We start from the raw sequence: 50,228 nt of genomic DNA on the forward strand, positions 1-50,228 counted from the left end.
TTCTTCTGTTGCCAGGTATCAAACGTGCGTACCTGTCCTTGCAGGATATTCTGACGTTTCCTTTGCGCCCGTCGCTGGACAACAACAGTGTCATCGACGTGCACCTGGCCGATATTCAGCGCTGCGGGATGGATCTGGGTCGTGAAATGCAGATCATGTCGGGCATTGCCTTGCAGGAGCTGGTTCAACAGTGTGAGCGGCAGATGCGCGTCATCTCAGTAGCTATCGCACTGCTGGTAGTGGCCAATGTGCTGTTCTTCATCAACAGCGCCTATTCACCGATTTTCATGTTAGGAGAGGTGGTATGAGCAGGATGCACGGTTTTACTTTGATAGAACTGATGGTCGTGGTGGCCATTATCGGAATTTTGGCGTCCATATCCCTGCCGGCCTACCAGGTCTATATTCAGCGTAGCGAAGTTACCGAGGCCTTCAGCATGGCCAGCGGCGTGCGTTCCAAGGTCAATGCACATTATGAAGAGCACCTGGACTTTCCTGCGAGTAATGCCGCAGCAGGTCTGCCGATGCCGTCGCAGCTGATCGGTAATCGTATTACCGGCGTGGTACTGGAGCAGGGCGCCATCCATGTCACCATGGGCAACAAGGCTTCAACTGCCCTACAGGGTAAGACCTTGAGCTTTCGGCCGGCGGTGGTCATTGGTAGTCCGACCAGCCCGATTTCCTGGTTATGCGGTTATGATGAGGCCGTAGAAGGCATGCAGGCGATTGGTGAAAATCGCACCGATCTGGAGTCCGAGTTTCTGCCCGCCATTTGCCGACAACGCGGCTAGTCCGGCTGCCCCTCAACAGGGGAGCGCATGACCCTCGCCCTTGATGGCCCTGCGCAAGCGATTATCTTCAGGCTTGCGCAGGTCCATGTCTGACTGCCTTATCCCGCTATTGATTCATCCCATGTCCGTTGCACAGCGGTCTCATTGCCGAGAGTAATCCACGCCTGAGAGCCAGATTGCCATCCGCAATACAAATATCGCCCGAACGGGGTATGGGACAGACTGTCTCGATTGGTTCTAATGATCCTGCGCGCAATATTGCTCATTTCGAGGCACTAATTGAAAGCGCAGCAATATGCAAAAACAACTACAAGATGAAATTGGAGCTTTTATGAAAGCCAACCTAATCAGCAGATCATTGTTTTCTGCCCTTGCCGTAGGTGCCCTGGCGCTGTCAGCCTCGGTTATGGCGTCCAACCCCACGCCGCCACCCACCAATCCTGATCCAGGTAATAGCGTGTTTCAGCGCGGCCCCAATCCGACCCTGTCCTTTGTTGAGGGCTCTCGCGGCCAGCACAGCGTTTCGACACGCAGTGTCTCGGGTCTGGTGAGCGGTTTTGGTGGAGGCACAATCCACTACCCCAATAACACCACCGGAACCATGGCCGCTATCGTCGTGATTCCAGGTTTTGTCTCGGCCGAGTCGTCCATCGACTGGTGGGGCCCCAAGCTGGCGTCCTACGGTTTCGTGGTCATGACCATCGACACCAACAGTGGCTTTGATCAGCCGCCGAGCCGTGCACGTCAGATCAACAATGCACTGGACTATCTGGTCAGCCAGAACAGCGCCAGCGGCAGCCCGGTCCGTGGCATGATCGATACTAACCGTCTCGGTGTCATCGGTTGGTCCATGGGTGGCGGCGGCACAATTCGTGTTGCTGGTGAGGGCCGCATCAAGGCGGCTATTCCGCTGGCACCCTGGGATACCTCCTCCTTCTATGCTCGTCGTGTCAGTGCGCCGACTCTGATTATTGCCTGTGAATCAGACGTTATTGCACCTGTTCGCAATCATGCCTCACCCTTCTACAACAATGTTCCTAACAGCATCGAGAAGGCCTTTGTCGAGCTGAACGGTGGTAGCCACTACTGCGGCAATGGCGGTGGTTTCGGCTCTTACGATGCCGAGCTGGGCCGTTTCGGTGTGTCCTGGATGAAGCGCTTCCTCGATGAGGATACCCGCTACAGCCAGTTCCTCTGTGGTCCGAACCACGCGTCTGATCGTGATATTTCCGAGTATCGCGGTAACTGCCCTTACTAACAGGGAGGCAGGGCACCGGCTGATGCGGGTGCCTTGAATCGTAGGTAATAAAAAACCCGCTACGTTCAACGTAGCGGGTTTTTTTAACCCTGAGCTATCAGTGTTGCATCAAATCTGATCAGCCTTGGGGTTAGGGCCGTACTGGTTATCTTCCCGTTGGGTATCAGACGCCAGAAAGACAATAAGGACAATGACGCCAATCACAGGGATAAGCAGAATCAACTGCCACCAGCCGGAACGGTTGGTGTCATGCAGGCGGCGGGCAGCGATGGCGAGACTGGGGATCAGCAGAGCCAGAGCGAAGAGCGCCGTCAGCAGGTTCATGCCGATGATGTAATCAATAACGCCCAGACCAATGTAAATCAGGATATAAAACAGATAGAACATCCAGTACTGCGTGCGGGTGGCTCGCCCTGTGAAGTCAGCATAATGCAGCTTGATTGCGTTGACGAAGTGCTCCATGCAACTCTCCTTGTGAGTTGTTTTTTAGTATTAAGAGAACGTAACCGTCCTGTTCCCCGTTTCAAAATGTAACGGTTAACGACCACAAAGGGAATGCCATTCTGGCAACTACTTAATATTAATAAAGAAAACACCACGTGAAAGCGCCCCGGGCGCTTTCATTTCGGGGACTTAGCCTGATCAATAAATAGCCGGGCGATAAGCACAGAACCCTGGGCGCGGCCCGACCTGTGGGTGGTTGCGGCAGGTATCCGGACGCAGGGCATAGACACTGCAGCGCCTGCTGACGGGGTCCAGATACAGGCAGTCATTGTTGGCCATACGGCTCAGGGTGAAGATCTCTGTGCCGTGGTTGAAACGCTCCACCTCGCCGCTCTTTTGCAAGCGCCGGGCAATCAGCCTGAGCGGCTCAGCCCGTTCGAACTCGTCAACCAGGCCCAGGCGGATCAAATCGTTCAGACGTACTTCCACCGGCAGGGTGCAGCAACTGGCATGGCAGTTGTCGCACAGGCCCTTGCGGTAGCGTTGCCAGGTGTCGGTACGGTCAATATCGGCGGCTTTGATCAGAGGTGGTTTCATGTTCGCAACCCGGGGTGATCGAGCCCGCATGATAATCGATGAACGAGGCTGCAGGCAGGGGCTAGCGCACAAATGGGTAACTGTGCAGGGCTACTCTGGCTGTTGCGACTTGCGCAGCCAGCGTTGTCTGAGCAATGCCCCGAGAATCATCAGCCCAGCAAATATGAACAGCGGCAGCATGGCGTAGACACTCAGTGCCTGTTCCGCTCGGTTGGCCGAGACCATGCCATGTACAGCATGGGCATACAGGCTCCACTTGATGCCCAGGCCCAGTAGCGCAGCCAGGCTGAAGGACAGCAGCGGCAGATGCAGCACACCGCCAGCCAGGTTGATAAACGCGTGTGGGAAACCGGGCAGAATGCGCAGTGCACACTGCGTTAGAAAATCACTACGGCTGCCCAGTAGACGCAACACCTGACGTGCATACTTGTCCGGCCGCCATCTGTCACCCAGCCGCTTGCCGACGCGATAGGCCCCCAATGCGCCGCCTATGCTGCCGACCAACAGCATGCAGGTGCTTAGCCAAGGCGCATGAAAGGGGGCGATGATCCAGAACAGCAGGCTGCCAGGCAGGCCAAAGCTCATTGTCACGGCCATTAACACCACGATGCCAACGATAGCCAGTGGGTGTCCAGCCAGTTTTTCGCCCCACTGCCATAAATCGCCTACGCTGATGGGCAGCAGAGCGGCAATCAGTAGCAACAGGGCAAAGCCAATCAGAATCAGCATGGGCAGGCGCGGGTGGCTATATCTGAACATGTTGCATGCCCTGATGGGATCGGATACTGATGGTGACAAGCAACCCTAGCAAAAGCAACAGAGCGACATCCGCCGTGACCACTAATTAGCGGGTTGAACGCACTGCTTGGGTGGGTGTCTGAGGTGGAGCTTAATTTGACGGAGAAAGACCATGCGGTTTTTGACTGCCCTGACCCTTACTGGCCTGGCCATTCTGGTCGGCTGTAACGATGATAGCGATAACGCAGTACAGCGCAGCGAGGCTGAAGCGCCAGCTCCTGAGCAGGCAGTCGAGCAGCAGCAACGATTCACGGGTAGCCTGACTTACCGTGCCCGGATTGCCCTGGCGCCCGGTAGCGAGGTGGTGCTTGAGCTGCGTGATCCTGAGGCAGCCAGCCCGGCAGACGCGCTGCGGGCTGAAACCCGCTTCAGTCTTGATGGCCGTCAGGTGCCGATCAGCTTTGACTGGCCGGTGGTGGTTGAGCCTGAATACAGCGGTACGGCCTATCAATTTCGCGCGGGTATTCGCGAGGATGGACGGCTTACCTGGCTATCCGAACCGATCAATCTTGAGCTGACCGCAGGCCCTACCGAGCTGGGCGAGTTGATGCTGATGCCATACCGCAAAAGCGCCTTCAGCAGCGTGATGCAGTGTGGTGGCCTGCAGATCAGCGTCGGCTATGAAGGCGCTACACTGGTTCTTGAAGCGGCAGGCGAGACATACAACTTGTTGCCCGTGGTTGCGGCTTCGGGATCCCGCTATGAGGCGCAGGCCGATCCGGATACCCACTTCTGGAGCAAGGGACATCAGGCGCAATTGAGTCTGAATGGCCAGGCCTATCCGACCTGTGTTGCTCCCGGCGATATTGTTGAACCCTTCAGCGCCCAGGGCAACGAGCCGTTCTGGCAGTTGCAGCTGGATCAGGGCCAGGCGCTGCTGCAGCGTCTGGACGCGGAGACTCCGATTTCGGCGGCCTATCAGCGGGGCGAACCCGCCGGCGGGATCTTGCCGTTGCAGATCGGTGATGGCGATTACAGCATGCAAGCATCCATCAAGGCGCAGCTCTGTCATGACAGCATGACGGGCATGCCCTATCCGCACGGTGTTGAGCTGACGCTGGCAAACGGCGAGCAGTTGCAGGGCTGTGGCGGTGAACCAGCGCGACTGCTGCAGGGCATTGAATGGGTGGTTGAGGATGTTAATGGCGGCGGCATTATCGATCGCTCACGCATCACCCTTAATTTTTTGCCTGAAGGCCGCGTGGCGGGGATGGCTTCATGTAACAACTATTTTGCCGAGTATCGCTTGAGTGGCGAGGGTCTGAGCGTGTCGTCGGCAGGTAGTACCATGAAGGCCTGTGCGCCCTCATTGATGGAGCAGGAGCAGCGGGTGCTGGCTGCATTGGCTGCAGTACAGCGTTTTGATATCAGTGCCGACGGCGCCCTGATACTCTATAGCGACTCTGAACAGAGTTTGACCGCGCGCGTGCAGTAAGCGCGCCTGGTTCTGGTCCCATTAGAACAAGGATAATTCCATGCTGGCATTGATCATCGGTCTGCTTGTTTTCCTCGGCGTGCATTCAACCCGCCTGTTTGCGCCGCACTGGCGCGCAGCGCAGATCTCGCGCCACGGCCTGTTGCCCTGGAAAGGGGCTTATGCGTTGCTTTCGCTGGTCGGTCTGGCGCTGATCATCTGGGGTTACGGCGAAGCGCGACTGTCTCCCACCTGGCTGTGGGTGCCGCCGGTCTGGACGCGCCATCTGGCTGCACTCTTGACCATTCCGGCCTTTATTCTGCTGGCGGCGACCTATATACCGGGTTCGCATATCAAGGCGCGGGTCGGTCATCCCATGTTGCTGGGTGTGAAGTTCTGGGCCATTGCGCACCTGATTGCCAACGGCACCCTGGCTGATGTGCTGCTGTTTGGTGGCTTTCTGGCTTGGGCCGTGGCGCTGTATATCGTCAGTCGTCGGCGTGATCGCCTGGCCGGTGTTGCGGCCGGACCGGTGCGTGTCAGCATGGACATAGTGGTTGTCGTGGTCGGGTTGCTGGCCTGGGTGGGCTTTGCCCTCTGGCTGCATGGCCTGCTGATTGGCGTCAAACCCTTCGGCGGCTGATCAGCCCGACATTCGCGGTCAAGGCCTGGCCGCAAAAGGGTTGGCCTTTGATCCTGCGATCACTCCCAGGTCAGTCGGTGTAACAGCCACTCGCCATCCTCTTCCAGCCAGTTCAGCGTCACGCTGTAAAGGCGGGTGCTGTCGGGAATAAAGCGCTGTGCACCGCTCAGATTGATCTGTGCCTGGGTGCGGGCCTGGCCGGTATATACCGGATCAATGCGGGTTTGCTGGCTGATGACCAGCAGATTGACGCGCTGGTTCTGCAGGAACAGCAGGCTGGCGGTGCGCCTGGCCCAATCGCGATCATATTGCTGGTTGGCGATGAAATCCGGATGCAGGCGAGCCATCAGTTGATCGGCAGAGCGCGATTCAATCGCCTCCTGCAGCTGCGTCAGGCTCTGGTTCAGTCGTTCATCGGCACTTTGCTGACCACAACCGGCCAGCCACAGCACCAGCATCAACAGGGTAATACAGCGTGTAGGTGACATATGCCTCGCCTGTCAGTAATGTTGTCGAATGAACCTGCCGCCATCTAGGGCGGCCACCCAGGCCAGGAGCCCATCATGCAGCTGTTGTACCCTGAGATCAAACCTTACGCCCGTCATGAACTGGCCGTTCAGGCACCCCATGTGCTCTATGTTGACGAGAGTGGTCAGGCCGAGGATGGTCTACCAGTGGTGTTTATCCACGGTGGACCCGGTGCCGGGTGCGACAGTCTCAGTCGGCGTTTCTTTGATCCCTCGGTGTATCGCATCATTACCTTTGACCAGCGTGGCTCGGGACGCTCCACCCCGCATGCCAGCCTGGAAAACAACACCACGCAGCACCTGATTGAGGATCTTGAGGCGCTGCGCGAGCACCTGGGGATCGACAAGTGGGTGTTGTTTGGCGGTTCCTGGGGCTCAACGCTGGCCCTGGCCTATGCCCAGGCTCATCCTGACCGGGTCATGGGTATGATACTGCGAGGTATTTTTCTCTGTCGGGATCAGGATATTCGCTGGTTCTACCAGGAGGGCGCCAGCCATGTGTTTCCCGATTACTGGGAAGATTACCTGTCATTGATCCCCGAGGATGAACGACACGACATGGTGGCGGCCTACTACCGGCGGCTGACCGGTGACGACGAGATCTGCCGCATGCATGCGGCCAAGGCCTGGTCGATCTGGGAAGGCCGCTGCGCCACTCTGCGACCCAGCTCGCAGGTGGTCGATCGCTTCAGCGACGCCCGGCGTGCCTATGCCATTGCCCGCATCGAATGCCATTACTTTATTAACAAGGCCTTTCTCGAGCCGGATCAACTGCTGGCCAACATGTCACGTATCGAACATATCCCCGGCATTATCGTGCATGGTCGCTACGATATGGTCTGCCCCCTGGACAATGCCTACAGCCTGCATCAGCGTTGGCCCGGCAGTGAGCTGAAGATTATCCGTGATGCCGGCCATGCTGCCTCAGAGACCGGCATAGCCGATGCCCTGGTACGCGCCACCGAGACGCTGTCACGGCAACTGCTCAATCTACCGCCGCTGGTCGAATAAGCGCGTATGAAGGCACTGCTGCAGCGGGTCAGTCAGGCCCGCGTTGAAGTTGCAGGTGAGGTGGTCGGCGCCATTGATCAGGGCCTGCTGGTGCTGGTCGGTATCGAGCCTGCGGATGACCAGGCCAAGGCCGACAGAATGCTGGCGCGCCTGCTCGACTACCGGGTCTTTGCCGATGCCGACGGGCGCATGAACTGCTCGCTGACGGATATCCACGGCGGCTTGCTCCTGGTGTCACAGTTCACCCTGGCCGCCGATACCCGCAAAGGCCGCCGGCCCGGATTTTCCACAGCCGCCGCGCCGGATCAGGCCGAGGCGCTGTTCAGCTACCTGTTGCAGCGTGCCCGGCAAAGCCATGCCAAGGTGGCCAGCGGCCGCTTTGGCGCCGATATGCAGGTGCATCTGGTCAACGACGGCCCGGTCACCTTTCTGCTGGAGATGTAAGCCGGGCCTGGCTGCTCAATCCTGTAACGCCTCTTCAACAAACTCCAGGCGATCCTGACCAAAGAACATCTCCTCGCCGACGAACAGCGTTGGTGCGCCAAAAACGCCGCGCTGGATAGCGTCTTCGGTAGTGCTCTTGAGCTGCTCCTTGACCTGCGGATCACTGATCCGCTGCATCACCGCCGCCACATCAAAACCGGCACGCGACAGTACCTCGGCAACGATTTCCGGCTGGCCCATATCCTTTTCCTCGACCCACATGGCGCTGAAGACCGCCGTCAGGTAGCGCTGGAAATCCTCGGTTCCCAGGTACGCGGTGGCGCCACGCATCAGTTGCAGGGTGTTGATCGGAAAATAGGGGTTGTGCCTCAGCGTTACCCCGTAACGACGGGCAAAACGCTGGAAGTCTCGGCGGCTGTAGTTGCCCTTGGCCGGCACGGTGGCCGGTGAACTGTTGCCAGTGGCCTGGAAGACGCCGCCCAGCAGCATGGGTTTCCAGACAATGGTCGCAGCATGTCGCTCAGCCAGAGCCGGCAATTGGGTCCAGGCCAGATAGCTGGCCGGGCTGCCAACATCAAAGAAGAACTCGATCTGTTTGCTCATGGGGGTGTGCCTGTGTTGTGGGTGTGGTCAGAAGGTTTCCATCCAGGGCCGCAAGTCCAGCTCCTGAGTCCAGCAATCGCGTGGTTGGCAATGCAGTTGCCAGTACTGCTCGGCAATGTGCTGGGGATTGAGGATGCCGTCCTCATCCTTCAGTGCATAGCGCTCCGGGAAAGTGTCACGGATAAAAGCGGTATCGATGGCGCCATCAATGATCGGATGCACCACATGAATACCCTGTGGCCCCAGCTCACGGGCCATGCTCTGGGACAAGGCGCGCAGGGCAAACTTGGCGCTGGCAAAGGCGGCAAAGCCACTGCCGCCCCGCAGTGAGGCGGTGGCGCCGGTGAAAATGATGGTGCCACGACCGCGTGGCAGCATGACCCGGGCGGCTTCCCGTCCGGCCAGAAAACCGGATAGCGCCGCCATCTCCCAGACCTTGCGATAAACCCGCTCGGTGGTCTCGGTAATGCCAAAGCGGACATTGGCGCCGATGTTGAACACCATGACTTCAATCGGCCCGATGCCCCGTTCGATCTCGGCGAACAGGGCCAGGGTCTGCTCTTCGCTGCGGGCATCGCAGCCAAAGGCATGGGCTTTGCCGCCGCTGGTCTGGATCTCATCGATCAGTGTCTGCAGCTGCTCGACATTGCGGCGGGTGACGCACAGGGTAAAGCCTTCGCGGGCAAAGCGTTTGGCCACGGCACCGCCAGTGGCATCGCCAGCACCAATGACCAGTGCAACAGGGGATCGGGACATGCTGGACTCCTCGATTAGTTAGTTCCTTTTTGAAACTAACTCGATAGTCAGTTTCTTTTTGGAACTTGTCAAGCTATTGTAGACGTCCATTATCAAGGGGAATCGACATGCGTTGGGAAGACCTGGATCAGCAACCCTGTTCGCTGGCGCGCACCCTGTCGGTGATCGGTGACCGCTGGACCCTGTTGATACTGCGTGACTGCTTTCTTGGCGTGCGCCGTTTCGACGGCTTCGAGCAGCGCCTGGGTATCACCCGTCACCTGCTCGCTGACCGGCTGAAAAAGCTGGTTGAGCATGGCGTATTGCAGCGGGTGCCCTATCAGCAGCGTCCCCTGCGTGAAGAGTATCGGCTGACCGAAAAAGGCCTGGACCTGCATCCGGTGCTGCTGACGCTGGTCAGTTGGGGCGACCGGCATATGGCCGATCAGCGCGGCGCGCCGATTCGCCATGTGCACAAAACCTGCGGTCAGGTCATGCGTCCGCTACTGGTCTGCTCAGAATGTGCCGAGCCGGTTGGCGCACGGGATATTCGCGTGGAAGTGGCCGAGGGCTGGGAAGAGGGTTCCATCCTGCCTGCCCGAGCAGCGGACTAGAACAGTCGGCCGATCAATGCCGTCACAGCCGTTTCCACCCGCAGAATCCGTTCACCCAGCTGCACCGGCTCAAAGCCAGCGGCGCAGAGCATGTCCACTTCATAGGGAATCCAGCCGCCCTCGGGACCAATTGCCAGGCAGCAGGGCTGATCAATCGCACGGGGGCAGTCGGGATAATCGCCGGGGTGGGCCAGCAGACCAAGCCGACCTTCCAGCACAGTGGGCAGGCGATCTTCAACAAAGGGTTTGAAGCGCTTTTCGATCTGCACCCGGGGCAGCAGGGTATCGCGCGCCTGTTCCAGGCCCAGCAGCAGATTCTCTTCAATCTGCTCGGGTTGCAGAAAGGGCGTCTGCCAGAAGCTTTTCTCCACCCGGTAGCTGTTCAGCAGAATGATCTCGGCCACGCCGAGGGTAGCGCAGTGCTGCAGAATGCGGCGAAACATCTTCGGTCGCGGCATGGCCAGCAACAGGGTCAACGGCAATTTGGCCGGTGGCGGCTGGTCCAGCCTGACATGCAGTTCCGCCTGCTCGGCATCCAGGCTGAGCAGCGTTGCCTGCCCCATCAAGCCATTGATGCGCCCGGCGCGCAGGCTGTCGCCGACGCTGGCCTGGTGTACGCTGATCAGGTGCTGCAAACGCCGACCGCGCAAACAGATCCGGTCGGTGGCAATAAAGTCAGCATCATGCAGCAGCAGCAGGTTCATGCCGGAGGCGTGTCATCCGCGGGCTGTCTGCGCTTGATCAGCAGACTGAACAGAATGCCGACTTCGTACAGCAGCCACATGGGGACGGCCAGCAAGGCCTGGGAGATCACGTCCGGGGGGGTCAACAACATGCCGATGACAAAACAACCCACCACCACATAGGGGCGGATTTGCCGTAGTTTGGCTACATCCACCACGCCAGCCAGCACCAGCAATACCGTGGCCACCGGGATTTCAAAAGCCAGACCAAAGGCCATGAACAGGGTCAGGACAAAGTCCAGGTACTTGTTGATGTCGGTCATCACCGTCACCCCGTCGGGTGCGGCGCTGGTGAAGAAACCGAACACCAGGGGAAAGACGACGTAATAAGCAAAGGCCATGCCGGCATAAAACAGAAAGATGCTCGAGGCCAGCAGAGGCACAGCCAGGCGCTTCTCATGCTTGTATAGACCCGGTGCAATAAAGCCCCAGACCTGATGCAGCACAAAGGGCATGGCCAGGAACAGGGCACTGACCAGTGCCAGCTTGAACGGGGTGAGGAAGGGAGAGGCCACATCGGTGGCAATCATGCTGGTGCCTTCCGGCAGAAATACCCGCAACGGCTCGGAAATGAAGCTGTACAGATCGTTGGCAAAATAGAACAGCCCGGCAAAGATCAGCATCCACAACAGCACAATGCGCAGCAGTCGTGAGCGCAACTCGGTCAGGTGGGCAACCAGAGGCATGTCGTCGGCCAGTTTGGCCGGGCTGCGTTTGTCACTCATGGGGTTGGGCTTTGACAGGTTTGGTTGCGCGGTCATCGGGGCTTACTCTGACACCGGGCTCTGCAGTGTCGCTGGAGTCTGTGACAGTCGGTTGACTGTCCTGTGACAGGCTGGTGTCGCCTTCGGGCTGGCCCGCTGAGCTCTCCTTGCGTTTCGCTATGTCCGCCAGAATGCGCTCGTTATGCAGTTGCTGGCGGATCTCGTCAGCACCGATTTCACGCTCGACCTGACTGCGCACCTCGGCAAAGCTGCGCTTGATCCGGCCAATCATCAGCCCGGCTGTGCGCACAGCGCCAGGCAGGCGCTCAGGCCCGAGCACCAGCAGCGCGACGATGCCGATCACCAGCAGTTCCAGAAAGCCCATGTCGAACATGCTGAATCAGTCTCCGGACTGGCTGTCCTGCTTCTTTTGCGGCTCAACGTCGAGGGTTTCACCGGGCTTGTTCTGCACCGGGGGTTTTTCCTCCTCGGTGTTCACCGACTTGCGGAAGCCCTTGATCGCCTCGCCCAGGTCCGAGCCAATGCCTTTCAGGCGCTTGGTGCCAAACAGCAGAATGACGATAAGCAGAATGATCGCCAGTTGCCAGATGCTGATGCCGCCGAATCCCATTGCAATTCTCCCGGGCCAGAGCCCTAATCAGGTTGACGTGCTGCTTTTTCCGCCAGACCGGAGAGGTCAAAGCGCCGCTCCAGTTCAGTCAGTATGTCCTGCGGGCCCAGGCCCAGATGGCTGAGCATCACCAGGCTGTGAAACCACAGGTCGGCTGTTTCATACACCAGGTCGGACTTGTCCGCGCTGTGCTGGCAATCCTTGGCCGCCAGCAGCGTTTCGGTGCATTCCTCGCCGACCTTTTCCAGAATCTTGTTCAGGCCCTTGGCGTGCAGACTGGCGACATAGGAGCTGTCGGCTGTGGCCTGTTTGCGTTGCTCAAGTACCTCGGCCAGACGGGCCAGGGTGTCAGTCATGTTGCTGTGCATAAATCTGCTCCGGATCCTTGATGACCGGGTCAACCACCTGCCATTGACCATCGCGATAGACCCGGTAGAAACAGCTTTCCCGGCCGGTGTGACAGGCCATGCCGCCCACCTGCTCGATCATCAGAATGATCACGTCGGCATCACAGTCCAGGCGCAACTCGTGCACCTTCTGGATATGTCCGGACTCCTCGCCCTTGCGCCAGAGTTTCTGACGCGAGCGCGACCAGTAAATGCCACGGCCCTCTTCAGCGGTCAGCTGCAGGGCTTCGCGGTTCATCCAGGCCACCATCAGTACGCGCTGGGTGTGCACGTCCTGGGCAATGGCGGGAACCAGGCCATCGGCATCCCATTTGATGCTGTCCAGCCAGTCGGTAGTGGTGTTTGCGTTGGTCATGGACGAAGTGTGCCAGTTATGGGGTCAGGTGTGCCAGTGCTTTGCAGCGGCTCAGGGATGGCGCAGGATCAGCCAGCCGCCGAGCAGAATCAACAACCCCTGGGTCGCAGAGGCATCCAGCCATTGACCGGGGTCGGCACCCAGACTGCTGGCGCCGACCAGGGTCAGCAGCAAGCCGGCCAGGCGCAGTGCGGTACTGCCACGGGCCGGGGTAGCTGGCGCGCAGTCCATGGGCAGTCGATCCAGGGCCTGACGGGCACTGTGCAGCAGCGGCGGAATCTGTTCCAGCTGCTGTTGCCAATGCTTGAGTTGCTGCGGTGGCAGGGCGCGCTCGCGCATCCAGCGCTCCAGATAGGGTTGCCCGGTATTCCATAAATCCAGGTCGGGGTACAGCTGGCGGCCCAGACCTTCAATATTCAACAGCGTCTTCTGCAGCAGGACCAGTTGTGGCTGGACTTCCATATTGAAGCGCCGCGCGGTCTGGAACAGCCGCAGCAGCAACTGACCAAAGGAAATGTCTTTCAGCGGGCGCTCAAAAATCGGTTCGCAGACGCTGCGGATGGCGGCCTCGAATTCATTCACCCGGGTATCTGCCGGCACCCAGCCCGAATCAATGTGGAGTTGTGCCACACGACGGTAATCGCGTTTGAAGAAGGCCATCAGATTGCGCGCCAGGTAGGTCTGATCTTCCGGCGTCAGGCTGCCGACGATGCCAAAGTCCACAGCCAGATACTGCGGCTCCCAGGGATGGCTGCGCGATACGAAAATATTGCCCGGGTGCATGTCAGCGTGGAAAAAGCTGTCACGGAACACCTGGGTAAAGAAGATTTCCACGCCGCGCTCGGCGAGTTTTTTCATGTCGGTGCGTTGATCCTGCAGCCCCGCCATGTCCGTGACGGCCAGACCGTTGATGCGCTCCATTACCAGTACCTTGTGGCGGCACCAGTCCCAATGGATCTTGGGGATATACAGCAGTGGCGAGTCTTCAAAGTTGCGGCGCAGCTGCGAGGCGTTGGCCGCTTCACGGTACAGGTCCAGCTCATCGAAGATGGTGTGCTGGTAATCACTGACCACCTCGACCGGGCGCAAGCGCCGACCTTCTACCCACAGGCGCTCAAGCAGGCGAGCGGAGAGAAACAGCCATTGCATGTCCTGGTGAATGACCTGGCCAATACCCGGACGTATGACCTTGACCACCACATCGCTACCGTCCTTCAGTCGCGCTGCATGTACCTGTGCGACCGAGGCTGACGCCAGGGGTTGATCGCTGAAGCTGGCAAACACGCTGTCAATCGACTGCCCGAGCTGCTCCTCGATACGTTGCCGCGCCTGTTCAGCGGGGAAGGGCGGCACCTTGTCCTGCAGACGCGCCAGTTCTTCGGCAATATCATCAGGCAGCAGATCACGTCGGGTGGACAGAATCTGGCCGAACTTCACAAAGACCGGGCCGAGATCCTCGCAGGCCAGCCGCAGCCGTGCACCCCGGCCCAGATCGCGTGGCGTGCGGTGCAGTCGCCAGGGGCCGACTTTTAATAGCAGGCGCCCGTACCAGGGTAGTGGAACGTCCAGCACTAACTGATCAAGGCGGTAACGGCAGATGATCTGCAGAATACGCAGCAGGCGAAACAGGGCAGTCAGATTCATGTGTCGGGTGATTCCGGGTCGGGTTGCTCAAGCTGTTGCACGCGGGCTTCCAGCCGCTCCAGGTCCAGGCGTAATTGATAGAGTTGCTCAGCACGGACCTCGGCTTCGGCTTGGCCAACCAGTTGCCGGCTTTCCTCGGTCAGGTATTCGGACAGGCTGCGACCCAGACTCTGGCGCACCTGCCCGCCCCACTGCCAGCCATCTCGCAGCAAGCCAGCCAGTGCATGGGCCGGAACCGGGCCAAGCCAGCGCGCCAGTTCGGCTTCGCCATCCAGGCGCAAGCCACCCAGCGCATTTTGCAGGCTGACTAGCACCTGGCTGTCGCCACTTAGTTGCACCTGTGGGTCTTGCAGAAGGGTTTGACGCTGATCGCTGACCAGCAGTCTGGCGAGCAAAGAGCTAGGTGCGCTCAAGCGGCAATCGGCCTCGCCGTCATAGGCCAACATCAGATCGATACGTGCCTCGGCCGGGAAAAGAAAGACTTGCCAGTCCGGTTCGCTGCCCTGCAGGGCAATCACCTTGCCCTGCAGGGCGGCCAGCCGCCTCGCTGTCAGAGGATCGCGGGCGAGTGCCGCAGCCAGGCTGCGCTCGACCCCGGCCAGCAGCGCCTGACTGAGCATCAGGGCTTGATGCCCCGGTGCAGCGCGACCACGCCACCGGTCATGTTGTGATAGCTGACGCGGGCAAACCCGGCCGCTTCCATCATGGCCTTGAGGGTTTCCTGATCCGGGTGCATGCGGATCGACTCGGCCAGATAACGGTAGCTCTCGGCGTCGTTGGTCACCAGCTTGCCCATCAACGGCAACAGCTTGAATGAATACTGGTCATAGGCTTTGGACAGCAGTTTGTTGCCCGGCTTGGAGAACTCCAGTACCAGCAACCGACCACCGGGCTTCAGTACCCGCAACATCGAAGCAATGGCGGTGTCCTTGTGGGTCACATTGCGCAGGCCAAAGGCAATGGTGATGCAGTCAAAGTGGTTGTCCGGAAAGGGCAGGGCTTCAGCATCGGCCTGGACAAAGCGCACATTGCCGGCCACACCTAGATCGAGCAGTCTGTCGCGGCCCACGCGCAACATTGATTCATTGATGTCGGCCAGCACCACTTCGCCTTCCGGGCCTACCAGGCGCGAGAACTTGCGCGTCAGATCGCCAGTGCCTCCGGCAATATCCAACACTCGATTGCCGGCACGTACGCCGGATAACTCAATGGTGAAACGCTTCCACAAACGGTGAATGCCCGCTGACATCAGGTCATTCATCAGGTCGTACTTGGCCGCCACGGAATGAAAGACCTCGGCAACCTTGCTGGCCTTGTCTGATTCAGCCACGGTCTGAAAACCGAAGTGTGTGGTGTTTTCTGAGTTTTGCTTATCGCTCATGGTATCCGTCTGCCTGGGCAAATCAGCGCTCATTCTAACCGCATTTTTGCCCCACGCGGGGGTTTTCCGGTGGTCACAGGGTCGCATCTGCAAGGTGACGTGCCACAGGCTTTGCGGCATGCTATGGCTTTCCAACAGTGCAAATAAGAGAGACTGACATGGCAACTGTCGATATTACCCGCGAGCACAGCCTCGGCAAGGAATCCGCACGTGAAAAGGCCCAGCTCCTGGCCGATAAACTGGCCCAGAAACTGGATGCCACCTGCACCTGGGAAGGCGATGACCTGAAGTTCAAGCGCAGCGGTGCCGATGGCTGCATATCCGTCTATGAAGACAAGGTCAGGGTCACGGTAAAGCTGGGTCTGATGCTGACGCCCATGGCCGGCATGGTTAAAGGTGAGATCGAAAAGGCGCTGGTCAAGTATCTTGGCTGATAGCGGTTATTTCGGTTTCTAGTATGTGTTTTCTAAATTATCTGAGTAGCTTGGCCATCAAGGATCACTAACGATCCAGTTTTTAATTCACATCAGGAGTATTAACCATGGCTAAAGCTACTGCTAAGAAAGTTGAAGAAACCACCGCCTCTGTTGCCGGTGACATCAAGAACTATGCACACCAGATCTGGTTGGCTGGCCTGGGTGCCTACGCCAAAGCGGGCAAAGAAGGCGCAGACTACTTCAAGAAACTGGTCAGCGAAGGCGAAGCCGTTGAGAAGCAAGGCAAAGAGATGGTTGCCACTCAGGTTGAGTCCGCTACCACACTGGTCAACAGCAAGGTAGAGAGCATCAAGGACCGTATCCAGGCCCGCACTGGTGGCAGCCTGAACAAGGTCGAAGAAGTATTTGATGACCGCGTTGCTTCTGCCCTGAGCCGCCTGGGTATTCCGAGCAAAAAGGACATTGACCAGTTGTCTGCTAAGCTTGATGATCTGAGTGCTGCACTCAAGTCGATCGACAGCAAGTAAGGTCATATAGGAGTAACTCCATGGCGGGTAAAAAGAAGCAGGATAAGGACAGCAGCTGGGTCAGTGAGATCGAGAACTACTCACGTCAAATCTGGCTGGCTGGTTTGGGTGCTTATGCCAAAGTTGGCAAGGAGGGCGCCAAGCTCTTCGAAAACCTGATCAAGGACGGCGAGGCTGCTGAAAAGACGGCCAAGGCTGAAATTGACAAGCAGGTTGAATCCATCAAAGGCAAAGCCGGCAAGAGCAAGAAGAATTCCGTTGACGCTGCCAAATCAAAGGTCGAACAGGCCCGCGAGAAGGTATCAGGCAAGTGGAACGAGCTGGAAGAAGCCTTTGACAAGCGCCTGAACAACGCTGTTTCCCGCCTGGGAGTTCCCTCCCGTGACGAGGTCAAGGCATTGAATGCCAAGGTTGACGAGCTGACCAAACTGATCAGCAAGTTGACTGGCGGCAAGGCCCCGGCCAAGGCTGCCCCCAAGGCAACGCCCAAAGCCGCCGCCAAACCGGCAGCCTTGGCAGCGCCGAAAGCCGCTCCCAAGGCTGCAGCCAAGCCGAAGCCAGCTGCCAAACCAGCAGCTGCGCCCAAGCCAGCAGCAAAACCGGCAGCCAAGCCAGCGGCTAAACCCGCTGCGAAGCCAGCCGCCAAGCCAGCTGCGCCCAAGGCGCCAGCCAAGCCCAAAGCACCGGCCAAGCCCAAGGCTGCTCCAAAGGCAGCTCCCAAGGTGACACCGGCAGCGACCAAGCCAGCGGCACCGGCGCCAGCACCGGCTGCCACACCAGCACCGGCAGCTGATAAGCCAGCAAGCTAAGGCTTGGCATCCCGTTCTCCCGGCTAGATCAACGGGTTAACAGGATAAACAAAAACACCCCGCTCGGGCCTGGCTCGGACGGGGTGTTTTTTTATGGGTGATGTACGGGTAACGGCGCAGATCGTGAGCGGCCTGTGGTTGATCTACCGAGCGGCTGTTCGCGGTCGAGCCCGCTCCTACACGGTCGGTGTGGCTGCAAGATCTTATGGTCGGCACAGGGTTCTGTAGGAGCGGGCTCGACCGCGAATACCCGCTTGCATAGGTCAAGGTGCCATTGGGACCTGACTCGTGCGGGATGTTTTTTTATGGGTGATGTACGGGTAACGCCGCAGATTTTGAACGGCTTGTCGTTGGTCTACCGAGCGGCCGTTCGCGGCGAACCCCGCTTCTACACGGTCGGTGTGGCTGCAGGATCTTATGGTCGGCACAGGGTTCTGTAGGAGCGGGCTTGACCGCGAATACCCCGTTTGCATCCCCTCCCCAAACACCCTGTCTGATCCTGTCTTGTATGGGCGCGAGATGGTAAGCAAACCAACCTTTATTTACGATTGATTTCACTCTGTTTCGCATCTAAATCCCTAAAAAGGCCAGACATTAAAACAGGCCCAACTATATTTCATTGAATTGTCTACTGGTTCACGTTCTCGTTTTGCCGGCCATCGGCATTGTCATATAATGCGTGCACAGTTGGGCTAGAGCTTAACGGTCAAGATTAATGAAGTATTCATATTTTAAGGATGAACATAATGGCAAAAGGTGCTGCCAAAGGCAGAACGTCAACATCGCTCGCGGATGAAGCGGTCGAAAAATACACCAAGAAACGCGCTGTCGAAACCACTGAGAAGACGGAAGAAAGTACGATTTCCAACCAGTTTGCTCAAATCGAAAGCAACCCGTTTCACCAAATTGTCATTCAGTCAGACGCCTCCCCAACTGAAAAAAAAGATGCTGTCGCCAGAGCGTTAGCCTATGACGCGACAGAATCAAAAGAAGAAAATGAAGCCAGACTCGCCGCCTTTGAAGAGTTCAAAGAATACTTGATGGCGTATCGGAAAGAGATGTCGAAAGAAATTATCCGTCTTGCCGACACCGAAGCCTTTTCTGAGTTACAAGCGGTTTTTGAAGACATGAACTCGGCACTGCTCAACTTTGAAGTGCAGATCACGCCCCTGATTGAAATCATCGATGCCGTACACCGACTCAACATGGCCAGCGATGGTGCCATGTACGATGTGTTCAAAGAGATCCAGGAAGACAAGGAAGAAGAAGAGCGGATCAAAAAGCTGCGCGCCGAGCAGGAAGCAGAGCTGAATGCGCTTGAGGCCAGTATTCTGGAGTTGAACCAGGATATCGCAGCCCTGCGTGGCGAGCGTTCCTGGTTTGGTCTGGGTGGCACCAAGAAAAGCGCGCTGCAGACCATCGCACGCAAAGAAGTGCTGATCGAAAACCATAAACAGGCCACTACGGCATTACGTGAAACGATTGAAGCCACCACCTTCAACCGTGAATCCAGGTTTGCCGAGTTCGCAACGGAAAAAGAACAGCTGCGTGAATTGCTGGATATTACCTCTGCCGAGCATAAGGATCGTCAGGAAAGTCTGGTAAAAGCGGCGCTGAACTTTGTCAATACAACGGACGAGCGCACCGGTTCAGTGCTGTCGCGGATGGACCAGATCAAATCACAGATCAAGAATGTCGATACGGTAAACGGCAACATGAAGCGTATTTTTGCCGTCGTCAGCGACGGTATAAAAGACGCAGAAGTCAGTAATGCCGAGATATCCAACGCCTTTAGTACTGTTCCCGAGGCAGAAACCACCCTGGCGCAATATGAACGTGAAGATAAACTCGAGGCCGTTAACGAGCATATTGAGACATTAACGGCGTCCAAGGTAGATACATTAAGCACGCTGGGTGAGTTGCAGGAAGAAAGCATGAACATCAAGTCCATGCGTGATACCAATAACCAGCAGATCAGCCATACCCGCAAGATGCACACCAGCGGTACGGCGGGTATCGCCAGTCGCTTGAGTACCGTATTGACCGCTGTTTCGTCCGCTGCCTTGAATGAAGCGCGTACCACGACACAGAACACGCTGAACAATATGAACACCATCACGCATGATATTGCGCAGAACGAAGCAATCAAGAATGCGACCAATATGCACTTGCAAAATGATGAGCTGTCCAAAGCCATTGAACAGCTGGCGACCTACAAGGACATCAGCGACAAGGCGACGGAAATTACCCGCTCGGCACTGGAAGAGCAGAAGGTGCTGCAGCGTGAGATTGAAGCAACAGCCGCAGACCTGGCCAACTCCATCAAAAAAGCCAAAGGCGTTACCGCTGAAGTGATGAACCAGGGTGCCAGCGCTGCTCAAGACAAAACCGCTACTGTCCCGCCCAAAGAAACCAAAACGCCTTTCCCGGATTTCAGAATATAAGCCTGGCTGGCCCTGAACCCTTTAATCTGGCTCAGGGCCACATCTGCTGCCCGCGCTCGCGGGTTGGCCACACCCTCAGTGTACAAAGATCAAAGGAGCTGGTCTGAAAGCCAGCAGTCCAAAAAGGAACGAGAGAGTCAATGTCCGGACAAGCCAACACCCCGATACACGATCACCTGATACGTGGTCATGATTACCTTGCACAGCGCCCTGAATTTTCATTAATTGGCCGTACCAACACCTTGCAGCAGCTGACCGCCATCCTCACGCGGCGGGACGCGAACAATATTCTATTGGTGGGTTCCGGTGGCGTGGGCTGCTCGGCACTGTGTCTGGGTTTGGAAGAGCGCAAGTCAGCAGAGGACGCCCCCTACGACCTGATCAGCAAGCGCTTTTTCTGGCTGGACAGTGATGGCCTGTTTGCCTCTGGCAACCCCAACACCATTAACGACAGCTTCCAGAAAACCCTCAAGACGCTGGCACGCACACCCGACAGTGTCCTGATCATTGAGGACATGCGCGACTTTATCGAGGCTTCACGCAGCAATGGTGCGTCCAATCTGATCAACGCGCTGATGCGTGCTGTGCGCAAAAAAGACACGCAAGTCATTATTGAAAGCCGCGATGCCGATCTGAATGTAGTGCTGAGTGCGCACTCTGACATGCGCGAGTATTACACCGTCCTGGATCTGAGCGAACCGTCAGCCGATGAGTTGATGGAGATTGTTACGCAAACGGCGCGGCGCCGATTGGAGCCATTCCACAAAATCCGCATCGCTGATTCGGCGATAGCGACAGCGCTGGAACTGACCGAAAAATACCGCGTACGCGATATGGGGCTGAACCGCGCGCAACCTGAGCGCTCTCTTACCTTGCTGGATCGCGCGATGACCAGTTACCGGCTACGAGCGCATTCCAGGGACCCGAGGATAGTGGCTTTGGAAACTGAGCTGGCTGTACTGGCGCAAGACGCGTCAAACGCTGCGCGCATCGATGAGCTGAAAGCCCGTATTCAGGACCTGTCGCACAGCTGGCAAACGCGCCAGCAAGCTATAAAAAAACTGTTCCAGGAGTTGCGCAGTGGCGAAGAAAGTATTCGCCGTTTAGACAATGAACTGGAAACACAGTTGATAAAAGAAGCAGAGGCCCGACACAGCGCAGGCGAGGACAACGAGGCAAAAAGCAGCACCGCCGCGATGAATCGATTTATGCGCGACACTGTGAATATCGACTCAGAGATCATTACCCGTATCAAACAGAAAATAGCCCAGTACGAAGCCCTGGTTAAAGATAAGAAAGCCGAGTTTGAGGCGCAAACCAAGGCAATCAACGACCAGTTAGCGCTCGAACAAGAGCAGGTTCTGATGGAGTTCAGTGCGATCTCTGGTATTCCGGTGACCAAGCTGACCCAGGACGAGCGCAAAAAACTGCAGCATCTCGATGCCCAATTGGCCCAGCGTGTGTTTGGTCAAGAGGTCGCCATAAGCAAGCTGGCCAACCAGGTGCGTGTGGCCAAGGCCGGGTTGCAGGCACCTAACAAACCGCAGGCTTCGTTCTTGTTCCTGGGGCCTTCCGGCGTTGGTAAAACCGAAATTGCCAAAGCCCTGACTGCAGAACTCTTTGACGACGAGAACGCCCTGCTGCGCTTTGATATGTCCGAGTACATGGAGAAGCACGCGGTTGCCAAGCTGATCGGTGCGCCACCGGGTTATGAGGGCTATGAAGCCGGTGGCATCCTGACCAATGAAATGCGTAAAAACCCGCGGCGCATCATCCTGTTTGATGAGATCGAAAAGGCACACCCGGATGTCTTCAACGTGTTCTTGCAGATTCTCGATGATGCCCGGCTCACCGATAACCGAGGCTTAACCGTTTCGTTCAGGGACAGCATCATCATGATGACCACCAACATTGGTACCCAGCACTTCCTCGGCGAAAGCAATTTCAGCGTGGCGGAAGAGTTGGCCATGGCCGATCTGGAAGAGGTCTACCGCCCTGAGTTCCTGAACCGCTTTAACGGCCGGCAAAACATTGTCTGCTTCAAAACGCTGAGCCTGTCGATCATCGAAATGATCGCAACGCGTGAAATCAGCAAGCTCAACCAAATGGTGCAAACCACCATGCCCAACCTGACCATCAGCATGGATGCATCGGCACTGTCTGCCATGTGCCGCGATCATTACAAGCCGGTCAATGGCGCCCGGGGTATTACCGGTTATATCGAAGGTGTGATCAAACCCGAGATTGCCAACACCGTCCTCTTTGCCGAGCAGTCCAGCGGCACCATCAGCATTGGCTACGATGAAGCAGAGCGCAGCGCGGTGATGAGCTTGCCGGATGGTCAACGGGTTGAATCCGCCCTCACCACGGGACCCTGACAATGTCAGAACACGATCCGCTGGCTGAGCGGGCGCGCAGGCTCGAAGAGGCCGCCAGCAGACCGGCCAGCGTGGTGGATAACCGACCTGCCTGGGTGGGCGGTCTTGACCGTGCGCTCAAGCTCCAGGGCGGGCTGATCAAAGGCTATGATGCTTTTATGCTGATCTTGGGCAGGGTGATAAGGCTTCTGCTGTCGATCTGGTGGTTGATCCGCAAGTTAGGTGGCCTTGTCGCCCGATTATTCAACTGGGCTGCCTATGAACGTGAAAACGGAGAGCTCAAATTACAGGCTAATGGCGAGCCGATTTTTTCCGCAAAGCAGCTTGGTGTGCGTAGTGTTGGCATGTTGGCCGCGGTCTGGCTTGTGCATATTGCGTTGTCGGCGCTGTACTTTCACGCCACGACCTTTGAAGAGTTGGTATACACAACCGGCAAGCAGGAAATTGAAACCGGCGAGTTGTATCAGTTCACCGGCTGCACCTCTTTGCCCTGCAGCACGGCGCTGGAAAACGGCAAGTTCTACCAGATAACAGAGAGCTGGTACTTTCCCTATCTGGTCTACCCGGAAGAAAACGTCTTCGCCAATATTCCGCAGCAGGATGCGGCCTGCCTGGTCAAAGGCTATGGCCTCTACTTTCGACGTTTGAAGTTTATTCATCGCCGCCTGCAGTGGTACCAGAACGTATACAGCGTAGCCTGCCGGCCCTACACCGATGAAGAAAAGCAAAAGGCGGTCAATTCAGGACAGGTACGAACGCTAGACCAGGACGAGATGGATCCAGCTGATAGCCGGTAAAGCCCACCAGGTGCAGACAGGATGCTGTGTCTGTGCCCGACCCCGGTTCAGAGCGTGCCTGCCCCGGGTCGCTCGTCGCTCTCCTGCCGTTACGCCTCCGGCTCGGCAAAGCCGACAAAACGAGCCACCTCGTTGACCGGGCGGCGTTTGGATACCACGGCGTTGGCTGGAAAGTCCTCATCCGGATAACCCATGGCGACGCAAATCATGATCACCTGATCCTCAGGAATACCGGCATGCTGGCGCACCACCGGTGAATGCATGATGCCCTGACTGTTGACCACGCAGCCCAGTCCGCGTGACCAGGCGGCATTGACCAGACCATTGACCAGCGCGCCACAATCGAACTGGGCAATGTCGCCATCCTGCAGCACCCGATCATAGGTCACGACAATCGACACGGGCGCATCAAACTGGCGAAAGCCGCGCAAAATCCAGTCCTGACGCTTTTCCTTGTCGTCACGGGCAATACCCATGGCCTCGAAGAGTTGTACCGCGATTTCAACCTGACGTTGCCGGTGCGCACCCTCGTAGGTGCCAATGCCGCGGCTCTCTTTGGACGGGGGGACGCCATTGAGCATGCGCTCGGTATTTTCGGCGCGAATCCGGTCCAGCGGCTCACCGGTCAGCACATGCAGATGCCAGGGTTGGGTATTCATGGAGGAGGGCGCTCTGGCGGCCAGCGCAATGACGTCTTCGAGCACGCTGCGCGGAATCGGTTGCTGCTTGAACGCGCGAATACTGCGACGCCCGTAAACCACTTCTTCGTAATCCACCCTTGCTCCCCTCTGGCTTGCAATCTAAATGGGCAGACCGCTTCAGGTGCCTGCGCCAATCCGATGCAGACCTTAGCACAGTCAAACAGCGCCCGAGACGTGTCATAAAAGGCCGGAATAAGACCCTATGCAATCGAGCGCTGAGGCCTTGCACGCCGGCGTTTCAGTCTGGAAAGCGCTCAAAGGCCGGCAACGTGTGACTGTGTGCCATCCAGCTCAGGCGTTCGGCGGTTTGAATCTGTATGCTGGGCGCTAACGCCTCCGGGTCATCCAGCGTTACCGACTGAATATCAACGATACCGGGCAGCACGTCGTTATTGCGAAACAGCAGACCGGTGCCGCACTCAGGGCAGAAGCTGCGCATCGACGTGCCGGATGAATTGATGGTCTTGGGTTGCCCGCGGGTCAGGGTAAGGGCGGATTCAGCAAACATTGCCCAGGCGACGGCCGGTGCGCCCGCACTGCGCTGGCAATCCCGACAATGACACAGCGCCACTGCCTTGGGGCTGCCGGTCAGTTCGTAACGAATGGCACCACACTGGCAACCACCGGTATAGGTCATGGTCTGTTCTCCTCACGTCTGGACGGTATGTGCATCGGTTCTGCCTTGGGTGCCGCAGGCACTGATCTGATTCTAGGTCGTGCATGGGGTAATTCAACCGTGACGGGCACCGAGCAACCCGGCTCAGATCAGGATCACAGCCGGCAAACTGAGAGCGGCTGTTACCAATGCGTTGCTGGTTTAAAGTCTGGTTTGAGCTCACTGGCCAGCGTTGGCAAAACCGGCTGAAAAGCCCGAAGTTTGGCGCCAGCAAAACGACAAGGTCGGGTTAAAAAATGCCCATTGAAGGCTGTTCTGAAAAGCGTATATTAATACCCAGCCGCGCTCAGAAGGACCGTTGCCTACCCGGTCAGAGAGCCTGATTAAGCGGCGTATTCGGTCAGCCTCAGGCGAGCCCGACCGGCTGCTCTGGCTGTGAAAGGGTGGCGTTTGTGATGCCTTATCGGCTCAAAGCTTGCTGCGGGTTTGAGTCGTGTTGTTAGCCATTTATAAAGTTGAGCCTTGTGTGGTCCAGCGCACAGCACCGTGCCTGACCTGAGGGCCACTATCCAATCGCAGAGGCTGGTTTTTGCGATGACCCGGTCATCCGCCAGCATGCTTTGGTTGTTCTCTTGTCACCGGCCCTGAGGGCTTGGCAGAGATACCACCAACTTCAGCAGAGACGTCCTGTCTCTGCGCCCTTTGCCAACTACTTCAATACATCACATCCGAATAAACCCCCTTTGCTTTGAAGGAAAATGCGTATGCAAGCCTCTCAAGCAGTACTTCAAGCGTTAACCCTGAGCCTGCTGCTCGGCTCGCCAGTGGTACTGGCCTCGGACCCCATTGTCAGGATATTCAATGTCGGTCAGGGCTTTGTGGTGCCGCCCGAGGAGCCCAGTACAATCCGCTACCTGGTCAGCCCGGCGGTGGAGGGCAACCACAACATCTATGTTGACGATGTCCTTGTGTTGGTCAGGGATGCCGGTCAGATGCTGCGCAGCGCCGCGGGCGTGTCCGAACTTGACTACCCCATCGATCTTGCCCTGGATCGCCTGATGGATCTGCGCATCTGTGTTGACACGGCGGCAGCAGAGGTCTGTGACCAGGTCAGTATTCGTGCTGGCCAGGTTCAGACCCCTGGCCAGACAGTGGAGATCAGGCCCGCTGGTGTAGCAGGTTACTTTCCGCCCCGGACGCCCGTGAATATCAACTACAGCATCCTCAAACCGACGGTAGCGGACCAGCTCTTCTTTGTTGATGAGCAACTGCGTTCGCGGCGAAAGGCCTCCAGCCCTCAATTTGGTCCGCAGTCAATCGGGTATGCAGGTGGCATTAAAAAGGGGGAAAAGCGCTTTCTGCGCTTTTGTCTGGATCAGGACCCTGCAGGCGCAACATGTGGCTTTGCCGAGGTCACCGGCGGCCAGCCGCCAAACGGTGTGGACCTGCCTGAGCCGTTCCTGGCGGCTGATCTGCAGGATCACTTCCAGGCCCTAGCTGATTGCAGTCCTGTCTGCGGCTATTACGCCAATATCTACTATGGCGATCCGGGTGTCAGTTGGCTGCCTGATCGTGGCGACGGACTGCCGGACGGGTTGCGCATGGATCTCTATTACTCGCATGCCAATGCGCAGATCAACCCGGAAGCACCACCGAGTACGCTGATTTTTTATGCGCACTCAGCGGGGTCGAACAAGGAGTCGTTGCTCACCAACAACCAGTCACTGCTCAAGCGCTTGCTGGGTATAGCCGATGCTGGTGCAGGCGTAGTGGTTGCGTCACTGGACTTCAGGCACCCGGTAAAGAAACTGGAGGCCGACCTCACGCCCACCTCGGTGAATGACCTGAGCTATGCTATCCAGTTCGCGCGGCATCATGCTGCCGAACTCAATATCAACCCGGATGACATCTTTATCGTAGGAGCGTCGCTGGGTGCCGGGGTAGCCGTGCACGCCGCCGTACGCGATATCGCCAATCCCGGGGATGCCTCGCCAGTGCGGCAACACTCATCGAGTATCCGGGGCGTCATTACCCGCGATGCACAAACGTCCTTTGCCCCGCACTGGTTCCGCAGCCACTTCCTTGAAGAGGATGTTGCAGCGCGTTATCAAAGACACCTTCTGGATGACGAGCAGCGGCTGATCTACGGCCACGCGCCTGCGGGAGTCAGTAGCAATGCACCCTATATGGAGCTGCTGTACACCAGCGCCTTTATCGGCCACAAGGTGACCATGCCGGAGTACCTTGCCAGATCCGTGGACCTCGTCCACCTGCCCAATTACGGTCTGGCCATGGAGCAGCAATATCACCTTCATGACATAGCAGAGCGTATTCGCGTGAGGGAGCGCTACAGGGGCAACTTTGGTCGCGACGCGGCGCACTTTGTGGCGCAGCATCGGCTAGGGCGGGATTGATGTGTCAAGGCTGGCATAAGCCAACGGCTTTGCCGTCCAAACGATAGCCGACGCAAGGCCGTATCAGGCGTCCACAGCAACGCCCGTTTCCGTTTCCGCGTTGCTGTGTGCCATCCGTTCAAGCCAATACCGGGCACGCCAGCGCAAGGGCGGAAGTGAGAGCCTGCCCCTGCCATGCGGGAGGGGGCGAAAAAGCCGCCCGGCCCGGCAGGGTGGATGACATGAATAGGTTGCGGATGCCTGATTAACCAGGGCCGACCAGTTGCGCAATAAGCAAAGACAGGCCAATTAAAAAGGCAAACCCGACCAGAGACACGATGAGATGGGTCAGGGTTGAAGCACGCTCGTGCTCGTTGATGGACTCCTGCGGCAGTCTGCCAACGCTGATGACGCGACACAGAACCCAGCCAACATACCAGCCAATAATCTCGAAAATAAAATCCCAGATCAGCCAGACCAAAGCGCGAACGAGCACGCCAACCAGCCGCAGTAGCGTTTTTACCACCCCGTCCGTCAACTCATCCAAGCATGTATCTCCCTGAAACAGACAGCGCGAAAGGTGTGGGTCTTGTCCGGCACTAGCAGTCGGTCATGTAATACGCAAAGTGGCTCAAGAGGCGGAGGAGGAACCTTGTCGTAGTTTTTTTGGGCGGGTCCCATGACAGGCGCCCTCTGGTTTCCGGTAAATGACCGTCCACTAAAGTGGTGCAAGATCACGCGCCCCGTCAGGGACATCCGGCGGCCACCGGCCGCGTACTGATGCGCCTTGTTAAATGGCCCTGGGCACACGGTCCGACTGAGCCACTGTTTGATTGAGTTGCCGGAGCTTGTTGAGAGAGATTTGAAACTGACCATTACTCGGTAGTCGTTTACTTGTGAACTGATCCCAAACAAGGGCTCCTGGCCCGTTATAAATTTCTTCGAATGTTCCGTCACGCAAGATCTTGATGATGATCGTATGCTGGGGCTGACTCCGGAACGCTACAGATTTGGATTGCGTAGCTTTGATCTCAACTTCCAAGCCGGTTTCGGTGACAGCGTCATAGCCTTTGTTGGAAGCTGTCTTCAGCTCCAAGTTATAGGCGTCGGCCACGATGCACTCACCCAGACTGCCAACCATGTGACCATCTGGGGTGAAGTGCCTGCCCGGGAACATGGTCTCCAACTCATTGACCGTGGCATAGAGTTGCTTGACCAAGGTCCGGAATTTATCGTGATCGATCATAGACATTTAACGCCTCAAACACCGGCGCAGCATTGCTGCGTCCGAGTGCTTTGACTTGTTAACCCTTTGCTGAAAAAGACTCATGGTAAGTAACCTTTCCTTGAGGTAAATCACCTTGAAATACCAAAGCTTGGAAATATTCAGGTGGAACACCAGGAAGTACTAAACCTTCTCTAGGTTTAAAGCCAAAGCGATGGTAATAGTCTGGATCTCCAAGCAATACACAACCTTTAGCTTTTTTATTCTTTAGCTCTTGGATGGCAGCTCTCATGAGCTTTGAGCCAATACCTTTACCCTGCTTGTTGGGAAGAACTGATATTGGACCAAGACCATACCAACTATCTATATTGTCAGAAATAGTAACCGGAGAAAGCGCCACATGCCCAACGACATTACCTTCTTCTTCGGCAACAAGTGAAATTGATAATGCGCCTGACTCACGAAGTGCTTTAACAATAAACTGCTCCGTATGATCGGTGTGTGGCGCTTCAAGAAAGGCGGCAACAGTAACCTCATGGATGCTTTGAGTATCCCTTGGTTGTTCTTTTCGAATATTAATACTCAACCGGATATCTCCTTGAGGGTTAACATTTGTATAGTGGTCGCACTGACTCATATCTCGGTGATCGTTTTGTCTTTTTCAAATCTAACCTCAAACTAGCTGCAAGTCATGTAAATAAAGGCTTCTGGCCCTTCTGGCGATAAAAAGCTATTTTGCAAAACGGTCGCAGCGACTCATATCCCCATTTTGGGTTTGATTCGTAACCACCTGAATTAGTTGAATAAAAAGCAAAAAAATGCAATTGCTCTGAGATATCGGTCACACCGATCGTTTTTCCGGCTTGCCCTGGCTGTCATTTTAAACAATGCTGGTTGTATATACAGCATGGAGACAGTCAATGGACGACATTCCGGTTCCTCTCCCACCGCAGCCTGTGCGTTTTATGGATCGCTTCAAGGCGCATATGCGGGCCAAGCGTTTGGCTTGCCGTACTGAAAAAACCTATTGCTTATGGGTTCTGGATTTCATCCGGTTCCATGAGCGTCGTCACCCAGAGGCAATGGGTGCAGAGGAGGTTGATGCCTGGCTGAGCTACCTGGCCAATAAGCGTCAGGTGTCGGTCAACACTCAAAAGACGGCGCTTAATGCGGTGGTTTATCTCTACAAGCAATTTCTTGGCATTGAGCTAAGTGACCTGCAGTTCAGCAGAACCAGTAAGGGGCGGCGATTGCCAGTGGTGTTTTCACATGCTGAGGCGATGCAGGTCATTGCTGCCATGAAAGGCACTCATCAACTTGTGGCAGGTTTGATGTATGGCTCCGGGTTACGCGTAATGGAGGCCGTGCGTCTGCGGGTGCAGGATGTTGATTTTTCTGAGCAGTGCCTGTTTGTGCGTGAGGCCAAAGGTGAGAAGTGGCGGCGCACGCTGTTACCTCGTTCTCTTTTGGCGCCTTTGCGCTCACAAATTGATTTGGCTTTGGCACTGCACCAACGCGACCTGCAAGATGGCTTTGGCGCTGTGTATTTACCCGGTGCGCTTGCCAAAAAATACCCCAAGGCGCCGACCAGCCCTCAGTGGCAATATGTTTTCCCGGCACCACAGCGCTCTCTCGATCCGCGCAGTAACGTAATACGCCGTCATCATGTGGGTGAGCAGCAGGTACGCCGGTCTGTGGCTGCGGCCTTGTCAAGCTTGGGTATCCACAAAAAGGCCAGTTGTCATACTTTTCGTCACAGCTTTGCTACCAATCTCCTGCAGGCAGGCACCGATATTCGCAGCATTCAGGAGTTGCTGGGTCATAACGATGTGAATACGACCATGATCTATACCCATGTAGTGGGCGCGCATGCTCGTGGTGTGGCCAGTCCCATGGATAGAGGATAAGGTCTGTGAACAATCCCCGGACACGCTACCGCCCCACCTGTGCGCCGATTAAATGCGCAGGGTGTAGCCAGTGGTTCAGTGCCTGATGCAAAGGACCGGTCGGGCGCCGGGTGTGCAGGCGGCGGGCCAGTATCTTTGCGACGCTTTGATAGTGCCGCAGTTCAGCGGGGTTGCCAAGGGGCGTGGGCTAGATCAATTCCGGCCAAGCAGCCCCCAGTGAACGTAGCCGAACAGTAATACCTGTAGCCGATGAGCCCATGGGTTGGCGAGTGGGCGCAGGCGTTTGTCTACCCAGGCCAGTTCGAGCAGATGAATGGCCAGCGTGATCACGGCGGCCTTGATCAGCAGACTACCGATCGCGCCCATGGCCGGTAACAGCAGTGCCAGGGCGGCAAGGGCCCAGAGCATGACGAGCAGTACCTTGCCGAGGGTGAAGACGATGTTCATGGTCTGTCCCTGGTTTGCGATCCGTTGAGTTGACCGGTTGCTCAGTTATACAAAAAGCTCGGGCCCGGGTGCTCGCGGCCATCGTCCACACCGACTTCAAGTGCGACCAGATCGTTGACCCGGCTGTTCAGGCTTTCAATCAACTGGCGATGTGCTTCCGGGTTGTTGGCCAGGTTGGTCAGTTCATGGGGGTCGTTGTGCAGGTCGTAGAGTTCCAGGTCGTTATTGGCCATCAGGGTCTGCAGATCGGTGGGGGTATGGTGGTTGCTCGGGGCAAAGTAGCGGGCAAATTTGTAGCGCCCGTCATGGATGCCGCGGAACAGTGCGCGGTTATCCCGCGATGGGCCCAGCCGGCCCTGACGCAGGGACTCCCTGATAATGGCCCAGGGCGTGACCTTGTCGGCGTTGAGCATGACCGCTTCGGTAAATTCCGGATCCAGGTACATGCTTACGCCGTAGTTGAACAGGTGGCCGCGCTCATCGCGCTCGGAGCGCTGGCTGCTGCCGCCCAGGCTGCCCACCAGACTGACGCCAACCAGCTGCGGATACTCTTCGCTTTGCTGCGAGGTGCCCATGCCGGCCAGCTCGAGGATGGTCGGTACGATGTCGACCGTTGAACCCAGTGCCGGGGTGTCATGCGGGTACTGGATGTCCGGGTGGCTGACGATGAAATTGACCCGGGTGTTTTCCTTGTACATGTGCGGGCCTTTCTGCCGCAGCTTGTGTGCACCGGCCATTTCGCCGTGGTCAGCGGTGAGTATGACGATGGTGTCCTGATCCCGACCGCTGGTTTTTAGAGCGTCAAGTACCTGAGCGATGGACTGGTCGACATCGCGGATGCAGTTGAAGTAGTAACTCTGCAGGCCCTGCCACAGTGCTTCGTCATGCGGATCGATATGGCCATACACCTGGTTGCATATGTGGACGTCGGTCTGCTGCGCCCAGGGTTTCTGGCTCAGGTCTTCGCTGTAGAAACTCGCCGGCAGGGGGACGTCCCAGTGTTTGGCATAGACGCCGGTTGCCGGGCCGGGTGAAATGGGGCCGAGGTAGTTTTCCCGCAGGCGGCTGCGCTGCTGATCCGGCCCGGAGCTGTAGAACATGATGTCGTGCGGATTGACGAAGTTGACCGCCATAAACCAGGGCTGCTGATCATCCTTGTGCTCGTGCAGCCAACTGACGGTATCGCTGGCGGTGACCTTGTCGAAGATAAAACCGCTCATGTGTGAGCCGTGCGGGTCACCGTTGAGGTTGTAGTCGGCAAAGCCAAAGGGCAGTAGGGCATCGGTGGTGGTTTCTACCGTGCCATAGGTCAGGTCCGAGGCTTCGGCAATGTGCGAGAGATGCCATTTGCCCTTGTAGGCGGTGTGATAACCCAGACTGCCGAGCATATGACCCAGGGTCGGCAGCGCCGATGACAGCGCCTTGAACGGCGGTAAGCCGAGGTTGGCGGTAATGCCGGTGTGCTGGGTGTGCTGCCCGGTGAAGATCACCGAGCGTGAAGGCGAGCAGGGCGTGGTGTTGACGTGAAAGTTGCCCAGGCTGACGCCGCGTTGCCTCAGAGCCTCGTGACCGGGCAGGTGCAGAATGCTGGGTAGATCGGCCATGGCCCGCTCCTGATCGGTGACGATCAGCAGGATGTTCAGCTTGCGTTGCCCGCTGCGCGGCATGCGCGCGGTATCTGCCGCAGCTGAGAGTGGCAGGCTGCTGCTGCCGCCTGCGGTTACCGACTGGGCCAGACTGGCGCTGGACAGTACGCCAGCCCACTTGAGCAGTTCACGACGTTTCATTTTTGGCTCCCTGCGCTGTATCGCTTGATTGTTGTAATAGCGGGGTACAGAAACAGGCTGCCAAAAGCGGGAATGCAATGCCAATGCATAATAGTTGTCGAATTGATGAGGTCAGCGCATGGACGATGGCCAAACCCTGAGTGCCTGTGTCCGGCTCACAGGACCACCAGAGCTGTTCTTTCCTGACGACACCGGGTGGCGCGGCTGACGCCGGTGCTCAAGTCAAGCCGCGACGCCGATCAGATGCCGTTATCGCTGTCATAGTGGTACTCGCGGCACAGCCATTGCGTATCGCTGTGACCATCGCTATAGCGGGTATGGCCGCTGATTTCCCGCAGCAGATCGTCGTTGACCTCGGCCAGCCGGTTGATAAAGGCGCTGAAGCTGCCACGTGCGATGAATTCAAACCCGTCATGCTCGAATTCGAATACCTGTCCCTGCTGTTCCGGGCCCAGGGCCAGCAGGAAATAGTTGCCGGAGTTGGGTACCTCACCAAACACCATATAGTCATCCAGCCAGCCGGGTAGCAGCTCTTCGGCCTCGTCGTCTTCAAGGCTGTCGACCCAGTCATCGAACTCGGCGCGCAGGGTGGGCCACATGCTCGGGTGGGCGATCAAAAAGGCGCTGGCCTGGCCGATATGCTCGGATTCATTGCTGTCGCAATACAGCCGCAGCTCGCCAAAGCGCTGATAAAACGCCAGCAGCTCGGCGACATCACCCAGTTGTTGGCCAATATAGTCCAGGGTTTCCTGGTCCAGCCCCTGCTCGGTCTGATGGCTGATATGAGCGACATGGCGTTGCGGGCCGGGCTCGGGCCAGCCGCTGTCGACGCAGACAAAGCGCTGGTTACGCCGCGCCAGCAGGGTGTCCAGAGGGGCAAACAAGGTGGTTGATTGGCTGGTCACAGGGCTATCCCGGGTCTGAAGGTTCGAGGGTGTCAGCATCAGCTGCTAACTGGAACTCTACGGATTTACCGAGGGCGGCGCCAGCAGGTCACTGTCCCGTACCGGTCAGGTTACTTGGCGCCTGATTGCAGGTCAGGGTTTTGATCATTTATTAGTATGTCTTTTCTAAAATGACTGGTTAGTCTGACTCTGCGGTCGAGACCTACGCGACCAACCCTTTATGACAGGCAAGGAGTGATTACCATGGCAACGGCAAAGAAAGAGACTCTGATCGACTCAGGCGTGAATCTGGTCACTGAAGTGGCCGACGGCATCAAGACGCAATCACGTCAGTTCTGGTTGGCTGGCCTGGGCGCCTACGCCAAGGCAGGCAAAGACAGCCTTGAATACTTCAAGGATCTGGTTGCCGAGGGCGAAGTGCTGGAGAAGCAGGGTAAAGAGCTGATCTCCGAGCAGGTCGAGACCGCTACCAGCAAGCTGGAAACCCTGAAAGGACGCTTCCATGAGATGACCGGTGGTCGTCTGGAGAAGGTGGCGTCCGAACTGGAAGAACGCCGCAGTGCTGTGCTTGCGCGCTTTGGTATTCCTACCAGCAGTGAAATGTCAAAGTTGTCGGCAAAGATTGATCAACTCACAGCGACCTTGAAAAAGGCCAGCTGAGTCACACCGCTTTCCCCTTTACCCGGCCAATTGGCCGGGTTTTTTGTGCCTGCTCAGCGGTAGCGGTCTACCAGCATCTGCATCCACTCGCGGGTATCGCTGTCCAGGTAGGGCAGCAGCAAGCCCAGTACCTGTTGCACGCCGAGTCCGGGATTGTCCTGGTCACCGCGGGTAATGCGCTGGTAGTCGAGCCAGAACAGGCAGGTCTGGCACAGGGCGTCGAGCAGGCGCGCAAGGCTGTCGTCGTCACAATCCAGATGCTGTTGCTCGCGCAGCCCCAGCAGCAGGCGTAACAGGGTGGCGCGCAGGGCCGCAATCCAGTGCTGCATGCCGCGCTGGATAAAGGCATGTCGGCCGCACAGGTTGGATAGGTCCTGGAACAGGAAGCGGTAGGCAATGATGCCCTCGAACAGCAGGTGCAGGAACAACCAGTAATCTTCCGGATCCAGTGCTGCCGGATCGGTGTCCAGGCGCAGCAGACCCTCGGTCTGGGTCATGAACTGTTCCAGCAGGGCCTCGAGCAGGGCTTCCTTGCCACGGAAGTGGTAATACAGGTTGCCCGGGCTGATATCCAGTTCGTTGGCGATATCCAGGGTGGTGACATTCGGCTCGCCTTGATCATTGAAGAGTTCAAGGGTGCACAACAGGATGCGGTCACGGGTTTTCATCGGGTGTCTCAGCTCTGGTAAACATAGCAGCCGGGTGCGGCATCCAACGGTGGAAAGTGCGTATTGCCAAGCGCTGCCGGGGCGGCTTTGAGGCGGCCAGCATGGCTTTTCAGCCAGCCGCTCCAATGTGGCCACCAACTGCCCTCATGCGCTGTGCTGGTGGCCAACCAGGCATCGGCATCAGCCTGTTGAGCCGGGCCGATACGAAAGCGCGCGCCAGGATGATCCAGCGGATTGATCAGGCTCTGGATATGCCCACTATGGCTCTGCACAAATACCTTGTCGCCGCCCAGGCGGCTGTCGGGATAGCTATTCTGCCAATTGACGATATGGTCGCGTTGCGCGCCCAGATGCCAGCTTGGCGTCTGGATGCCTGACAGATCCATGGCGGCCCCTTGCACCACCAGATGCCCTGCTGCGGCCAGCGGGTCGCGCTCGAACAGATCCAGCATATCGTCGACCAGGCGCGCAGGCAGGCGGGTATTGTCCTGGCTCCAGAACAGCACTTCGCGGGCCGGCGGGGCTTGATCCAGGCCATAACGTTGCAATGCCATGGGCCAGACAAAATGTTCAGGCCTGAGCCAGGCAAAGCTGCTACCCAGTTGATTGGCCTGCAGGCAGCCCTGCCGCCACAGCCGACGACGCAGGCGCTGGCGCGCCGCCGGACCGGCCAGCGCCAGCGTGTCGGTTTGCAGTCGGGCATCCAGCGGCGTCACCAGATAGCTGCTGGCGCTGAGGCGCTGCGACTGGTTGCGGGCCTGCAGCAGCCCTTGCAGCAACAACCCGAGTACGCCGCCGGCGCACACGGCCAGCAGCATGGCCTGTTTGCTCTCGGCAATCGCACAGCTGGTTTCCAGCGCCGCAAGGCAGGCACCCACATACTGATTGAAGCCCCATTCGGCCTGTTCGGGCGTCGGGTTGCGCCAACTGATCAGAAAGACCTGCAGCCCTTGTTCCAGGGCATGGCGAACCAGGCTGCTGGTGGGGGTCAAATCCAGCAGATAGAAGCGGTTCAGGGGCGGCGGAATGATCAGCAGCGGTTTGCTGTGCACCTTGGGCGTGCGAGGTTGGTATTGAATCAGTTCAAACAGCGGTTGGCGCTGCACCACGCGGCCCGGAGTACTGGCCAGATCACGGCCAAGCAGAAAAGCATGATCGTCACTCAGCGGGGCCAGCGGGCGCTCCATCAACAGGTCGGCCGCCAGATGCTGCAGGCCATTGAGCAGGCTGCGACCACCGGTTTCCTTGAGCCGTGTTCTGAATTCGGGGTTCAGCGGACTGTTACTGGGGGCCAGCGCGGCGCTGAGTTGCCGTCCCAGTAGCGCCAGGCGGCTGCGGTCCGCCGGGCTGACCTGTAAGCCCTGCAGCCAGTCTTCGCCCTGGGCACACAGGCTTAGCCAGGCTTGCAGGCTGCGCTGCAAACAGGACTGGGCTTGCCAGTCGGGATGCCCGAAGCGACTGTCGCCGGGTACCAAGGCGTGCTGTTGATCGCCACGCAAGGCACCCAGCAGGCGGGTGCCCAATGCCAGAGTATGGCGTGCATGGTGACAGGGTTGAGCCGGGAGTGTGCGAAGTGCTGCCAACAATCTGTCAGCCAGATCCCCGGTCAGTGCGGTCGTTGCCTGAGGGGTCGTGCTGACGGGCATCCAGGGGTCCTTGTCCAGATACAATTGAAGGTGATCTCAGTGTACCCCAAGGCGCTCAAGACTCAACGTTTGATCAGTCCGCTGAGCAGTGGCTTGATTACCGCACGCTGCTTTTCCTCGGCCAGAAAACGCATGATGATCGGTGCTACGGCATCTGCTCGGGTGATCAGGAACAGGTGGCCATCATCAATCACGTGCAGTTCCGCGTTGGGAATACGCCAGGCGATCATGCGCATGTTGATCAGCGGAATAATCGGGTCATCATCGCCGGCCAGCACCAGGGTCGGCTGACGGATTTTGTGCAGCCAATGAATACTGGTCCAGCCCAGGCCGGCAAACAGCTGCCAGTAATAGCCGACCTTGCCGGAGGAACGCACCTTGGCAGCATGCGACATGGCCAGTTTGGGATCGCGTCGGAAGGCGCCACCGTAGATGTCGGCAGCAATCTTGACGCCATGTGAGGGCTGAATATAACGGCGCGGACTGGCCATCTTCAGCAGAACCTTGGGCTTGCCCGGCACCATCACGGCGCCAGCGGCGGTGGCCGCCAGGATCAGTTTTTTGCAGCGCTCGGGGTAATCACGGGCAAATTGCTGGGCCAGTGCACCACCCCAGGACACACCAATGACATTGACCTGACCATAGTTCAGGTAATCGAGCATGCGTGCCGCCAGTTTGGCCAGACCGGGGAAACGGTAGGGCGTCATCGGCGTAGACGAGCCGCCAACGCCGGGCACGTCAAAGGCGATAACCTCAAGGTCCGGGTCCAGCGCCTTGACGAAAGGGAACACCAGTTCCAGGTTGGCGCCGATACCATTGAACACCAGCAAGGGCGGAAGATTGCCCTTGCCGGGTCGGACGGCGGTCCGAAGGAACTGGCCATCCAGTTCGATAGTGCGAAAAACAAAAGAGTGCTGCGGCATCTGCTGATCTCGTAATGACGCGCCTAGCGTTCGTGAACATAAGTCCCGGGCGCCGCTTCCATCGGCACAAAGTTGTCGTTGCCCAGTACCGTCGGAGCGGCCTTGAGCTTGCCGCCACGGGCATGCAGCCAGTCGCGCCAGTATTGCCACCAGGAGTCGGATTGTTTGGTGGCAGTTTCCAGCCACTGCTTGGGATCATCCGGCATGCTGGTGTTGGTAAAGAAGCGCGACTTGGGATTGCCTGGTGGATTCAGAATACTCTGAATGTGTCCACTTGAGGACAAAACAAATTCGCACTTGCCGCCGAGTAGGCGTGCTGACTTGTAGCAGGCATCCCAGGGCGTGATGTGATCGGTCAGGCCGGCAATACAGAAAAAGTCGCACTTGACCTGCTTGAGGTCAATCGGTGTGCCACAGACTTCCAGAGCATTGGCTCGAGTCAGCGGGTTGGTCTTGAACATTTCCAGGAACTCGCCGTGCAGCGCTGCGGGCAGGCGCGTGGTGTCATTGTTCCAGAACAGAATGTCGAATACCGGCGGCTCATTGCCGAGCAGGTAGTTGTTGACCCAGTAATTCCAGATCAGATCGTTGGGGCGCATCCAGGCAAACACCTTGGCCATGTCTTTGCCTTCCAGTACACCGTTCTGGTAGGACATGCGCCGCGCAGCTTCAATCGACTTCTCATCGGCGAATAGCGCCACCTGAGTCTTCACTTCCGTGTCCAGCACGCTGACCAGCAGGGTGAAGGAGTGGACTTTCTTTTCCTTCAAGGCTGCATAGTGTCCAAGCAGGGACGCGGTGGTGAGGCCGCCGGAGCAGGCTCCGAGCATGCTCAGATCCTTGCTGCCGGTAATGCTCAGGACCACGTCGACGGCTTCTTTCAGGGCTTCAATATAGGTGGACAGGCCCCATTCACGCTGGGCCTTGGTCGGATTGCGCCAGCTGACCACAAAGGTCTGCATATGACTCAGAGTCAGGTAGCGTGCCAGGCTTTTTTCCGGCGACAGGTCAAACACATAGAACTTGTTGATCTGTGGCGGCACTACCAGCACCGGACGCTCGTAGACCTCTTCGGTCAGCGGCTTGTACTGGATCAGCTCCAGCACTTCATTGCGAAAGACTACTGAGCCCTTGGTCACGGCCAGGTTTTTGCCGACTTCAAAGGCCTTCATATTGACCTGGCTGGGCATGCCACCATTATTGGCCATGTCTTGAGCCAGATGGGTCAGGCCATCGAACAGGCTCTTGCCGCCGGTTTCAAAGAAGCGTTTGATCGCCGCGGGATTCAAGGCGGTATTGGTTGGCGCCATGGCTTCGGTCATCAGGGCAATGACGAACTGGGCGCGGGTAATGTCCTGGGGTGGCAAGTCGGCGGTGGTAATCCAGTTGTTCAACTCTTTGCGCCAGGCCAGATAGCCCTGCATATAGCGGCGATACAGCGGGTTTTGCGTCCAGGTCGGATCGCCAAAGCGCTTGTCATCCGGGGTTGGGGCAATCTCGGAGCGCCCGAGCATGACATCCTTGACCGCCAGGCCCAGACGGCCAATATGCTTGAGGCTGTGGATCGGCTGCTTGACGGTCTGACGCAATACCAGACGTGCCGTGGTGATCAGATCCCGGGTTGGTGCGCCGATGATCGGATTGGGGCCAAGAATGTTCTCACTGGCCTGCTGGCCGAGTTCTTCGTCTTTTTTGTGGGCCATCTATTAAAGCTCCATAACTAATCTGACTGAGCAGAGACAAGGCGTGTAGGGTGCTGCGCAAAGCGTGGCAGCCGGTAGGCGAAAGCTGCCCTGACTGTGAAGAATTGTTAACTTGTGAGACAAGTTAGCACGGGCGGACAGCGGTTTTAAACCGTTTTAGCTGCGATGACGGTATTTTCCGGCAGATTCGCGCTTATGCCCTGATGGGTTTGGCTCAGGGAATGAAACGTACAGCGGAGGTATGCGGATCGCGACTGGCGCCGGCGGCGGCCAATTGGTCGAGGTAGGCCTGCCAGCGCTGGGACTGTTCGGTGGCCAGTTGGTAAAGGTATTCCCAGGTGAAGAGGCCGCTGTCATGCCCGTCATCAAATACCAGCTTGAGGGCATAGCTGCCGGCCTGCTCAAGGCCTACCAGCACGACATGCTGCTTGCCGGTCTGCAGCACCGGCTTGCCATGACCGCGCACCTCAGCCGACGGTGAGCTGACGCGCAGATACTCCGCCGGCAAACTGAAACTGCGCCCATCCGCATACCCCAGCTCCAAGGTGCGCGAGGCTTTATGCAGTTTGATGGTGGTGGGAATGGGCATGGACAGTCCTTTCAGCTTCAAGCGACAAGCCTCAAGCTACAAGCTACAAAGCAGTATGTGTCGTCAGCACGGTCTGCTTACAGCTTGCAGCTTGTCGCTTGCGGCTTATCTTAGAGAATATACCGCGACAGATCTTCATTGACCGCCAACTCGCCCAGGTGCTGTTCTACGTAGGCGGCGTCAATATTCAGCGGCGAGCCGTCCTGGCTGCTGGCCAGATCGGCGGCAGCGAAGGAGACCTCCTCCAGAAGGCGTTCAAGCACCGTGTGCAGGCGGCGGGCACCGATGTTCTCGGTTTTTTCGTTGACCTGCCAGGCGATTTCCGCCAGACGCTTGATGGCATCTTCAGTAAAGTCGATGTCCAGTCCTTCGGTCTGCATGAGTGCTCGGTATTGCTCGGTCAGCGAGGCATGGGGTTCGGTCAGGATGCGCTCGAAATCACCCGGTGTCAGCGATTGCAGTTCCACGCGGATCGGCAGACGGCCTTGCAGCTCGGGAATCAGGTCCGAGGGCTTGGTCAGGTGAAAGGCACCCGAGGCAATGAACAGGATATGGTCGGTCTTGATCATGCCAAACTTGGTGTTCACCGTGCAGCCCTCAATCAGTGGCAGCAGATCGCGCTGCACGCCTTCGCGCGAGACATCGGCGCCGCCACCACTGTTGGCGCGCTTGCTGACCTTGTCGATTTCATCAAGAAACACGATGCCGTTCTGCTCGACCGCGTGAATGGCGCGGGTCTTGATGTCCTCTTCGTTGACCAGACGGGCGGCTTCTTCATCGCGTGCCAGTTTCAGCGCATCCTTGACCTTGAGGGTGCGGGTTTTGCGCTTGTCCTTGCCGAAGCTGGAAAACATGTTCTGCAGCTGGCTGGTCATTTCTTCCATGCCGGGTGGCGCCATGATTTCGACCCCGACCGGGGTATCGGCCAGTTCGATGTCAATGTCCTTGTCGTCCAGCTGGCCTTCACGCAAGCGCTTGCGGAACAGTTGGCGGGTGCTGGAGTCTTCGCGCACCGGCTGGTCGCTGACGCCCTGGCGTGCAGGGGGCAACAGCGCATCCAGAATGCGCTCCTCGGCCGCATCTTCGGCGCGGTGCTGCAGTTTGTGCATTTCCTGCTCGCGCAGCATCTTGATCGCCGCATCCACCAGATCACGGATGATCGACTCGACGTCACGGCCAACATAACCGACCTCGGTGAACTTGGTCGCTTCTACCTTGATAAAGGGAGCCTGCGCCAGTTTGGCCAGGCGACGGGCTATCTCGGTCTTGCCGACGCCGGTCGGACCAATCATCAGAATGTTCTTGGGCGTTACTTCAGCACGCAGCGCCTCGGGCAGCTGCTGGCGCCGCCAGCGATTGCGCAGGGCAATGGCAACGGCGCGCTTGGCATCCTGCTGGCCGATAATGTGGCGGTCGAGCTCGTGAACTATTTCGCGGGGAGTCATGGACATGCTGCTGATTTTCCGGATGCCTCAGGTGTTGGCATCCAGCTCCTCAATGGTCTGGTTATGATTGGTGTAGATGCAGATTTCGCCGGCAATGTTCAGGCTTTGTTCGACAATCTCACGGGCGGACAGTTCGGTATTGCGCAGCAAGGCGCTGGCGGCAGCCTGGGCAAAGGGGCCGCCGGAACCAATGGCAATCAGACCTTCTTCAGGTTCGATCACGTCACCGTTGCCGGTAATGATCAGTGATGCGTCCTTGTTGGCCACCGCCAGCAGGGCTTCAAGACGCCGCAGGGCGCGATCGGTACGCCAATCTTTGGCCAGTTCGACGGCAGCGCGTACCAGATGGCCCTGATGCTTCTCGAGTTGGGCTTCAAAACGCTCGAAGAGGGTAAAGGCATCTGCGGTACCGCCAGCAAAACCGGCAATGACCTGGTCCTTGTAAAGACGACGTACTTTGCGGGCATTGCCCTTCATGACGGTATTGCCCAGTGAGACCTGGCCATCACCGCCGATCACCACCTTGCCGTTGCGACGAACGGATACGATTGTGGTCACGCGCAGCTCCTGCTTGACTGTTCAGAGGGGGGTCGGCGCAGTGGCGGCGACCATATGCAGTTTATCTGGGGGCAGGATTGGGGAATTCAAGGCGGGTATAAATACGACAGCCCGGGTGATCTCACCCGAGGCTGTTGGAGCAATTATTGTCGACGGCAGGCTACGGCTTATTGTGGCCGGCGTTGCAGCAGCAGGTTATCGAAGCCATTCCCGGCCAGGGTTTTCTGTGCCTGGTCGAGGCTGGAGCGGTCACCGAAGGGACCAACTTGCACCCGATACCAGGTCTCGCCACCGGCCAGATTGGCGTTTTCCAGGTTGACGTCCAGACCCAGCAGCAGAATTTGTGCCCTGACCCGGTCAGCCTCGGCACGTTGGCGGAAGGAGCCGGCCTGCAGGAAAAACTGTGTGGTAGCCGTTGCAGGTGTGTCAGGCCGAGGGGTTTCCGTTTCTGCTGCAGGCGTTTCTGCTGCGGTGTTCTGCGGCACGATGACTTCAGACTCCGGTAACAGGGTATAGAAGTCGTAACGTGGCTGTTCGGGTGCAGTGGTGACGGGTGCACGCTGGGTCGGTGGCGGTGGGGTGGGTGTTGCGTCGCGACGAATGCCGTCCTTGCCAGGCTCAAGCTGAAACAGAAAGGCTACAAACAAGCCGATGGCCAGCCCGCTGACCAGCCACAGCCAACCGGGAATGCTGCGCTTGTTCGATTGCTGCTGACGGCTGGCGCCGCGCCGGGGGGCTTTGCGTGCTTTGGCCATGCTGCTTACATGCGCTCCAGAGTATCAATGCCGAGCAGGGTAAGCCCTTGCTGCAGTGTGCGTCCAGTCAGGGCGGCTAGGCGCAGGCGGCTGTCGCGCTGGGCCGGTTGTTCGGCGCCGAGAATCGGGCAGTTTTCGTAGAAACTGGAGAAGCGACCCGCCAGCTCGTATAGATAGTGGCAGAGCACATGCGGGGTGCCTTCACGGGCTACGTATTCCAGGGTCTGGCTGAACTGGTCGAGGTGGGCGGCCAGCTCGGTTTCCGCTGGCTCAACCAGTTGCATGGGCGCCAGGTCATTGATGGCCAGCATGCTCCGCTCCAGTTTGCGAAATATGCTGGCGACCCGAGTGTAGGCGTACATCAGGTAGGGCGCGGTATTGCCCTCAAAGCTCAGCATCAGCTCAAAGTTGAAGCTGTAGTCGCTGCTGCGGTGCTTGGACAGGTCGGCATACTTGACGGCGCCAATACCGACGGCGAGACCAATCTGTTGCAGGTCGGCCTCAGCCAACTCCGGGTTTTTCTCGGCGACCAGGCGATAGGCACGCTGTTCGGCTTCCTCAAGCAAGTCAATGAGTTTGACGGTACCGCCATCGCGGGTCTTGAACGGCTTGCCGTCGGCGCCGTTCATGGTGCCAAAGCCCATGTGTTCGAGTTGCACCTGCTCGGGTACAAAACCGGCCAGTTTTGCCACAGCAAACACCTGCTGAAAGTGCAGCGCCTGGCGTTGGTCAACAAAGTACAGCACGCGGTCGGCCTTGAGCTGCTCGACGCGGTAGCGCATGGCGACCAGGTCCGAGGTGGCGTACAGGTAACCGCCGCCAGCCTTTTGAATGATCACGGGCAGCGGGTTACCTTCGGCATTCTTGAACTGATCGAGGAACACGCACTGGGCGCCCTGGCTCTCGGTCAGCAGGCCCTTGGCTTTCAGCGCATCGACTATGCCGGCGAGCTGGTCGTTATAGGCGCTTTCGCCGCGTACATCCTCAGCGCTCAGGCTTACGCCCAGACGCTGGTAAATGGCCTGGCAATGGCCCAGCGAGATACTGTTGAAGCGCTGCCACAGGGCCAGGCATTCGGGGTCACCGGCCTGCAGCTGAACTACCCGCTCACGGGCGCGATCAGCAAACTCGGGAGACTGGTCGAAGCGCTGCTTGGCCTGACGGTAAAAGTGCTCCAGATCGGCCAGTTCGGCTTCGGCGTCGACGCTGTGCTCTTCCAGATAGGCCAGCAGCATGCCGAACTGGGTGCCCCAGTCGCCGACATGGTTCTGGCGGATGACGCTGTGGCCCAGGTGCTCCAGCACTCGCGCCACGGCATCACCAATGATGGTGGAGCGCAGGTGGCCTACGTGCATTTCCTTGGCCAGGTTGGGCGAGGAGTAGTCGACCACTACACGCTGGGTCGGCTCGGCAGCGGCGACACCCAAGCGGCTGTCAGCCAGCGCCTGATCAAGCTTGCCGGCCAGCCACTGGGGGTCCTGAAAGACGTTGATAAAACCCGGGCCGGCAATGTTCACGCTGGCTACCGCCGGATGGCTCGGCAGCGCTGCAACCAGTTGTTCAGCTAGGTCGCGCGGCTTCATACCGGCCGGTTTGGCCAGCATCATGGCCAGATTGCTGGCAAAGTCACCGTGACTCTTGTCGCGCGCCAGTTCAACCTGAATCGACGGCGTCAGATCAGCGGGCAGCACGCCCTGTTGCTGAAGCGTGGTAACGGCGCTGGCAAGCAGCTGACTGATGATGTTCTTCATATGCAGTTGGGTATCCGGCGAATGCCTGTGGAAAACCGGGCATTATCCGCGTTCAGAGCGCGCTTGCCAAATCCCGTTCAAAACATGTCCAGCGGATCGACGTCGATCGACCAGCGAACCTTGCGTCCCAGCGGATGGCTTTCCAGTTGTGGCAACCAGTGAAACAACAATTGGTGCAGGGTCGAACGCTGCGGCGATTGCACCAGCAGCTGCGCCCGATAGCGTCCGGCGCGGCGTTCCATGACCGAGGGTACCGGGCCGAGCATGTCGATCACCCCGAGTCCGAGGCTATCGGTCAGTTGTTCGGCCAGTTCGCAGGCTGATTCCAGAAAGGCATTGGCATTGGCGGCGTTGTTTGATTCGGCCCGCAGCAGGGCGATAAAACTGAACGGCGGCAAGCCGGCGCGGCCACGGGCATCCAGTTCATGTTCGGCAATCGCCCCGTAGCCCTGTTCGGTCAGGGCTATCAGCAGGGGGTGTTCGGCCATATGCGTCTGGATCAGCACCTGTCCGGGTTTGTCCGCGCGACCGGCGCGTCCGGCGACCTGGGTGATCAGCTGAGCCATGCGTTCCGGGCCGCGGAAGTCGGCGGAAAACAATCCGCCATCGGCATCCAGAATGGCGACCAGCGTGACATCCGGGAAATGGTGACCCTTGGCCAACATCTGGGTGCCAACCAGCAGGCAGGGTGCGCCACTTTGAATGCGTTTGATGGCGTCCTGCATGGCGCTTTTGCGGGCCATGCTCTCGCGGTCAATGCGCAGAACCGAGAAGCTGGGGAAGCAACTGGCCAGATATTCTTCGGTTCGCTCGGTGCCTGCGCCCAGGGGTTTCAGCTCGATGCTGAAGCATTTCGGACACTCGGTTTCCAATGGGCGCTGACTGTCGCAGTGGTGGCAGTGCAGCCGGGCCGGGTTCTGATGCACGGTCATGCGCGCATCGCAGCGTGTGCACTCGGCAATCCAACCGCAGTCGTGGCACATCAGCGTGGGCGCAAAACCGCGGCGGTTGATAAATACCAGAACCTGATTGCCGCGTTGCAGATGCTCGCCTATGGCTTCGGTCATGGGGCGGCAGAGTCCGGCCTGCAGCTTGCGGCTACGAATGTCGATGCACTGGAACTGCGGGGGCTTGGCCTGGCCGGCGCGCTCGGTCAGCAACAGGTGGCGATAACGGTTGCGGCGGACGTTATGCAAACTCTCCAGTGAGGGCGTAGCCGAGCCGAGAATCACCGGCATGTTTTCCACATGGCCACGGTACACCGCCAGATCGCGGGCGTTATAGCGTAGCCCCTCCTGCTGTTTGAAGGACAGGTCGTGTTCCTCATCGACAATGATCAGGCCCGGACGAGCCAGTGGCGTGAATATCGCCGAGCGGGTGCCAATGATGATGCTGGCCTCGCCGTCCCGGGCGGCAATCCAGGCGTCCAGCCGCTCGCGGTCATTCAGGCCTGAGTGCAAGATCACGGTGGGGCAACTGAAACGTCGTTGAAAGCGATCAAGGGTCTGGGGGGTGAGGCCGATTTCCGGAATCAGTACCAGTACCTGCAGGCCCAGTCGCAGGCGTTGTTCGATGGCTTGCAGATAGACCTCGGTTTTGCCGCTACCTGTCACACCATCCAATAACCAGCAGACAAAGCCTTTTTCTGCGGCAATAGCCTGCAGTGCGGCCTGTTGTTCGGCGTTGGCGCTCAGAGGTACCTCCCTTAATAAGGGTAAGGGTTCGGCACTGTGGTGCGGCGACTGTTCAATGCGTGTTGCCAGGCCCTTGCGCTCCAGGGCCTCCAGGGCATCGCGGGTCAGCCCCCATTGGCTAATCAGTGCATGTGACAGCCCATGCGGGTGCTGTGATAAAACCTGTACGGCCTGCTTTTGCTTGGCTGCGCGACTGACCGCTGGATGCTCGGGGTAGGCGCCCGGCAGCAGCTTCCAGAGTACGTCCTGGCGCGCCAGTGCTGGCTCACCCTGACGCAACAGGGTGGGCAGTGCGCAACTGAGGGTATCGCCAAGACCATGCTGATAATAGCTGGCGGTCCACAGGCAGAGCTGCCACAGGCTGTCGGGCATCAGGGGTTGCAGGTCAATCAGTTCGACAGCGCGCTTGAGCTTGCCGCTGGGCACCTCGGTGGTGTCGCTGAGACTGGCGATCAGGCCTACCATCTGGCGCTGACCAAAGGGTACACGGACCCGTGATCCGATGCGCAGATCCTCCTTGCGAGCGCCCGCCGGCGACTGGTAGTCGAACAGGCGGCGCAGGGGTGAGGGCAGGGCAACCTGCAGAATGGGTCCGGACACAGAAAACTCCCTAAGTCAGTCGCGGCATGTTAGCACTCCCGTCAAGGAATGCAGGATACTTGCGTCTGCAGCGGATTCTGTTATTATCGCCGGCCTATTTTACGGTCCCTGTGCCCAAGCGCTGGAGCCAGCAAACACACGTACAGTGCGGTGCCTGATCAGGTTGATCCGGTGGCGGCACACCCACAGAGGAAAGACCATGAAAGCTGATTTGCATCCTACCTACGTTGAGCTTGAAGCCACTTGCAGCTGCGGCAACGTGATCAAGACCCGTTCTACGCTGACCAAGGGTATTCACCTGGACGTATGCTCCGAGTGCCACCCCTTCTACACCGGCAAGCAGAAGATGCTGGATACCGGTGGTCGTATCGAGCGTTTCAAGCAGCGCTTTGGCGCTGTCAGCACCAAGTAAATTGTCCTCTGGCCTGTTTGCAATGGCCATCAGGCAACACAGAAAGGCGCTCCATGTGGGCGCCTTTTTTGTTGCCTGGTTGTTTTCCGGCGTCCTGCTGGCCGACTCGTGTCAGCTCACTGAGCGGGGCGAGTTGGTCGCCAGCCAGTTTGTGCTGGATGGCGATACCCTACAGTTGACCGATGGGCGGCGCCTGCGCCTGATTGGCCTGGATACACCTGAAATCGGGCGTCGTGGCGAGCCCTCCCAGCCCTTTTCTCAGGCGGCCAAGCGTCGCTTGCAGGAGCTTGCTGGCGCCGCTGGTTTGCGTCTGGTTGTCGGGACAGAGGGGCGCGACCGTTATGGGCGAACGCTGGGCCATCTTTTCTCTGCGGATGGCTATAATCTGGAAGCACGGCTGCTTGAGGAAGGGCTAGGCTTTGCCATAGCGGTACCGCCCAATACGGCGCTGGCCCGCTGTCATCTGGATGCCGAGCGACGCGCCCGTAGTGCGCGTCTTGGTCTGTGGGGCGAGTCGCCGATCAAGCCGGTGGCTGATCTGCAGACGGGTGGCTTTCAGGTGCTGCGCGGGCGGATTCAGTCGTTCAATGAAGCGGCTGGTCACCTGTGGCTGGAGATGGACGGACCACTGGTTTTACGCATAGGGCGAGACGACCGGGAGCAGTTCTCGGCACCGACGGCAGCCTGGCTTGGTCGAGAAGTGGAGGTCCGTGGCTGGGTGATTGATCGTCGGGGCCAGGCTAGCTTGCGGCCTCAACACAAGCCTTTCATGCTGCCCCTGCGTCACCCATTGATGCTGGAGATGAAGTGATGATCACGCGTTACTGGCTAATTTGGTTGTTGGCTTTTGCCTTGCTGTCGGGCTGCGCGACCAATCCGGTCAGCGGCAAGCGCGACTTTGTGATGATGTCCGAGGCTCAGGAGTTGGCCTTGGGGCAGCAGGCCAGCGCCCAGATTGCCCAGCAAATGCCCATGCTCAAGAATGACAAGTTGCAAGCCTATGTGCAGGACGTCGGTCAGCGCTTGGCTGGGCAAAGCCACCGCAGCAATCTGAGCTATCAATTCAACATCGTTGATTCACCGGATATCAATGCCTTTGCCTTGCCGGGTGGCTACATCTATATCAATCGTGGCTTGCTTGCCTATATGAACTCCGAGGCCGAAATGGCGGCTGTTCTGGGTCATGAAATTGGCCATGTGACCGCCCGTCATGGGGTCCGGCAGCAAAGCATGGCCATGGGCACGGGGTTGCTCGCGCAAGTTCTGGCCGCTGGAACAGGTATCGGTGCGGCGGGTGATCTTGGCAATATGGTTGGCACCGCCATGGTCAGGGGTTATGGTCGTGACATGGAGTTAGAGGCTGACGGCCTGGGCGCTGAATACCTTGCGCGTACCGGATATCGCGCCGATGCAGTGCTGGACGTGATTGGTGTGCTCAAGGACCAGGATACCTTTGCCCGCCAACGCGCCGAGGCCGAGGGCCGCCAGGTCCAGGGTTATCATGGTCTGTTCTCAACGCATCCGACCCATGATCAACGCTTGCAGCAAGTCGTTGAGCAGGCCCGTGCTCTGTCGGCGGGCGTCGATCAGCGACTGGGTCGAGAAGGGTATCTGCGTGCCATCGACGGCATGGTATTTGGTGATAGTGCCGAGCAGGGCATTGTTCGGGGTCAGCATGTCTATCATGCGGGCCTGAATATGACCCTGGAATACCCCGAAGGCTGGCAGGTGCGCAACCGACCCGACGTGTTGCTCGCGCATACCCGGGATGAGCAAGCCTTTATTGCGCTGACTACCGAGCGCTTGACCTCTGACCCGGTACCCTCGGCTGAAGCCTTGTTGCGCCAGCGCGCCGGTAAGGAAACCCTGGTCCAGGGAGAGGCGTTCAGTGGTATGGGTTATCAAGGCTATATGGCAGTGATTCCTGGTGCCAATGCCAGGCGCGTGGCAGTAATTGTGCGCGGCGATCAGGCTTTTCTATTCATCGGGGCTTTTCGCGACCGCGGGCCGCTTGAGCTTTACGATTCTGCCTATGTCAGCGTTATTCGCAGCTTCAGGGGGTTGAGCCGTACTGACAAGGCGCTGGCCGAACCCATGCGCATTCGTCTGCATCGTGTTCGCCAGGGTGACACCTATGCCCGGTTGGCCCGACAAAGCCCGTTGGGCGAGGGTGCCGAAGCACGCTTGCGCCTGCTCAATGGGCATTGGCCTGATGGTCAGCTAGAACCGGGACAGTGGCTCAAAGTTGTAAGATAATGTCCTTGACATTGATCTGCTGAATGATCTTGTTCGGGGATTGGCTTTTCTGTATTCTCCATCGCCCGCATAAGCAACTTGACCGGAAAACTTAATATGTCTGATTTGAGAACCGATGCACTCGACTATCATGCAAACCCGCGTCCGGGCAAGCTGAGCGTTGAACTGACCAAGCCCACTGCGACAGCCCGTGATCTGGCACTGGCCTACAGCCCGGGCGTGGCTGAGCCGGTCCGCGAGATCGCCAAGGATCCGCTGAATGCATTCAAATACACCGGCAAGGGTAACCTCGTTGCGGTGATTTCAGATGGCACTGCCATTCTGGGTCTCGGTAATCTGGGTCCGTTGGCCAGCAAGCCGGTTATGGAAGGCAAGGGCGTGTTGTTCAAGCGCTTTGCCGGTATCGACGTGTTTGATATCGAAGTTGAGTCAGAAAGCCCGCAGGCTTTTATTGATACCGTCAAGCGTATCTCCTGCACTTTTGGTGGCATCAACCTGGAAGACATCAAGGCACCCGAGTGCTTTGAGATTGAGCGCGCTCTGATCGAGCAGTGCGATATTCCGATTTTCCACGACGACCAGCATGGTACTGCCATCGTAACTGCAGCCGCCATGATCAACGCGCTTGAGCTGGCTGACAAGAAGCTGGAAGAAGCCAAGGTAGTATGTCTGGGTGCCGGTGCTGCCGCTATCGCTTGCATGAAGCTGCTGGTCAGCATGGGCTGCAAGGTCGAAAATATCTACATGCTCGACCGTAAGGGCGTGATTCACTCTGGCCGTGACGACCTGAACGAGTACAAGGCTATTTTTGCCAGCGAAACCGACAAGCGTACCCTGGCGGATGCCATGAAAGGCGCTGATGTGTTCCTCGGCCTGTCCGGCCCGAACCTGCTGCAGCCAGCCGAACTGAAACTGATGGCTGAAAATCCCATCGTTTTCGCCTGCTCCAACCCGGATCCGGAAATCGATCCTGAACTGGCGCGCGCCTCACGTCCTGACGTGATCATGGCTACCGGTCGTTCCGACTACCCTAACCAGGTAAACAACGTTCTGGGCTTCCCCTTCATTTTCCGCGGTGCACTGGACGTAAGAGCCACCCGCATCAATGAAGAAATGAAGATTGCCGCTGTTCATGCCATTCGTGAACTGGCTAAAGAGCCTGTGCCACAGTATGTGTCTGAAGCCTACGGCGGTATCGATCTGGCGTTTGGTCGTGAGTACATCATTCCCAAGCCCATGGATGTCCGTCTGATCGAGCGTGTGCCCGCTGCTGTTGCCAAGGCGGCTATCGATTCTGGCGTGGCGACGCTGCCGTACCCGGCGCATTACCCGCTGAAGTCGGTTGAAGATTGCATCTGATCCGCGCTCTGCTGGTTTGCAGCTGAACAAGAACCCCGCCGACGGCGGGGTTTTTTGTGCCGGAAATAACTCAAAAGCGCTTGACGGTTTTCT

54 protein-coding genes (1 of these 54 only partly in view) are annotated in these 50,228 nt (G+C 58.0%); 21 read left to right on the top strand and 33 right to left on the bottom strand.

Going from position 1 to position 50,228, the window contains the following annotated elements:
- The 3 genes from AC27HQ_RS10785 to AC27HQ_RS10795 form a co-directional block, all read left to right on the top strand.
- Positions 1–308 carry the 3' portion of a hypothetical protein gene (locus AC27HQ_RS10785; protein WP_487156168.1) on the top strand. The gene continues 307 nt to the left of window position 1, outside the view, so the window shows 308 of its 615 coding nt (coding positions 308–615); its start codon lies beyond the left edge, outside the window; it ends in the stop codon at positions 306–308.
- Complete coding sequence (locus AC27HQ_RS10790) at positions 305–790, top strand: pilin (RefSeq protein ID WP_487156169.1); 486 nt, start codon at positions 305–307, stop codon at positions 788–790. Before AC27HQ_RS10785 ends, AC27HQ_RS10790 begins: the two co-directional genes overlap by 4 nt.
- Positions 791–1,121: 331 nt before the next feature.
- On the top strand, positions 1,122–2,048 hold the full coding sequence (locus AC27HQ_RS10795) for an alpha/beta hydrolase family protein (RefSeq protein WP_487156170.1): 927 nt from the start codon (positions 1,122–1,124) through the stop codon (positions 2,046–2,048).
- Positions 2,049–2,156: 108 nt separating this feature from the next.
- Here AC27HQ_RS10795 and AC27HQ_RS10800 read toward each other — a convergent pair whose 3' ends face one another.
- The 3 genes from AC27HQ_RS10800 to AC27HQ_RS10810 form a co-directional block, all read right to left on the bottom strand.
- Complete coding sequence (locus AC27HQ_RS10800) at positions 2,157–2,510, bottom strand: DUF805 domain-containing protein (protein ID WP_487156171.1); 354 nt, start codon at positions 2,508–2,510, stop codon at positions 2,157–2,159.
- Between the two features lie 180 nt (positions 2,511–2,690).
- Positions 2,691–3,089, bottom strand: a complete 399-nt coding sequence (locus tag AC27HQ_RS10805; protein WP_487156172.1) for a YkgJ family cysteine cluster protein — start codon at positions 3,087–3,089, stop codon at positions 2,691–2,693.
- Positions 3,090–3,179: 90 nt separating this feature from the next.
- Positions 3,180–3,848 (bottom strand): VTT domain-containing protein, encoded by a 669-nt coding sequence (locus AC27HQ_RS10810; RefSeq protein WP_487156173.1) that lies wholly within the window; start codon positions 3,846–3,848, stop codon positions 3,180–3,182.
- Between the two features lie 151 nt (positions 3,849–3,999).
- Between AC27HQ_RS10810 and AC27HQ_RS10815 the strand changes: the two genes are divergently transcribed.
- Together AC27HQ_RS10815 and AC27HQ_RS10820 are read left to right on the top strand one after the other, a co-directional pair.
- Complete coding sequence (locus tag AC27HQ_RS10815; protein ID WP_487156174.1) at positions 4,000–5,322, top strand: META domain-containing protein; 1,323 nt, start codon at positions 4,000–4,002, stop codon at positions 5,320–5,322.
- A 40-nt stretch (positions 5,323–5,362) separates the two neighbouring features.
- Positions 5,363–5,944, top strand: a complete 582-nt coding sequence (locus AC27HQ_RS10820) for an NnrU family protein (RefSeq protein WP_487156175.1) — start codon at positions 5,363–5,365, stop codon at positions 5,942–5,944.
- A 59-nt stretch (positions 5,945–6,003) separates the two neighbouring features.
- Here the strand turns inward: AC27HQ_RS10820 and AC27HQ_RS10825 are convergent, their stop codons facing one another.
- The gene (locus AC27HQ_RS10825; protein WP_487156176.1) at positions 6,004–6,432 is read right to left on the bottom strand and encodes a hypothetical protein; all 429 of its coding nucleotides are present in this window, start codon (positions 6,430–6,432) and stop codon (positions 6,004–6,006) included.
- Positions 6,433–6,507: 75 nt separating this feature from the next.
- On the opposite strand from AC27HQ_RS10825, the gene pip reads away from it, so the two are divergent.
- Positions 6,508–7,482, top strand: coding sequence for a prolyl aminopeptidase (pip, locus tag AC27HQ_RS10830; RefSeq protein WP_487156177.1), 975 nt, complete (start codon positions 6,508–6,510; stop codon positions 7,480–7,482).
- 6 nt (positions 7,483–7,488) lie between these two features.
- Complete coding sequence (dtd, locus tag AC27HQ_RS10835) at positions 7,489–7,926, top strand: D-aminoacyl-tRNA deacylase (RefSeq protein ID WP_487156178.1); 438 nt, start codon at positions 7,489–7,491, stop codon at positions 7,924–7,926.
- A 15-nt stretch (positions 7,927–7,941) separates the two neighbouring features.
- Here the strand turns inward: dtd and AC27HQ_RS10840 are convergent, their stop codons facing one another.
- Together AC27HQ_RS10840 and AC27HQ_RS10845 are read right to left on the bottom strand one after the other, a co-directional pair.
- The gene (locus tag AC27HQ_RS10840; RefSeq protein ID WP_487156179.1) at positions 7,942–8,529 is read right to left on the bottom strand and encodes a DsbA family protein; all 588 of its coding nucleotides are present in this window, start codon (positions 8,527–8,529) and stop codon (positions 7,942–7,944) included.
- A gap of 27 nt (positions 8,530–8,556) precedes the next feature.
- A complete protein-coding gene (locus AC27HQ_RS10845; RefSeq protein WP_487156180.1) occupies positions 8,557–9,285 on the bottom strand; it encodes an SDR family oxidoreductase in 729 nt (242 codons plus the stop codon).
- A gap of 107 nt (positions 9,286–9,392) precedes the next feature.
- Between AC27HQ_RS10845 and AC27HQ_RS10850 the strand changes: the two genes are divergently transcribed.
- Positions 9,393–9,878, top strand: a complete 486-nt coding sequence (locus tag AC27HQ_RS10850) for a winged helix-turn-helix transcriptional regulator (protein ID WP_487156181.1) — start codon at positions 9,393–9,395, stop codon at positions 9,876–9,878.
- Here the strand turns inward: AC27HQ_RS10850 and AC27HQ_RS10855 are convergent.
- Genes AC27HQ_RS10855 through ubiE form a run of 9 tightly spaced genes read right to left on the bottom strand, consistent with a single transcriptional unit; the run spans position 9,875 to position 15,743 of the window.
- The gene (locus tag AC27HQ_RS10855; RefSeq protein WP_487156182.1) at positions 9,875–10,582 is read right to left on the bottom strand and encodes a 16S rRNA (uracil(1498)-N(3))-methyltransferase; all 708 of its coding nucleotides are present in this window, start codon (positions 10,580–10,582) and stop codon (positions 9,875–9,877) included. The genes AC27HQ_RS10850 and AC27HQ_RS10855 overlap by 4 nt on opposite strands.
- Positions 10,579–11,346 carry a twin-arginine translocase subunit TatC gene (gene tatC / locus AC27HQ_RS10860; protein WP_487156183.1) on the bottom strand — a complete coding sequence of 256 codons (768 nt, stop codon included), beginning with the start codon at positions 11,344–11,346 and terminating at the stop codon, positions 10,579–10,581. Before tatC ends, AC27HQ_RS10855 begins: the two co-directional genes overlap by 4 nt.
- A complete protein-coding gene (tatB, locus tag AC27HQ_RS10865) occupies positions 11,339–11,719 on the bottom strand; it encodes a Sec-independent protein translocase protein TatB (RefSeq protein WP_487156184.1) in 381 nt (126 codons plus the stop codon). The genes tatC and tatB overlap by 8 nt, the downstream gene beginning before the upstream one ends.
- Before the next feature lie 6 nt (positions 11,720–11,725).
- The gene (gene tatA, locus AC27HQ_RS10870) at positions 11,726–11,956 is read right to left on the bottom strand and encodes a twin-arginine translocase TatA/TatE family subunit (RefSeq protein WP_487156185.1); all 231 of its coding nucleotides are present in this window, start codon (positions 11,954–11,956) and stop codon (positions 11,726–11,728) included.
- 23 nt (positions 11,957–11,979) lie between these two features.
- A complete protein-coding gene (locus AC27HQ_RS10875) occupies positions 11,980–12,312 on the bottom strand; it encodes a phosphoribosyl-ATP diphosphatase (protein ID WP_487156225.1) in 333 nt (110 codons plus the stop codon).
- Positions 12,305–12,718 (bottom strand): phosphoribosyl-AMP cyclohydrolase, encoded by a 414-nt coding sequence (gene hisI / locus AC27HQ_RS10880; protein ID WP_487156186.1) that lies wholly within the window; start codon positions 12,716–12,718, stop codon positions 12,305–12,307. Before hisI ends, AC27HQ_RS10875 begins: the two co-directional genes overlap by 8 nt.
- Positions 12,719–12,769: 51 nt before the next feature.
- A complete protein-coding gene (ubiB, locus tag AC27HQ_RS10885; protein WP_487156187.1) occupies positions 12,770–14,362 on the bottom strand; it encodes a ubiquinone biosynthesis regulatory protein kinase UbiB in 1,593 nt (530 codons plus the stop codon).
- The gene (locus AC27HQ_RS10890) at positions 14,359–14,982 is read right to left on the bottom strand and encodes a ubiquinone biosynthesis accessory factor UbiJ (protein ID WP_487156188.1); all 624 of its coding nucleotides are present in this window, start codon (positions 14,980–14,982) and stop codon (positions 14,359–14,361) included. Before AC27HQ_RS10890 ends, ubiB begins: the two co-directional genes overlap by 4 nt.
- The gene (gene ubiE, locus AC27HQ_RS10895) at positions 14,982–15,743 is read right to left on the bottom strand and encodes a bifunctional demethylmenaquinone methyltransferase/2-methoxy-6-polyprenyl-1,4-benzoquinol methylase UbiE (protein WP_487156189.1); all 762 of its coding nucleotides are present in this window, start codon (positions 15,741–15,743) and stop codon (positions 14,982–14,984) included. The genes AC27HQ_RS10890 and ubiE overlap by 1 nt, the downstream gene beginning before the upstream one ends.
- 158 nt (positions 15,744–15,901) lie before the next feature.
- On the opposite strand from ubiE, the gene AC27HQ_RS10900 reads away from it, so the two are divergent.
- From AC27HQ_RS10900 to AC27HQ_RS10925, 6 genes are all read left to right on the top strand, one after another.
- Positions 15,902–16,177, top strand: a complete 276-nt coding sequence (locus AC27HQ_RS10900) for a polyhydroxyalkanoic acid system family protein (protein ID WP_487156190.1) — start codon at positions 15,902–15,904, stop codon at positions 16,175–16,177.
- Positions 16,178–16,284: 107 nt separating this feature from the next.
- On the top strand, positions 16,285–16,707 hold the full coding sequence (locus tag AC27HQ_RS10905; protein WP_487156191.1) for a phasin family protein: 423 nt from the start codon (positions 16,285–16,287) through the stop codon (positions 16,705–16,707).
- A gap of 20 nt (positions 16,708–16,727) precedes the next feature.
- Positions 16,728–17,516 carry a phasin family protein gene (locus AC27HQ_RS10910; protein ID WP_487156192.1) on the top strand — a complete coding sequence of 263 codons (789 nt, stop codon included), beginning with the start codon at positions 16,728–16,730 and terminating at the stop codon, positions 17,514–17,516.
- A gap of 746 nt (positions 17,517–18,262) precedes the next feature.
- A complete protein-coding gene (locus tag AC27HQ_RS10915; RefSeq protein ID WP_487156193.1) occupies positions 18,263–19,960 on the top strand; it encodes a hypothetical protein in 1,698 nt (565 codons plus the stop codon).
- 140 nt (positions 19,961–20,100) lie between these two features.
- Entirely contained in the window at positions 20,101–22,338 is a 2,238-nt protein-coding gene (locus tag AC27HQ_RS10920; protein ID WP_487156194.1) for an AAA family ATPase, read from the top strand.
- Between the two features lie 2 nt (positions 22,339–22,340).
- Positions 22,341–23,135: a hypothetical protein gene (locus AC27HQ_RS10925; RefSeq protein WP_487156195.1), complete on the top strand. Its 795-nt coding sequence runs from the start codon at positions 22,341–22,343 to the stop codon at positions 23,133–23,135.
- Between the two features lie 89 nt (positions 23,136–23,224).
- On the opposite strand, the gene AC27HQ_RS10930 is transcribed toward AC27HQ_RS10925, so the two are convergent.
- Positions 23,225–23,911 carry a nitroreductase gene (locus tag AC27HQ_RS10930; RefSeq protein ID WP_487156196.1) on the bottom strand — a complete coding sequence of 229 codons (687 nt, stop codon included), beginning with the start codon at positions 23,909–23,911 and terminating at the stop codon, positions 23,225–23,227.
- 163 nt (positions 23,912–24,074) lie between these two features.
- Positions 24,075–24,473, bottom strand: a complete 399-nt coding sequence (locus AC27HQ_RS10935; protein ID WP_487156197.1) for a GFA family protein — start codon at positions 24,471–24,473, stop codon at positions 24,075–24,077.
- Between the two features lie 743 nt (positions 24,474–25,216).
- Between AC27HQ_RS10935 and AC27HQ_RS10940 the strand changes: the two genes are divergently transcribed.
- A complete protein-coding gene (locus AC27HQ_RS10940) occupies positions 25,217–26,866 on the top strand; it encodes an alpha/beta hydrolase (protein ID WP_487156198.1) in 1,650 nt (549 codons plus the stop codon).
- Positions 26,867–27,110: 244 nt separating this feature from the next.
- Here the strand turns inward: AC27HQ_RS10940 and AC27HQ_RS10945 are convergent, their stop codons facing one another.
- The 3 genes from AC27HQ_RS10945 to AC27HQ_RS10955 all read right to left on the bottom strand — a co-directional run bounded on the left by AC27HQ_RS10945 (position 27,111) and on the right by AC27HQ_RS10955 (position 28,656).
- A complete protein-coding gene (locus AC27HQ_RS10945) occupies positions 27,111–27,392 on the bottom strand; it encodes a hypothetical protein (RefSeq protein ID WP_487156199.1) in 282 nt (93 codons plus the stop codon).
- A gap of 243 nt (positions 27,393–27,635) precedes the next feature.
- Complete coding sequence (locus AC27HQ_RS10950; RefSeq protein WP_487156200.1) at positions 27,636–28,097, bottom strand: DUF6998 domain-containing protein; 462 nt, start codon at positions 28,095–28,097, stop codon at positions 27,636–27,638.
- A 52-nt stretch (positions 28,098–28,149) separates the two neighbouring features.
- The gene (locus AC27HQ_RS10955; protein ID WP_487156201.1) at positions 28,150–28,656 is read right to left on the bottom strand and encodes a GNAT family N-acetyltransferase; all 507 of its coding nucleotides are present in this window, start codon (positions 28,654–28,656) and stop codon (positions 28,150–28,152) included.
- A gap of 334 nt (positions 28,657–28,990) precedes the next feature.
- Here AC27HQ_RS10955 and AC27HQ_RS10960 point away from each other — a divergent pair, with 334 nt between their 5' ends.
- On the top strand, positions 28,991–29,977 hold the full coding sequence (locus AC27HQ_RS10960; protein ID WP_487156202.1) for an integron integrase: 987 nt from the start codon (positions 28,991–28,993) through the stop codon (positions 29,975–29,977).
- Between the two features lie 192 nt (positions 29,978–30,169).
- Here AC27HQ_RS10960 and AC27HQ_RS10965 read toward each other — a convergent pair whose 3' ends face one another.
- From AC27HQ_RS10965 to AC27HQ_RS10975, 3 genes are all read right to left on the bottom strand, one after another.
- Complete coding sequence (locus AC27HQ_RS10965; RefSeq protein ID WP_487156203.1) at positions 30,170–30,424, bottom strand: DUF1145 domain-containing protein; 255 nt, start codon at positions 30,422–30,424, stop codon at positions 30,170–30,172.
- Positions 30,425–30,465: 41 nt separating this feature from the next.
- The gene (locus AC27HQ_RS10970; RefSeq protein ID WP_487156204.1) at positions 30,466–32,211 is read right to left on the bottom strand and encodes a sulfatase family protein; all 1,746 of its coding nucleotides are present in this window, start codon (positions 32,209–32,211) and stop codon (positions 30,466–30,468) included.
- A gap of 239 nt (positions 32,212–32,450) precedes the next feature.
- Positions 32,451–33,116, bottom strand: coding sequence for an SMI1/KNR4 family protein (locus AC27HQ_RS10975; protein WP_487156205.1), 666 nt, complete (start codon positions 33,114–33,116; stop codon positions 32,451–32,453).
- Between the two features lie 243 nt (positions 33,117–33,359).
- On the opposite strand from AC27HQ_RS10975, the gene AC27HQ_RS10980 reads away from it, so the two are divergent.
- A complete protein-coding gene (locus AC27HQ_RS10980; RefSeq protein WP_487156206.1) occupies positions 33,360–33,776 on the top strand; it encodes a phasin family protein in 417 nt (138 codons plus the stop codon).
- Between the two features lie 53 nt (positions 33,777–33,829).
- On the opposite strand, the gene AC27HQ_RS10985 is transcribed toward AC27HQ_RS10980, so the two are convergent.
- The 10 genes from AC27HQ_RS10985 to AC27HQ_RS11030 all read right to left on the bottom strand — a co-directional run bounded on the left by AC27HQ_RS10985 (position 33,830) and on the right by AC27HQ_RS11030 (position 46,108).
- A complete protein-coding gene (locus AC27HQ_RS10985; protein ID WP_487156207.1) occupies positions 33,830–34,444 on the bottom strand; it encodes a TetR/AcrR family transcriptional regulator in 615 nt (204 codons plus the stop codon).
- Between the two features lie 8 nt (positions 34,445–34,452).
- Entirely contained in the window at positions 34,453–36,090 is a 1,638-nt protein-coding gene (locus AC27HQ_RS10990; RefSeq protein ID WP_487156208.1) for a class II poly(R)-hydroxyalkanoic acid synthase, read from the bottom strand.
- A 62-nt stretch (positions 36,091–36,152) separates the two neighbouring features.
- On the bottom strand, positions 36,153–37,013 hold the full coding sequence (gene phaZ, locus AC27HQ_RS10995; protein WP_487156209.1) for a poly(3-hydroxyalkanoate) depolymerase: 861 nt from the start codon (positions 37,011–37,013) through the stop codon (positions 36,153–36,155).
- Between the two features lie 23 nt (positions 37,014–37,036).
- Positions 37,037–38,716, bottom strand: coding sequence for a class II poly(R)-hydroxyalkanoic acid synthase (gene phaC, locus AC27HQ_RS11000; RefSeq protein WP_487156210.1), 1,680 nt, complete (start codon positions 38,714–38,716; stop codon positions 37,037–37,039).
- Positions 38,717–38,930: 214 nt separating this feature from the next.
- On the bottom strand, positions 38,931–39,305 hold the full coding sequence (locus tag AC27HQ_RS11005) for a gamma-butyrobetaine hydroxylase family protein (RefSeq protein WP_487156211.1): 375 nt from the start codon (positions 39,303–39,305) through the stop codon (positions 38,931–38,933).
- Positions 39,306–39,415: 110 nt separating this feature from the next.
- Positions 39,416–40,756 carry an ATP-dependent protease ATPase subunit HslU gene (hslU, locus tag AC27HQ_RS11010; protein ID WP_487156212.1) on the bottom strand — a complete coding sequence of 447 codons (1,341 nt, stop codon included), beginning with the start codon at positions 40,754–40,756 and terminating at the stop codon, positions 39,416–39,418.
- Positions 40,757–40,777: 21 nt separating this feature from the next.
- Positions 40,778–41,308 (bottom strand): ATP-dependent protease subunit HslV, encoded by a 531-nt coding sequence (gene hslV / locus AC27HQ_RS11015; RefSeq protein ID WP_487156213.1) that lies wholly within the window; start codon positions 41,306–41,308, stop codon positions 40,778–40,780.
- Positions 41,309–41,475: 167 nt separating this feature from the next.
- The gene (locus tag AC27HQ_RS11020) at positions 41,476–42,063 is read right to left on the bottom strand and encodes an SPOR domain-containing protein (RefSeq protein WP_487156214.1); all 588 of its coding nucleotides are present in this window, start codon (positions 42,061–42,063) and stop codon (positions 41,476–41,478) included.
- 5 nt (positions 42,064–42,068) lie between these two features.
- Positions 42,069–43,814 (bottom strand): arginine--tRNA ligase, encoded by a 1,746-nt coding sequence (argS, locus tag AC27HQ_RS11025; protein WP_487156215.1) that lies wholly within the window; start codon positions 43,812–43,814, stop codon positions 42,069–42,071.
- Positions 43,815–43,891: 77 nt separating this feature from the next.
- Positions 43,892–46,108 (bottom strand): primosomal protein N', encoded by a 2,217-nt coding sequence (locus AC27HQ_RS11030; RefSeq protein WP_487156216.1) that lies wholly within the window; start codon positions 46,106–46,108, stop codon positions 43,892–43,894.
- Between the two features lie 199 nt (positions 46,109–46,307).
- On the opposite strand from AC27HQ_RS11030, the gene rpmE reads away from it, so the two are divergent.
- The 4 genes from rpmE to AC27HQ_RS11050 all read left to right on the top strand — a co-directional run bounded on the left by rpmE (position 46,308) and on the right by AC27HQ_RS11050 (position 50,135).
- Entirely contained in the window at positions 46,308–46,520 is a 213-nt protein-coding gene (gene rpmE / locus AC27HQ_RS11035) for a 50S ribosomal protein L31 (protein WP_487156217.1), read from the top strand.
- Between the two features lie 55 nt (positions 46,521–46,575).
- Positions 46,576–47,331, top strand: a complete 756-nt coding sequence (locus AC27HQ_RS11040; RefSeq protein WP_487156218.1) for a thermonuclease family protein — start codon at positions 46,576–46,578, stop codon at positions 47,329–47,331.
- On the top strand, positions 47,331–48,776 hold the full coding sequence (locus AC27HQ_RS11045; protein ID WP_487156219.1) for a M48 family metalloprotease: 1,446 nt from the start codon (positions 47,331–47,333) through the stop codon (positions 48,774–48,776). The genes AC27HQ_RS11040 and AC27HQ_RS11045 overlap by 1 nt, the downstream gene beginning before the upstream one ends.
- Positions 48,777–48,872: 96 nt before the next feature.
- Complete coding sequence (locus AC27HQ_RS11050; protein WP_487156220.1) at positions 48,873–50,135, top strand: malic enzyme-like NAD(P)-binding protein; 1,263 nt, start codon at positions 48,873–48,875, stop codon at positions 50,133–50,135.
- Positions 50,136–50,228: the final 93 nt, after the last annotated feature.

Source organism: Halopseudomonas sp. 4NH20-0008, assembly GCF_057548395.1.

What these genes read in the sequence shown, in the direction of transcription:
- AC27HQ_RS10840 (WP_487156179.1), bottom strand. Translation starts at nt 8,529, where the DNA reads ATGAGCAAACAGATCGAGTTCTTCTTTGATGTTGGCAGCCCGGCCAGC.
- AC27HQ_RS10915 (WP_487156193.1), top strand. Translation starts at nt 18,263, where the DNA reads ATGGCAAAAGGTGCTGCCAAAGGCAGAACGTCAACATCGCTCGCGGAT.
- AC27HQ_RS10845 (WP_487156180.1), bottom strand. Translation starts at nt 9,285, where the DNA reads ATGTCCCGATCCCCTGTTGCACTGGTCATTGGTGCTGGCGATGCCACT.
- hisI (WP_487156186.1), bottom strand. Translation starts at nt 12,718, where the DNA reads ATGACCAACGCAAACACCACTACCGACTGGCTGGACAGCATCAAATGG.
- AC27HQ_RS10820 (WP_487156175.1), top strand. Translation starts at nt 5,363, where the DNA reads ATGCTGGCATTGATCATCGGTCTGCTTGTTTTCCTCGGCGTGCATTCA.
- AC27HQ_RS10970 (WP_487156204.1), bottom strand. Translation starts at nt 32,211, where the DNA reads ATGAAACGTCGTGAACTGCTCAAGTGGGCTGGCGTACTGTCCAGCGCC.
- ubiB (WP_487156187.1), bottom strand. Translation starts at nt 14,362, where the DNA reads ATGAATCTGACTGCCCTGTTTCGCCTGCTGCGTATTCTGCAGATCATC.
- AC27HQ_RS10795 (WP_487156170.1), top strand. Translation starts at nt 1,122, where the DNA reads ATGAAAGCCAACCTAATCAGCAGATCATTGTTTTCTGCCCTTGCCGTA.
- AC27HQ_RS10990 (WP_487156208.1), bottom strand. Translation starts at nt 36,090, where the DNA reads ATGCCCGTCAGCACGACCCCTCAGGCAACGACCGCACTGACCGGGGAT.
- AC27HQ_RS10935 (WP_487156197.1), bottom strand. Translation starts at nt 24,473, where the DNA reads ATGACCTATACCGGTGGTTGCCAGTGTGGTGCCATTCGTTACGAACTG.
- AC27HQ_RS10850 (WP_487156181.1), top strand. Translation starts at nt 9,393, where the DNA reads ATGCGTTGGGAAGACCTGGATCAGCAACCCTGTTCGCTGGCGCGCACC.
- AC27HQ_RS10910 (WP_487156192.1), top strand. Translation starts at nt 16,728, where the DNA reads ATGGCGGGTAAAAAGAAGCAGGATAAGGACAGCAGCTGGGTCAGTGAG.
- AC27HQ_RS10800 (WP_487156171.1), bottom strand. Translation starts at nt 2,510, where the DNA reads ATGGAGCACTTCGTCAACGCAATCAAGCTGCATTATGCTGACTTCACA.
- AC27HQ_RS10875 (WP_487156225.1), bottom strand. Translation starts at nt 12,312, where the DNA reads ATGACTGACACCCTGGCCCGTCTGGCCGAGGTACTTGAGCAACGCAAA.
- AC27HQ_RS10855 (WP_487156182.1), bottom strand. Translation starts at nt 10,582, where the DNA reads ATGAACCTGCTGCTGCTGCATGATGCTGACTTTATTGCCACCGACCGG.
- AC27HQ_RS10815 (WP_487156174.1), top strand. Translation starts at nt 4,000, where the DNA reads ATGCGGTTTTTGACTGCCCTGACCCTTACTGGCCTGGCCATTCTGGTC.
- phaZ (WP_487156209.1), bottom strand. Translation starts at nt 37,013, where the DNA reads ATGCCGCAGCACTCTTTTGTTTTTCGCACTATCGAACTGGATGGCCAG.
- AC27HQ_RS10905 (WP_487156191.1), top strand. Translation starts at nt 16,285, where the DNA reads ATGGCTAAAGCTACTGCTAAGAAAGTTGAAGAAACCACCGCCTCTGTT.
- AC27HQ_RS10920 (WP_487156194.1), top strand. Translation starts at nt 20,101, where the DNA reads ATGTCCGGACAAGCCAACACCCCGATACACGATCACCTGATACGTGGT.
- AC27HQ_RS11005 (WP_487156211.1), bottom strand. Translation starts at nt 39,305, where the DNA reads ATGCCCATTCCCACCACCATCAAACTGCATAAAGCCTCGCGCACCTTG.
- tatC (WP_487156183.1), bottom strand. Translation starts at nt 11,346, where the DNA reads ATGAGTGACAAACGCAGCCCGGCCAAACTGGCCGACGACATGCCTCTG.
- AC27HQ_RS10805 (WP_487156172.1), bottom strand. Translation starts at nt 3,089, where the DNA reads ATGAAACCACCTCTGATCAAAGCCGCCGATATTGACCGTACCGACACC.
- hslU (WP_487156212.1), bottom strand. Translation starts at nt 40,756, where the DNA reads ATGTCCATGACTCCCCGCGAAATAGTTCACGAGCTCGACCGCCACATT.
- AC27HQ_RS11020 (WP_487156214.1), bottom strand. Translation starts at nt 42,063, where the DNA reads ATGGCCAAAGCACGCAAAGCCCCCCGGCGCGGCGCCAGCCGTCAGCAG.
- AC27HQ_RS11050 (WP_487156220.1), top strand. Translation starts at nt 48,873, where the DNA reads ATGTCTGATTTGAGAACCGATGCACTCGACTATCATGCAAACCCGCGT.
- AC27HQ_RS10985 (WP_487156207.1), bottom strand. Translation starts at nt 34,444, where the DNA reads ATGAAAACCCGTGACCGCATCCTGTTGTGCACCCTTGAACTCTTCAAT.
- ubiE (WP_487156189.1), bottom strand. Translation starts at nt 15,743, where the DNA reads ATGAGCGATAAGCAAAACTCAGAAAACACCACACACTTCGGTTTTCAG.
- AC27HQ_RS10965 (WP_487156203.1), bottom strand. Translation starts at nt 30,424, where the DNA reads ATGAACATCGTCTTCACCCTCGGCAAGGTACTGCTCGTCATGCTCTGG.
- AC27HQ_RS10950 (WP_487156200.1), bottom strand. Translation starts at nt 28,097, where the DNA reads ATGTCTATGATCGATCACGATAAATTCCGGACCTTGGTCAAGCAACTC.
- phaC (WP_487156210.1), bottom strand. Translation starts at nt 38,716, where the DNA reads ATGGCCCACAAAAAAGACGAAGAACTCGGCCAGCAGGCCAGTGAGAAC.
- AC27HQ_RS10925 (WP_487156195.1), top strand. Translation starts at nt 22,341, where the DNA reads ATGTCAGAACACGATCCGCTGGCTGAGCGGGCGCGCAGGCTCGAAGAG.
- AC27HQ_RS10810 (WP_487156173.1), bottom strand. Translation starts at nt 3,848, where the DNA reads ATGTTCAGATATAGCCACCCGCGCCTGCCCATGCTGATTCTGATTGGC.
- tatA (WP_487156185.1), bottom strand. Translation starts at nt 11,956, where the DNA reads ATGGGATTCGGCGGCATCAGCATCTGGCAACTGGCGATCATTCTGCTT.
- AC27HQ_RS11045 (WP_487156219.1), top strand. Translation starts at nt 47,331, where the DNA reads ATGATCACGCGTTACTGGCTAATTTGGTTGTTGGCTTTTGCCTTGCTG.
- argS (WP_487156215.1), bottom strand. Translation starts at nt 43,814, where the DNA reads ATGAAGAACATCATCAGTCAGCTGCTTGCCAGCGCCGTTACCACGCTT.
- AC27HQ_RS10790 (WP_487156169.1), top strand. Translation starts at nt 305, where the DNA reads ATGAGCAGGATGCACGGTTTTACTTTGATAGAACTGATGGTCGTGGTG.
- AC27HQ_RS10980 (WP_487156206.1), top strand. Translation starts at nt 33,360, where the DNA reads ATGGCAACGGCAAAGAAAGAGACTCTGATCGACTCAGGCGTGAATCTG.
- AC27HQ_RS10825 (WP_487156176.1), bottom strand. Translation starts at nt 6,432, where the DNA reads ATGTCACCTACACGCTGTATTACCCTGTTGATGCTGGTGCTGTGGCTG.
- AC27HQ_RS10900 (WP_487156190.1), top strand. Translation starts at nt 15,902, where the DNA reads ATGGCAACTGTCGATATTACCCGCGAGCACAGCCTCGGCAAGGAATCC.
- pip (WP_487156177.1), top strand. Translation starts at nt 6,508, where the DNA reads ATGCAGCTGTTGTACCCTGAGATCAAACCTTACGCCCGTCATGAACTG.
- tatB (WP_487156184.1), bottom strand. Translation starts at nt 11,719, where the DNA reads ATGTTCGACATGGGCTTTCTGGAACTGCTGGTGATCGGCATCGTCGCG.
- AC27HQ_RS10940 (WP_487156198.1), top strand. Translation starts at nt 25,217, where the DNA reads ATGCAAGCCTCTCAAGCAGTACTTCAAGCGTTAACCCTGAGCCTGCTG.
- AC27HQ_RS10960 (WP_487156202.1), top strand. Translation starts at nt 28,991, where the DNA reads ATGGACGACATTCCGGTTCCTCTCCCACCGCAGCCTGTGCGTTTTATG.
- dtd (WP_487156178.1), top strand. Translation starts at nt 7,489, where the DNA reads ATGAAGGCACTGCTGCAGCGGGTCAGTCAGGCCCGCGTTGAAGTTGCA.
- AC27HQ_RS10890 (WP_487156188.1), bottom strand. Translation starts at nt 14,982, where the DNA reads ATGCTCAGTCAGGCGCTGCTGGCCGGGGTCGAGCGCAGCCTGGCTGCG.
- rpmE (WP_487156217.1), top strand. Translation starts at nt 46,308, where the DNA reads ATGAAAGCTGATTTGCATCCTACCTACGTTGAGCTTGAAGCCACTTGC.